The 57,671-nt window shown below is 27.6% G+C and carries 52 protein-coding genes, 1 riboswitch and 4 other annotated features (1 of these 57 running past the window's edge); of the genes, 41 read left to right on the forward strand and 11 right to left on the reverse strand.

What is annotated here, in order from left to right; genetic code table 11:
- From BUA77_RS01990 to BUA77_RS02065, 16 genes are all read left to right on the forward strand, one after another.
- A partial coding sequence (locus tag BUA77_RS01990; RefSeq protein ID WP_159428929.1) for an FAD-dependent oxidoreductase occupies window positions 1-291 on the forward strand: 291 nt, incomplete at its 5' end.
- Between the two features lie 277 nt (window positions 292-568).
- The gene (locus tag BUA77_RS01995) at window positions 569-1,609 is read left to right on the forward strand and encodes a BMP family lipoprotein (protein WP_330389962.1); all 1,041 of its coding nucleotides are present in this window, start codon (window positions 569-571) and stop codon (window positions 1,607-1,609) included.
- 295 nt (window positions 1,610-1,904) lie between these two features.
- Window positions 1,905-3,407, forward strand: coding sequence for an ABC transporter ATP-binding protein (locus tag BUA77_RS02000; RefSeq protein WP_072886923.1), 1,503 nt, complete (start codon window positions 1,905-1,907; stop codon window positions 3,405-3,407).
- The gene (locus tag BUA77_RS02005; RefSeq protein WP_072886797.1) at window positions 3,397-4,461 is read left to right on the forward strand and encodes an ABC transporter permease; all 1,065 of its coding nucleotides are present in this window, start codon (window positions 3,397-3,399) and stop codon (window positions 4,459-4,461) included. The genes BUA77_RS02000 and BUA77_RS02005 overlap by 11 nt, the downstream gene beginning before the upstream one ends.
- Window positions 4,454-5,392: an ABC transporter permease gene (locus BUA77_RS02010; protein ID WP_072886799.1), complete on the forward strand. Its 939-nt coding sequence runs from the start codon at window positions 4,454-4,456 to the stop codon at window positions 5,390-5,392. Before BUA77_RS02005 ends, BUA77_RS02010 begins: the two co-directional genes overlap by 8 nt.
- Window positions 5,393-5,479: 87 nt before the next feature.
- Window positions 5,480-6,238 carry a DUF6873 family GME fold protein gene (locus tag BUA77_RS02015; protein ID WP_072886801.1) on the forward strand — a complete coding sequence of 253 codons (759 nt, stop codon included), beginning with the start codon at window positions 5,480-5,482 and terminating at the stop codon, window positions 6,236-6,238.
- A gap of 5 nt (window positions 6,239-6,243) precedes the next feature.
- Window positions 6,244-7,041 (forward strand): putative sporulation protein YtxC, encoded by a 798-nt coding sequence (gene ytxC / locus BUA77_RS02020; RefSeq protein ID WP_072886803.1) that lies wholly within the window; start codon window positions 6,244-6,246, stop codon window positions 7,039-7,041.
- A gap of 90 nt (window positions 7,042-7,131) precedes the next feature.
- On the forward strand, window positions 7,132-8,844 hold the full coding sequence (locus tag BUA77_RS02025) for a [Fe-Fe] hydrogenase large subunit C-terminal domain-containing protein (protein ID WP_072886805.1): 1,713 nt from the start codon (window positions 7,132-7,134) through the stop codon (window positions 8,842-8,844).
- Window positions 8,831-10,015 (forward strand): SpoIIE family protein phosphatase, encoded by a 1,185-nt coding sequence (locus BUA77_RS02030; RefSeq protein ID WP_072886807.1) that lies wholly within the window; start codon window positions 8,831-8,833, stop codon window positions 10,013-10,015. Before BUA77_RS02025 ends, BUA77_RS02030 begins: the two co-directional genes overlap by 14 nt.
- 11 nt (window positions 10,016-10,026) lie before the next feature.
- A complete protein-coding gene (locus tag BUA77_RS02035) occupies window positions 10,027-10,623 on the forward strand; it encodes a DUF445 domain-containing protein (protein ID WP_072886810.1) in 597 nt (198 codons plus the stop codon).
- Window positions 10,624-10,679: 56 nt separating this feature from the next.
- Window positions 10,680-10,896, forward strand: a binding site (T-box leader).
- A 68-nt stretch (window positions 10,897-10,964) separates the two neighbouring features.
- Complete coding sequence (gene thrS, locus BUA77_RS02040) at window positions 10,965-12,884, forward strand: threonine--tRNA ligase (RefSeq protein ID WP_072886812.1); 1,920 nt, start codon at window positions 10,965-10,967, stop codon at window positions 12,882-12,884.
- Window positions 12,885-13,189: 305 nt separating this feature from the next.
- The gene (locus BUA77_RS02045) at window positions 13,190-14,512 is read left to right on the forward strand and encodes a sensor histidine kinase (RefSeq protein ID WP_072886814.1); all 1,323 of its coding nucleotides are present in this window, start codon (window positions 13,190-13,192) and stop codon (window positions 14,510-14,512) included.
- A 12-nt stretch (window positions 14,513-14,524) separates the two neighbouring features.
- Entirely contained in the window at window positions 14,525-15,154 is a 630-nt protein-coding gene (locus BUA77_RS02050) for an accessory gene regulator ArgB-like protein (RefSeq protein WP_072886816.1), read from the forward strand.
- On the forward strand, window positions 15,151-15,282 hold the full coding sequence (locus BUA77_RS02055) for a cyclic lactone autoinducer peptide (RefSeq protein WP_084605406.1): 132 nt from the start codon (window positions 15,151-15,153) through the stop codon (window positions 15,280-15,282). The genes BUA77_RS02050 and BUA77_RS02055 overlap by 4 nt, the downstream gene beginning before the upstream one ends.
- A 63-nt stretch (window positions 15,283-15,345) precedes the next feature.
- Window positions 15,346-16,092: a LytR/AlgR family response regulator transcription factor gene (locus BUA77_RS02060; protein WP_072886818.1), complete on the forward strand. Its 747-nt coding sequence runs from the start codon at window positions 15,346-15,348 to the stop codon at window positions 16,090-16,092.
- A gap of 263 nt (window positions 16,093-16,355) precedes the next feature.
- The gene (locus BUA77_RS02065; protein ID WP_084605408.1) at window positions 16,356-18,422 is read left to right on the forward strand and encodes a M4 family metallopeptidase; all 2,067 of its coding nucleotides are present in this window, start codon (window positions 16,356-16,358) and stop codon (window positions 18,420-18,422) included.
- Window positions 18,423-18,439: 17 nt separating this feature from the next.
- Here the strand turns inward: BUA77_RS02065 and BUA77_RS02070 are convergent, their stop codons facing one another.
- A complete protein-coding gene (locus tag BUA77_RS02070; RefSeq protein WP_408645624.1) occupies window positions 18,440-19,831 on the reverse strand; it encodes an ATP-dependent metallopeptidase FtsH/Yme1/Tma family protein in 1,392 nt (463 codons plus the stop codon).
- A 202-nt stretch (window positions 19,832-20,033) separates the two neighbouring features.
- Window positions 20,034-20,160: a sequence feature (ribosomal protein L20 leader region), on the forward strand.
- Between BUA77_RS02070 and infC the strand changes: the two genes are divergently transcribed.
- The 3 genes from infC (at window position 20,114) to rplT (ending at window position 21,304) form a co-directional block, all read left to right on the forward strand.
- Complete coding sequence (infC, locus tag BUA77_RS02075; protein WP_084605409.1) at window positions 20,114-20,689, forward strand: translation initiation factor IF-3; 576 nt, start codon at window positions 20,114-20,116, stop codon at window positions 20,687-20,689. (Overlaps the previous feature by 47 nt.)
- Window positions 20,690-20,715: 26 nt before the next feature.
- Window positions 20,716-20,913 carry a 50S ribosomal protein L35 gene (gene rpmI, locus BUA77_RS02080; RefSeq protein WP_072886822.1) on the forward strand — a complete coding sequence of 66 codons (198 nt, stop codon included), beginning with the start codon at window positions 20,716-20,718 and terminating at the stop codon, window positions 20,911-20,913.
- 31 nt (window positions 20,914-20,944) lie between these two features.
- Window positions 20,945-21,304 carry a 50S ribosomal protein L20 gene (gene rplT / locus BUA77_RS02085; RefSeq protein WP_072886824.1) on the forward strand — a complete coding sequence of 120 codons (360 nt, stop codon included), beginning with the start codon at window positions 20,945-20,947 and terminating at the stop codon, window positions 21,302-21,304.
- Between the two features lie 21 nt (window positions 21,305-21,325).
- Here the strand turns inward: rplT and thiE are convergent, their stop codons facing one another.
- From thiE to thiS, 6 genes are read right to left on the reverse strand one after another with little or no spacing between them, the layout of a single operon-like run.
- Window positions 21,326-21,913: a thiamine phosphate synthase gene (gene thiE, locus BUA77_RS02090; RefSeq protein ID WP_072886826.1), complete on the reverse strand. Its 588-nt coding sequence runs from the start codon at window positions 21,911-21,913 to the stop codon at window positions 21,326-21,328.
- 1 nt (window position 21,914) lies between these two features.
- On the reverse strand, window positions 21,915-23,228 hold the full coding sequence (gene thiC, locus BUA77_RS02095) for a phosphomethylpyrimidine synthase ThiC (RefSeq protein WP_072886828.1): 1,314 nt from the start codon (window positions 23,226-23,228) through the stop codon (window positions 21,915-21,917).
- 15 nt (window positions 23,229-23,243) lie between these two features.
- The gene (gene thiH / locus BUA77_RS02100) at window positions 23,244-24,347 is read right to left on the reverse strand and encodes a 2-iminoacetate synthase ThiH (protein WP_072886830.1); all 1,104 of its coding nucleotides are present in this window, start codon (window positions 24,345-24,347) and stop codon (window positions 23,244-23,246) included.
- Entirely contained in the window at window positions 24,347-25,123 is a 777-nt protein-coding gene (locus BUA77_RS02105) for a thiazole synthase (protein WP_072886832.1), read from the reverse strand. Before BUA77_RS02105 ends, thiH begins: the two co-directional genes overlap by 1 nt.
- 11 nt (window positions 25,124-25,134) lie before the next feature.
- Window positions 25,135-25,941 carry a sulfur carrier protein ThiS adenylyltransferase ThiF gene (gene thiF, locus BUA77_RS02110; protein ID WP_072886834.1) on the reverse strand — a complete coding sequence of 269 codons (807 nt, stop codon included), beginning with the start codon at window positions 25,939-25,941 and terminating at the stop codon, window positions 25,135-25,137.
- 2 nt (window positions 25,942-25,943) lie between these two features.
- Window positions 25,944-26,138, reverse strand: coding sequence for a sulfur carrier protein ThiS (gene thiS, locus BUA77_RS02115; protein WP_072886836.1), 195 nt, complete (start codon window positions 26,136-26,138; stop codon window positions 25,944-25,946).
- 89 nt (window positions 26,139-26,227) lie between these two features.
- Window positions 26,228-26,339, reverse strand: a riboswitch (TPP riboswitch).
- A gap of 141 nt (window positions 26,340-26,480) precedes the next feature.
- On the opposite strand from thiS, the gene uppS reads away from it, so the two are divergent.
- From uppS to BUA77_RS02185, 14 genes are all read left to right on the forward strand, one after another.
- A complete protein-coding gene (uppS, locus tag BUA77_RS02120) occupies window positions 26,481-27,125 on the forward strand; it encodes a polyprenyl diphosphate synthase (RefSeq protein WP_072886838.1) in 645 nt (214 codons plus the stop codon).
- A gap of 126 nt (window positions 27,126-27,251) precedes the next feature.
- The gene (locus BUA77_RS02125) at window positions 27,252-27,632 is read left to right on the forward strand and encodes a GntR family transcriptional regulator (protein WP_072886840.1); all 381 of its coding nucleotides are present in this window, start codon (window positions 27,252-27,254) and stop codon (window positions 27,630-27,632) included.
- A 4-nt stretch (window positions 27,633-27,636) separates the two neighbouring features.
- Window positions 27,637-28,533, forward strand: coding sequence for an ABC transporter ATP-binding protein (locus tag BUA77_RS02130; protein WP_072886841.1), 897 nt, complete (start codon window positions 27,637-27,639; stop codon window positions 28,531-28,533).
- Window positions 28,514-29,569 carry an ABC-2 transporter permease gene (locus BUA77_RS02135; RefSeq protein ID WP_072886843.1) on the forward strand — a complete coding sequence of 352 codons (1,056 nt, stop codon included), beginning with the start codon at window positions 28,514-28,516 and terminating at the stop codon, window positions 29,567-29,569. Before BUA77_RS02130 ends, BUA77_RS02135 begins: the two co-directional genes overlap by 20 nt.
- A 212-nt stretch (window positions 29,570-29,781) precedes the next feature.
- Window positions 29,782-30,870: a putative NPN-dependent ornithine cyclodeaminase gene (locus BUA77_RS02140; protein ID WP_072886845.1), complete on the forward strand. Its 1,089-nt coding sequence runs from the start codon at window positions 29,782-29,784 to the stop codon at window positions 30,868-30,870.
- Window positions 30,871-31,245: 375 nt separating this feature from the next.
- A complete protein-coding gene (locus tag BUA77_RS02145; protein WP_072886847.1) occupies window positions 31,246-32,595 on the forward strand; it encodes a TrkH family potassium uptake protein in 1,350 nt (449 codons plus the stop codon).
- A gap of 14 nt (window positions 32,596-32,609) precedes the next feature.
- The gene (locus BUA77_RS02150) at window positions 32,610-33,263 is read left to right on the forward strand and encodes a potassium channel family protein (RefSeq protein WP_072886848.1); all 654 of its coding nucleotides are present in this window, start codon (window positions 32,610-32,612) and stop codon (window positions 33,261-33,263) included.
- A 2-nt stretch (window positions 33,264-33,265) separates the two neighbouring features.
- Window positions 33,266-34,066: a TrmH family RNA methyltransferase gene (locus BUA77_RS02155; protein ID WP_084605411.1), complete on the forward strand. Its 801-nt coding sequence runs from the start codon at window positions 33,266-33,268 to the stop codon at window positions 34,064-34,066.
- A 39-nt stretch (window positions 34,067-34,105) separates the two neighbouring features.
- Window positions 34,106-34,321: a binding site (T-box leader), on the forward strand.
- A gap of 190 nt (window positions 34,322-34,511) precedes the next feature.
- Window positions 34,512-35,531 carry a phenylalanine--tRNA ligase subunit alpha gene (gene pheS / locus BUA77_RS02160; RefSeq protein ID WP_072886850.1) on the forward strand — a complete coding sequence of 340 codons (1,020 nt, stop codon included), beginning with the start codon at window positions 34,512-34,514 and terminating at the stop codon, window positions 35,529-35,531.
- A 17-nt stretch (window positions 35,532-35,548) separates the two neighbouring features.
- Window positions 35,549-37,930: a phenylalanine--tRNA ligase subunit beta gene (gene pheT / locus BUA77_RS02165; RefSeq protein WP_072886852.1), complete on the forward strand. Its 2,382-nt coding sequence runs from the start codon at window positions 35,549-35,551 to the stop codon at window positions 37,928-37,930.
- A gap of 56 nt (window positions 37,931-37,986) precedes the next feature.
- The gene (locus tag BUA77_RS02170) at window positions 37,987-38,490 is read left to right on the forward strand and encodes a cell division protein ZapA (RefSeq protein ID WP_072886854.1); all 504 of its coding nucleotides are present in this window, start codon (window positions 37,987-37,989) and stop codon (window positions 38,488-38,490) included.
- Between the two features lie 66 nt (window positions 38,491-38,556).
- Window positions 38,557-40,965: a DUF3656 domain-containing U32 family peptidase gene (locus BUA77_RS02175; RefSeq protein ID WP_072886856.1), complete on the forward strand. Its 2,409-nt coding sequence runs from the start codon at window positions 38,557-38,559 to the stop codon at window positions 40,963-40,965.
- A 31-nt stretch (window positions 40,966-40,996) separates the two neighbouring features.
- Entirely contained in the window at window positions 40,997-41,569 is a 573-nt protein-coding gene (locus tag BUA77_RS02180) for an HD domain-containing protein (RefSeq protein WP_072886857.1), read from the forward strand.
- 46 nt (window positions 41,570-41,615) lie between these two features.
- On the forward strand, window positions 41,616-42,077 hold the full coding sequence (locus tag BUA77_RS02185; RefSeq protein WP_072886859.1) for an NUDIX hydrolase: 462 nt from the start codon (window positions 41,616-41,618) through the stop codon (window positions 42,075-42,077).
- Window positions 42,078-42,136: 59 nt separating this feature from the next.
- Here the strand turns inward: BUA77_RS02185 and BUA77_RS02190 are convergent, their stop codons facing one another.
- Window positions 42,137-43,594 (reverse strand): aminoacyl-histidine dipeptidase, encoded by a 1,458-nt coding sequence (locus BUA77_RS02190; protein ID WP_072886861.1) that lies wholly within the window; start codon window positions 43,592-43,594, stop codon window positions 42,137-42,139.
- A 392-nt stretch (window positions 43,595-43,986) separates the two neighbouring features.
- Between BUA77_RS02190 and BUA77_RS02195 the strand changes: the two genes are divergently transcribed.
- The 5 genes from BUA77_RS02195 (at window position 43,987) to BUA77_RS02215 (ending at window position 51,042) form a co-directional block, all read left to right on the forward strand.
- The gene (locus BUA77_RS02195) at window positions 43,987-46,359 is read left to right on the forward strand and encodes an endonuclease MutS2 (protein ID WP_072886863.1); all 2,373 of its coding nucleotides are present in this window, start codon (window positions 43,987-43,989) and stop codon (window positions 46,357-46,359) included.
- Window positions 46,360-46,370: 11 nt separating this feature from the next.
- Entirely contained in the window at window positions 46,371-46,814 is a 444-nt protein-coding gene (locus BUA77_RS02200; RefSeq protein WP_072886865.1) for a DUF523 domain-containing protein, read from the forward strand.
- Window positions 46,815-46,833: 19 nt separating this feature from the next.
- On the forward strand, window positions 46,834-47,865 hold the full coding sequence (locus BUA77_RS02205; RefSeq protein WP_072886866.1) for an alpha-hydroxy-acid oxidizing protein: 1,032 nt from the start codon (window positions 46,834-46,836) through the stop codon (window positions 47,863-47,865).
- 63 nt (window positions 47,866-47,928) lie between these two features.
- Window positions 47,929-48,145, forward strand: a binding site (T-box leader).
- Between the two features lie 96 nt (window positions 48,146-48,241).
- On the forward strand, window positions 48,242-49,942 hold the full coding sequence (gene argS / locus BUA77_RS02210; RefSeq protein ID WP_072886867.1) for an arginine--tRNA ligase: 1,701 nt from the start codon (window positions 48,242-48,244) through the stop codon (window positions 49,940-49,942).
- A gap of 167 nt (window positions 49,943-50,109) precedes the next feature.
- Window positions 50,110-51,042, forward strand: a complete 933-nt coding sequence (locus tag BUA77_RS02215) for a hypothetical protein (RefSeq protein ID WP_072886869.1) — start codon at window positions 50,110-50,112, stop codon at window positions 51,040-51,042.
- A gap of 175 nt (window positions 51,043-51,217) precedes the next feature.
- On the opposite strand, the gene BUA77_RS02220 is transcribed toward BUA77_RS02215, so the two are convergent.
- Window positions 51,218-51,412 carry a hypothetical protein gene (locus tag BUA77_RS02220; protein ID WP_072886871.1) on the reverse strand — a complete coding sequence of 65 codons (195 nt, stop codon included), beginning with the start codon at window positions 51,410-51,412 and terminating at the stop codon, window positions 51,218-51,220.
- A gap of 187 nt (window positions 51,413-51,599) precedes the next feature.
- A complete protein-coding gene (locus tag BUA77_RS02225) occupies window positions 51,600-52,178 on the reverse strand; it encodes a zinc dependent phospholipase C family protein (RefSeq protein ID WP_143151279.1) in 579 nt (192 codons plus the stop codon).
- Window positions 52,179-52,347: 169 nt separating this feature from the next.
- On the opposite strand from BUA77_RS02225, the gene BUA77_RS02230 reads away from it, so the two are divergent.
- Window positions 52,348-54,105 (forward strand): B12-binding domain-containing radical SAM protein, encoded by a 1,758-nt coding sequence (locus tag BUA77_RS02230; protein ID WP_072886875.1) that lies wholly within the window; start codon window positions 52,348-52,350, stop codon window positions 54,103-54,105.
- A 10-nt stretch (window positions 54,106-54,115) separates the two neighbouring features.
- Complete coding sequence (locus BUA77_RS02235) at window positions 54,116-55,249, forward strand: tetratricopeptide repeat protein (protein ID WP_072886877.1); 1,134 nt, start codon at window positions 54,116-54,118, stop codon at window positions 55,247-55,249.
- Between the two features lie 2 nt (window positions 55,250-55,251).
- On the opposite strand, the gene BUA77_RS02240 is transcribed toward BUA77_RS02235, so the two are convergent.
- Window positions 55,252-56,496, reverse strand: a complete 1,245-nt coding sequence (locus BUA77_RS02240) for an NAD(P)-dependent oxidoreductase (protein ID WP_072886879.1) — start codon at window positions 56,494-56,496, stop codon at window positions 55,252-55,254.
- A 499-nt stretch (window positions 56,497-56,995) separates the two neighbouring features.
- Here BUA77_RS02240 and BUA77_RS02245 point away from each other — a divergent pair, with 499 nt between their 5' ends.
- Window positions 56,996-57,671: the 5' portion of a bifunctional enoyl-CoA hydratase/phosphate acetyltransferase gene (locus tag BUA77_RS02245; protein ID WP_084605415.1), read on the forward strand. It continues 221 nt past the right edge of the window; only the first 676 of its 897 coding nucleotides appear in the window; its start codon is at window positions 56,996-56,998; its stop codon lies beyond the right edge, outside the window.

A 57,671-nucleotide genomic window follows, 5' to 3' on the forward strand; every position in this document is an offset into this window, starting at 1 on the left:
GGTGAAATAACAGAATATGTAGCAGATGAAGAAGATGGAACATTTGGAGTATTTATATTCATAGGATTTGCTCCTCAAACAAAATTATTTGAAGATAAATTAGAAATGAAATATGGATATATTTTTACAGATCAAAATATGAGAACAAATATACCTGGAGTATTTGCAGCAGGAGATTGTAGAGATAAGATTTTAAGACAAGTTGTTACTGCAGCAGGAGATGGAGCTATAGCAACAGTAATGGCAGAAAAATATATAGAAAATGAATTTGAAGTAGAATATAATGCTTAATAAATAGTAAAAAATACACATATGTGTATTTTTTACTATTTATGGAATGGTTAAAGAAAAATATATATGTATAAAAAATATATCAATTGGTATACTAAATTTAGATAAAGTAATATATTTTAATTTCAAAAACTTTAAATATTACAGTTACATAGTAATATTAAAATATTTTTAAAAAAATTTTTAAAAAATAAAATTTTAAGAAGGAATTTTGAAAAAAATGTAGAATTATAAGTATTGCATACGTTTTCAAAAAATAAATTAGGAGGTTTATACAATGGCAATGAAGAAAAAATTGATTTCACTTGCATTAGCAGCAACTATGCTAGGAACTATGGTAGTTGGATGTACTAAACCAGCAGAAGAAGGTGCTGGTGGAGAAGAAGGAAAAAATGCAATAAAAGTAGGAATGGTTACGGATGTTGGAGGAATTAATGATCAATCTTTTAACCAATCTGCTTGGGAAGGACTTAAAAGAGCAAAAGATGAGCTTGGGATTGAAATCGGTTACCAAGAATCAAAACAAGATGCTGATTATCCACCAAACATAGAAAACTTAGTAGATCAGGAAAACGATTTAGTTTGGGGTATAGGATTTAAAATGGGAGATGCAGTAAAAGAAGCAGCTGAAAACTATCCAGATCAAAAATTTGCTATAATAGATTATTCTTATGGAGATAAAACACCTAAAAATATAGTGGGAGTGACATTTAAAGAGCAAGAAGCTTCTTATTTAGTAGGTTTAATAGCTGGTAAAATGACTAAGTCTAACAAAATAGGATTTATAGGTGGTATGGAGGTTCCAGTTATCAAAAGATTTGAATATGGATTTAGAGCAGGAGTTAAAGAAGCAAATCCTAATGCAGAAGTACTTATTCAATATGCAAACTCATTTACTGATTCAGCAAAAGGAAAAGCTATTGCTAAACAAATGTATTCACAAGGAGCAGATATAATATTCCATGCTGCTGGAGATACTGGAACTGGTATGATAGAAGCAGCTAAAGAAGAAGGCAAATATGCTATAGGTGTTGATAGAGATCAGAATAGCTTAGCTCCAGATAATGTAATTACTTCAGCTATGAAAAGAGTTGATAATGCTATATATGATGTAACTAAAAAATTAACAGAGGGTAAATTTGAAGGTGGTACAACTATCACTTATGGTTTAGCAGAAGGTGGAGTTGATATAGCACCAACTAGTGATAAACATGTTCCAGAAGATGTATTAAATTTAGTTAAAGAATATAAAAATAAAATAATAGGTGGAGAAATAAAAGTACCTGCAACTGAAGAAGAATTTAATGCAATGAAATAAAAATTAAAACCCAGAAGAAATTCTGGGTTTTAATTTTTATTTATACAATATTAATTTATATATTTTTTGTTTATGGGTAAAATAACAGAAAAGATAACATAAAAATATTTATTAAATGTTTTTAATATTAATATAAATTATTTTTTAAAAAAATTTTGAAAATGAATAAAATTTATTGTTATCTAAAAAATTTTTTAGTATAATTAAAAGTACGTGGCTAAAAAAATCGATTTAAGGAGGTATAAATGTGAGTGATGTAAAAGGAAATATAGATTTTAGCCAAAAAGTTGTACAAATGAAGAATATAACAAAAAAATTTGGTAACTTTGTGGCAAACGATAACATAAATCTAACTGTCCATAAAGGAGAGGTACATGCACTCCTTGGAGAAAATGGTGCAGGAAAATCTACACTTATGAATATACTATATGGGCTTTATCAACCAACTTCTGGAGAAATACATATAAATGAAAAGAAGGTGAAAATAGATAATCCTAATGTAGCGATAGAAAATGGTATAGGGATGGTTCATCAGCATTTTATGTTAGTTCCTCCTTTCACAGTAGCGGAAAACATTATCCTGGGAATGGAGCCAGTTTCAGGATTAGGGAAAATTGATATTGAAAAAGCAATAAAAGACGTTAAAAAACTTTCTGAGCAATATGGTCTTCACGTTGATCCAACAGCTAAAGTAGAAGATATAACTGTTGGAATGCAACAAAGAGTAGAAATTTTAAAAGCATTATATAGAGGGGCGGAAATACTTATATTAGATGAGCCTACAGCTGTTTTAACACCTCAAGAGATAAAAGAACTTATTAATATTATAAGAAATTTAACTAAACAAGGAAAATCAATAATAATAATCACTCATAAGTTAAAAGAAATAAAAGAAGCAGCAGATTTTTGTACTATCATAAGGAGAGGTAAATATATAGATACTGTTGATGTTGAAAAAACTACTGAAGATGATCTTGCAGCTATGATGGTAGGAAGAGAAGTAAACTTTAAAGTGGATAAAAAAGAACAAGAATTAGGAGATGTAGTTTTAAAGGTAGAAAATCTAGTTGCGAAAGATAACAGAGGATTAAATGTATTAAACAATCTTTCTTTAGAAGTAAAAAGAGGAGAAATTCTTGGAATTGCAGGAATAGATGGAAATGGACAATCAGAACTCGTAGAAGTTTTAACTGGTCTTAGAAAGTGCGAAAGTGGAAGCGTTTTCATAAATGGGAATAATATAACTAACAAAACTCCTAAAGAAATATTTGAATTTGGGCTTTCAAACATACCTGAAGATAGACAAAAAAGAGGATTAGTTCTTGACTTTACAGTAGCAGAAAATATGGTTCTTGAAAATTATTCCAAAAAGGAGTTTTCTAAGGGATTTAGGCTTTTAGAAGAGAACATAAAGAGTTTTGCAAGGGATCTAATAGCAAAATTTGACGTAAGACCAGCAGATGAAACATTGAAAGCTAGAGCATTATCTGGAGGTAATCAGCAAAAGATAATTATAGCTAGAGAGGTTACTAATGACCCAGACTTACTTATAGCTACACAACCAACAAGAGGACTTGATGTAGGAGCTATTGAATTTGTTCACAAATCACTAGTAGAACAAAGAAACAAAGGAAAAGGAGTTCTTTTAGTATCATTAGAGTTAGATGAAGTTATAAGTGTTTCTGATAGAATTGCTGTAATATATGAAGGTAAAATAGTTGGAACTGTAGACTCAAAAGATGCTGATGAGAACACACTAGGCCTAATGATGGCAGGAGGTGTTGAAAATGAAAAATAAAAAGATATTTAATGATACTTTATTATATACCTTAATATCTATATTTTTAGGACTTATAGTTGGAGCAATAGTTCTTACGGCTTCTGGATTTAATCCTATAGAAGGATATAGTGAAATGCTTAATGGTATATTTGGTAAACCTAAATATATGGCATGGACAATAATTAAAGCAACTCCACTTATTCTTACTGGTTTGTCTGTTGCATTTGCTTTTAGAACAGGGCTTTTCAATATAGGAGCAGAAGGTCAGTTTATAGTAGGTGCTTTAGCAGCAACACTTGTAGGATATTTTCTACATTTGCCAGCTATTATACACATTCCTTTAACACTTATTAGTGGATGTATAGCTGGAGCTTTATGGGGAGGTATTTCAGGTTTTTTAAAATCTAAATTTGGAGTTAACGAAGTTATTTCAACTATAATGCTTAACTGGATTGCTTTTTATCTTTCAAATTATTTTATTATGTTAGAAGGATTTAGAAAACCAAATAGTGAGGCTTCATATGATATACAAAGGACAGCAACTATAGATATAACATGGCTTAAGTCTTTAGTCGGGCCTGCTACTAAGGTAAACTGGGGAATTGTAATAGCTTTAATTCTGATAATTATAATATCATATGTACTTTATAAAACTACTTTAGGATTTGAACTTAGAGCAGTTGGATTTAATAAATATGCTGCTGAGTATGCAGGGATAAATGTAAATAAATCTATGGTAATTTCAATGGCCATAGCAGGATTACTAGCAGGAGCAGCAGGAGCAATGCATGTAATGGGAGTATCTCATAAAATAACAATACTTGCTGCTCAAGAAGGATATGGATTTGACGGAATAGCAGTATCACTAATAGGAAACAATACACCACTTGGAGCATTACTTGCAGGACTTTTATTTGGTGCTCTTAAATATGGCGGAGGTAAAATGCAAAACATTGGTGCACCAACAGAGGTAATTAATATAGTTATAGGTTCTATAATCTACTTTATAGCGACAGTTAGATTGGTAAAAATAATGATAGATAAAATGAGGGGAGGAAAAGCTGATGCTTAAAAATTTAGCTATGATACTTAGCACAACCCTTATGTACTCAACACCCCTTATATTTACTTCTCTTGGAGGAGTTTTCTCAGAAAATGCTGGAGTTGTAAATATAGGACTTGAAGGTATGATGACAATAGGAGCTTTTGCAGGAGCTGCAACAGCAGTACTTACTGGAAATCCATGGCTAGCTTTTTTAGCAGCAGGAATAGCTGGTGGAATATTTGCACTATTTCATGCAATAGCAACAGTTAAATTTAATGCAGATCACGTTGTATCTGGAATTGCAATTAACTTCTTAGCACCAGGGTTTGCATTATTTTTATGTAGAAGAATGTTTGATGGATCTACTATGACTCCAGCAATAGATTTAGGTCAAAAAATACCAAGACCATTTGATGGATTTTTTGCAAAAGGAAGTTTTCTTGATATAGTATTTAATACTTATTCAACAGTATATTTAGCCTTCGTATTAGTTTTTGTTACTTGGTATGTACTATATAAAACTAAGCTTGGACTTAGAATAAGAGCTGTTGGAGAACATCCTAGAGCAGCAGATACATTAGGTATAAATGTATATAAAATAAAATATTTATGCGTAATATTGTCTGGAATACTTGCTGGTTTTGGTGGTGCTTCTATGAGTTTGGCTATAGTTTCAACATTTAGACCAACTTTAATTTCAGGACAAGGTTACATTGCACTTGCAGCACTTATTTTTGGTAAATGGAAACCACAAGGTGCAATGCTTGCCTCATTATTATTCGGAGCATCAACAGGACTTGTAGTATTCTTAGGAAATCCAAATATAGGATTTACAGTATCTGAAAATCTATTATCAATGGTTCCGTATATAATAACAATAATAGTACTAATTTTATTTGTTGGAAAAGCAAATGGACCAGCTGCAAATGGACAGCCTTACGAAAAAGGGGAAAGATAAAAAATTATATATTAATACTTAAAAAAATCCTAATATTATTTAAAATAATATTGGGATTTTTTTTGAAAATAAAAAAGAGGTGATAATATGAAATTTTTAGATAAACCATTTATACCAAATAAAGAAGTTTCATTAATATTAGTAGATAAAAGAATACCTAAAAATATAGAAGATGTATTAAAAAATAAAAAAATAGAAATACTAAAAACATGTAAGTGTAGTGAAGTTTATGATGCAATAAAATATCATCCAGATATAGTTTTATGTTATCTTGGAGAAAAAAACATAGTTGTAGCTCCAAATGTATATGAGTATTATGAAGATATGTTAAATCCTTTTGGATTTAATGTCATAAAAGGAAATGAGTTTTTAAAAAGCAAATATCCTCAAAATATATCTTACAATGTTGCTATTTTTGGAAAATATGCAGTTCATAATTTTAAATATACAGAAGAAAATATATTGAACTATATAAATGAAAAAAAACTTAAAAAGATAGATGTAAAGCAGGGATATTCAAAATGCTCTATATGTATAGTCGATGAAAATTCAATAATAACATCTGATGAGGGAATACATAAAGAAGTTATAAAACATAATATAGATTCTTTATTAATAAAAAAAGGACATATAGATTTATTTGGAATGAATTATGGATTTATTGGAGGATGTACAGGACTTATATCAGAAAATGAATTAGCTTTTTTGGGTGATGTAAAAAAACACGTCAACTATCTAAAAATAAAAGATTTTTTAGATAAAAAAGGTAAGAAAATAGTAATTTTAGGAGAAAATAAATTAATAGATTTAGGATCTATAATTCCTATTATGACTAGAAAGGAGTGACCTAATTGGAACAAATTTCTTTAGGTATAACAGGTGATTATAAAGATTTAGCAATTAAGTTAGCAGATTCTATTAAAGTATCAAAAAAAGTAAAAAATATGGATGATATTTTAGAAATTGATATATACATGGATGATAATAAAAAAGAAGATATAAAGATATTTATTTGTTTAGAGCTTACAAATATGATTGTAAATGTAGTAAAAAATAATATTTTAAAAAAAATAGTAAATAAAAGTTATAAAGATATATATATAACAGAACTTGATGATATATATAAATATTCTTTGAATTTATTTAATGAAAAAGAAACTTTTATAAGAGAAATACTTTTTAATAGAATATATGAATACTTAGCAAGTAGTGATTATATTAATATAAATGGATTTGTAAAATTTAGATTAAGAGATTTTATGGATTATATAATACAGATAAAAGATAGAGGTCTTGAAGAATATTTACTTCAAAAAGACTATAGTGAGTTTATAGAACTTCTTAAATATTTTGTTGATGTTCAGCAAGAAAAAGTAGACATTTTAAAGTTATATATAGAAAGAGAAGGCACTTTTAGACTTTGTGATAAATATGATCAAGATTTAGAGAATAATTATACTAAAGATATATTTAACTTAGCTTTAAAAGAAAATATGAATTATGAAGATTTTTTAATAAGCATATTAATAACTTTATGTCCTAAGGAAATTTGGATATGGGATAATTTAGAAAATAATGTTTCAAAAGAGATTATACAAACAATAAAAGCTATTTTTGAAGGTAGGGTAAAAGTTAACTATAGAGCTTGATGCTCTATTTTTTTTGTAGAAATTGACATAACAATATTAGAAATATAAACTATGAATAGAGATAAATTAAAAAATTATGGAGATGATTTCATGAAAAATATTTTAAATTTTTCAAATGTAAATTGTAAACACTGTTATAAATGTATAAGACATTGTCCTGTTAAAGCAATAAAAATGGAGAAAGATAAAGCTTATATTGTTGAAGATTTATGTATAGGATGTGGAGGATGTTTTAAAGTATGTCCACAAGATTCAAAAAAAATAAAATCAGATTTAGGACAAGTTAAAGAATATATAAAATTAGGATACAAAGTAGTAGCTAGTTTAGCACCATCATTTATAGCAGACTTAGAAGGAATAGATTATAAAAAATTTATAACTGCTCTTAAGGAAATAGGATTTTATAAGGTTGAAGAAACTATAGTTGGAGCTAAGATAGTTGCAGATATGTATAAAAAATATATAAGTAATAATAAACAAAAAATATATATATCTTCTTGTTGTCCTACAATTAATTATTTTATAACAAAGTATCATGGCGGAATTAGCAAATATTTAATTCCAGTGCAGTCTCCTATGATAGCACACGGGAAGTACCTAAAAGAAAAATATGGACAAGATATAAAAGTGGTATTTATAGGACCTTGCATATCAAAAAAATATGAAGCATTAGATTTTGAAAATAGAGGAATAATTGATAAAGTACTTACTTTTGAAGAATGTTTTAATTTGATAAAGGAATTGGAAATAGATATAAATTTTTTAAGTGAAAGTGATTTTGATAATAAGCCCTTAGGAGATATATGCTTATTTCCAATTGAAGAAGGAATTGAACTAGATTTAGATAATATAAATAAAATAAAAGTTTCAGGTTTAGATAATGTAAAAGATTTAATAGAAAGTATTAATAATAATGAACTTGAAAATGTATTTATTGAAATGAATTCTTGTAGTGGATCATGTATTGGTGGAATAGGATTTAAGAATAAAAAAGGTATTTATTATAGACAAAATAAAGTAAAAGAGTATACTAAAAAAAGAGTTTTACATGAAACTTTTTTAGATGAAGTAAGAGAAATATATAGAAATATAGATTTGAATAAAAAATTTGAAGAAGAAAAATTAAAATTTAAAGACCCACAGGAATATGAGATAAGAGATATATTAATATCTATGGGTAAAAAAACCGTTAAAGATGAGCTTAATTGTGGAGCGTGTGGATATGATACTTGTAGAGAAAAAGCAATAGCTGTATATAGAGGACTTGCAGAACCTCATATGTGTATGCCTTATATGAAGGATAGAGTAGAAGCTTTAAGCAATGTTATATTTGAAGTTACGCCTAATTACATAGTTATAATAGGAGAAAATTTCAAAATAATAGATATAAATAACTCAATGGCAAGGGTTATAAATAAAGAAAGAAAAGAATTAATAGGCGAGTACATAGGGGATTATATTGATATAAGTGATTTTATAGATATTTTATGTAATAAAACCAGTATTTTATCTAAAAAAATTAAATGGAAAGAATTTAACAAAGATATTATAGGAAACATGATCTATTTAAAAGAGCATAGGGCTATAATAGGTATATACAGTGATATTACTAATGAAGAGAATCAAAAGAAAAAATTTAGAGAAGTTAAAATAAATACAATAAATACAGCTCAAAATATTATAGAAAAACAGATGAGAGTTGCTCAAGAAATAGCATCACTTCTTGGAGAAACTACAGCTGAAACTAAAGTAATACTTACTAGATTAAAGGAGCTTGCTATGAAGGGGGATGAGGAGGATTAAAAGATATTTTGTAGATATAGGATATTTAAGCCTTAATAAATATTGTGAAGAGCTTTGTGGTGATAATGTTGAAATAGAAAGATTTGATGAAGGAGTAATAGCTGTTTTATCGGATGGATTAGGGTCTGGAGTAAAAGCAAATATATTAGCAACATTAACTTCAAAAATAGCTGTAACTATGATAAAAAATGGACTTACCATAGAAGATGTTGTTAATACAATAATTAATACACTTCCTACATGCAAAGTAAGAAATCTTGCTTATTCTACTTTTACAATTATATATATTTTACACAGTGGAGAGTGTTATATAGCAAGATTTGACAATCCTCCTGTATTACTTAAAAGAGAAGGAAAAGTTATTCCTATACAGGAAGAAGAAATTTTGATATCAGGTAGGAAAGTAAAAGAAATTAAGATTAATTTGAAAAAAGAAGATACTCTAATATCTATAAGTGATGGGGTTTTAAATGCTGGAGTAGGTGTGATTTTAAATTTAGGTTGGGATATAGATAATATAGGAAAATACATAAAGAAGATTCCTTTAAATTTAGCGTCACTGAGTATAGCTAAAAAAATTATTTCAACATGCAATCACTTATATCAAGAAATACCAGGAGATGATACAACAGTAGTGATTCTAAAGCTTACTAATGCAAAACATTCAACTATATTTACAGGTCCACCTCTTAATGAAGAAGATGATAGAATGGTTGTAGGAAAATTAATTAAAGGTGAAGGTAAGAAAATAGTATGTGGAGGTACTGCTGCAAAAATAGTAGCAAGGGAGCTTAATCAGGAGATAGAAATAGATATGGAAAATATAAAAGAAGATATACCACCAATTGGACACATAAAAGATATTGATTTAGTGACAGAAGGTGTGTTAACCTTAAAAAAGGTATTAGAAATTTTAGAAAACTATAAAACAAGTAAACATCATATTGATGATATATTTAAAAATAATCAATACAAAAATGGAGTTTATATGATTCTAAAAATATTATTAGATGAATCCACCCATATTAATTTCTTAGTAGGAAGAAGCATAAATCCAGCTCATAAAGACATAGATTTTCCAAATAATCTATCATCAAAACTAGAAATTGTAAAAGAAATAAAAGAAAGACTTGAAGATTTAGGTAAAATAGTAAATATTGAATATTATTAAGGAGGCAGTAAATGATAAAGGTATTATTTTTAGGAACTATAGGAGCAATTATAGGATGGATTACTAATATTCTTGCAATTAAGCTTATATTTAGACCTATAAAGCCAATTAAAATTCCTATAATCAATTTAGAAATAGTAGGGTTGATACCAAAAAGAAGAAAAGAGATAGCTAAATCTGTAGGTGAAGTAGTAGAAAAAGAATTAATATCAATAGAAGAAATAATTGATAAACTGATAAGAGAAGAAGATAAAACTAGTATAATTAAGTTTATAAAGGATAAAATAGAGAGTATAGTAGAAGAAAAATTACCACCTTTTATTCCAACAACATTCAAAGAAATGATAAAAGATTATATAGATAAAGTAGTAGAAGAAGAAATAGCAAATGTTATTACTAAATTAAGTGAAGATTTAATTCATAAATCTACATCAAGAATAAAAATAGGAACAATGGTAGAAGATAAAATAAATGAATTTGACTTAGAAAAACTAGAAGAAATAATTATAAATATAGCAAAAAAAGAATTAAAGCATATAGAAATATTAGGACTTATATTAGGTTTGGTAATAGGAATAATACAAGGATTAATTGTAATTAATATGTAAAAAATATTGACAAATATTCAAAATAAATATATAATTCAAGAAAATAAAAGAAAATGAAAAAAGCTAAGAAAAGGAAGAGTAAGTTAAACCCAGTTTAAAGAGAGGAAATGCCATGGGCTGAAAGTATTTCTAAATATGGTTAACTGAAAACTACCTTGGAGCTGGATTTAGTAGCCTAATAGGTGAAAAGATTTCGGGTGACTACCTTATAGTCTTCAAGAGGGCTTTTTGCCAACTTGGGTGGAACCACGAGAATAACAACTCGTCCCATATTTTTAGGGACGGGTTTTTTTAATTAATAAAACACTTTTACAAAAACAAAAGGTTAGGAGGAAGAATATATGGAAAAAATAAAAGTTACTTTAAAAGATGGTTCTGTAAAAGAATTTGATAAAGGAATTTCTATAATTGATGTAGCAAAATCTATAAGTGAAGGGCTTGCTAGAAATATAGTTGCAGGTCAGGTAAATGAAAAAACTGTTGGACTTGACTATAAATTAGAAGAAGATGCAAATGTTAATTTATTAAAATTCGAAGATGAAGAAGGTAAAGAAGTATTTAGACATACAAGTGCCCATATACTAGCACAAGCTATAAAAAGACTATATCCAGAGGCAAAGCTTGCAATAGGACCAGCTATAGAAAATGGATTTTACTATGATATAGATTTAAATCACAGATTAACTCCAGAGGATTTGGATAAAATACAAGGAGAAATGAAAAAAATAGTAAAGGAAGATTTAAAAATAGAGGGATTTGAACTTTCTAGAGAAGAAGCAATTGAACTTATGAAAGAAAAAAATGAAGATTATAAAATAGAGCTGATTCAGGATCTTCCAGAAGGAGAAGTAATATCTTTTTATAAACAGGGAGATTTTATAGACCTTTGTAGAGGACCACATTTACCTACGACTAAAAAAGTAAAAGCTATTAAGCTTTTAAGTGTAGCAGGTGCATATTGGCGTGGAGATGAAAAAAATAAAATGCTTCAAAGGATATATGGGACTTCATTTGAAAAGAATAAAGAACTAGAAGAATATTTAAATATGCTAGAAGAAGCTAAAAAAAGAGATCATAGAAAATTAGGAAAAGAGCTAGGATTATTTGTATTACCAGAAGAAGGACCAGGATTCCCATTATTCCTACCTAGAGGGATGGAACTTAAAAATAAGCTTTTAGAATTTTGGAGGGATATTCATAAAAAAGATGGTTATGTAGAAATAGAAACTCCTATTATATTAAATAGAGGTTTATGGGAAACTTCAGGACACTGGTATCACTATAAAGAAAATATGTATACAGTTCAAATTGATGAAGAGGATTATGCTATAAAACCTATGAACTGTCCTGGTGGTATGCTTGCTTATAAAACTCAAATGCATTCTTATAGAGATTTTCCAATGCGTGTTGCAGAACTAGGAAGAGTTCATAGACATGAGCTTTCAGGAGCATTACATGGACTTATGAGAGTTAGAGCATTTACTCAAGATGATGCTCATATATTCATGCTTCCTGAGCAAATAAAAGATGAAATAAAAGGTGTTGCTAAATTAATAGATGAAGTTTATACTACTTTTGGATTTAAATATCATGTTGAATTATCAACAAGACCAGAAGATTCTATAGGAACTGATGAAGAGTGGGAAGTAGCTGAAAATGGATTAAGAGAAGCTTTAGAAGAACTAGGACTTGATTATAAGTTGAATGAAGGTGATGGAGCATTCTATGGACCAAAGATAGATTTTCATCTTCAAGACTGTATAGGAAGAACATGGCAATGTGGTACTATACAATTAGATATGCAGCTTCCTCAAAGATTTGATTTAACTTATGTAGGTAAAGATGGAGAAAAACATAGACCAGTTATGATTCATAGAGTTGCATTTGGTAGTATAGAAAGATTTATAGGTATTTTAATTGAGCATTTTGCAGGTAAATTCCCATTATGGCTTGCTCCTGTTCAAGTTAAAGTACTTCCTATTTCAGATAAATATATGGAATATACTAAAAAAGTAAAAGATATATTATTTGAAAAAGGAATTAGAGTTGAAATTGATGATAGAGCAGAAAAAATAGGATATAAAATAAGAGAAGCACAGCTTGAAAAAGTTCCTTATATGCTAATAGTAGGAGAAAAAGAGCAAGAGAAGAATGAAGTATCTGTTCGTTCAAGAGATAAAGGAGAAATAGGATCTATTTCAATTGACAAATTTATAGAAAGTATTTTAGAAGAAGAAAAAAATAAAACAGTAAATCTATAATAAAAGCAGAGTCAACTTTAAAAAGTTGGCTCTATTTTTATTATTCTATAGGAAACTATAAATTTTTTAAACTGTTGATAACTTTGGTAACTGAATAAAAGTATCAACTATTTTGAGCAACGGAGTCCGTTAGGACTCGTTGGCGACATGAGCCATGCGATAGCATGAAGCGAATTTTTTTACTTTATGTAATGAAAATAGAAATATAAGATATGTAAGTATAAAATTAATTAGTATATATACAAAAAATATCTACATATGTTATAATTTACATAAAATTCTTTTAATTCACAGTGGTGATAAACTTGAAAAACATAACATGGATTACTATTTTAACCGGAAGCATACCAGAAGCATTTTTTATATTTTTAATTGGATTGACATTAATAGGATATAGAGTTAGCTTAAAAAAATTAATATTGATATCTTTTATTGAAGGAATTTTTGTTTATATACTTTTTAATTATATAAAAGTTCCATTTGGAATTCATAGTATATCTACGTTTTTGTTTTTAGTTATAATAACTAATTTACTTATTAAAGTTAATATAAAAAACTCTTTTATAGCAATTGTTATTGGATGGATGGCATCATTTTTAACCCAATATATAAATCTTATATTTATATATTTGTTAGGAATGACATATGATGATTTGATGAAAAATGAAGCTTTAAGAATGATTGCTTTTTATCCTTCTATAATTTCTTTAGGAATAATAGCATTAATAATATATAAAAAAAATATAGTTATCTACAATGCTTGTATAAGCTCAAATAATGAAAAAATTAGTAAGAATAGTAACTTCGTAGTAAAAATATCCTTTTTATTAATTTTTATAGTATTAATATTATTTAATATTTATTTATATATATTTAGAAACGAGAGTTGGAATTTAGAAAAAAGATTCACAGTATTTATAATTGTTTTTTCAATAATAGCACTTTCATTAATGATAATTATTTCATTGAAATTATTTGAAAAAAATATAAAAAAAGAATATGAAGATATTTTACTAGAAAAAAATTTAGAAGATATGAAAAGGAATATTAAAGTACTAAGAAAACAAAGACATGACTATTTAAGACACATTCAAATAGTATCATCTCTTTTGCATACTAATAATTATGATGAAGCAAAAAATTATATAAATGATTTAGCTGAACATATTAATAGTGAAGGTATATCAGTTGAAACCGGAAACACATTTTTAAATGCTGTTATAAGCTTAAAGCAAGAACAAGCTATACATAGAAAAATTAAATTTTATATAAATATAAAAATCAAAATAAAAGGTTTTAAAATTCCTAATTTTGAATTATGCAATATACTATCAAATATAATAGATAATGCATTTGATGCATTAGATGAGGTTAGAAAAGATAAAAAATATGTTGAGTTATGTATTTGTGGAGATGATTTGTTTTATATATTTAAAATTAGAAATAATGGAAATAAAATAGAAGATACTCAAAAGATATTTGATGAAGGATTTAGCACAAAACAAGGAATTAATAGAGGTTATGGTCTTTATATAGTAAAACAAATATTAGATAAATATAAATCGAGTATATTTGTAGAAAGTAGTGAAAGTATAACTGAGTTTACTATTGTGATTCCAAAATACTAATGGAGTGGTAATATGATAGAAATTATATGTAATAAAATATCTCTTTACTTTAAAAAAGAATTAAATATGGAAGAAGAAGATAGAGAAGTAATAGAATATGGACTATTTGCAGTTATAGGATCTATTTTTAAAATAATTATGTTGATAATATTAGGTTTTATATTTGGAATATTAAAGTATATTTTAATATTATCATTTTCTTTTGCTTTATTTAGAATTTTTTCTGGAGGGGTACATTCTAGTACATATAAAGGATGTATGATAATATCATTAAGCATATTTACTTTATTTTCAGTATTAATAAAGATATTTGAAAAAAATATAAATTATAATATATTTAGTATTTTAAGTTTATCAATAATAATACATAGTTTATATATGATAATCAATTTTGTACCCAATGACAATCAAAATAGAATTATAAAAGATGAACTAGAGAAGAAAAAATTTAAAAAGTTAACTTTGTACCTTTTGGTTATATATGTATTTGCTATGATTATTGCAGTTTATTTTAAGGTATCATACTCGTTGATATTATCAGGATTTATTGGAATTTTTTTACAGATGATATCAGTATATCCAAAGGCTTACATTGTTATGAATAAATTTGATAATAAATTAAAAGGGGGAATTTTAAAATGAAAAATTTAAAACTAAAAATATTAACTATTGCATCAGATTTTTTAGCGATGGTAGCAGGAACTGTTGTTAGCGCAGCTAGTACAAATTTGTATTATCAACCTAAAACTCCTAAAAAACTACAAAAATAATGTAAGACCTGTACATTTAGTACAGGTTTTATATTATAAAAATTTATTAAAGGAGATGTGATTATGGGAGTTAAAGTGCTTGTATGTGATGATGATAAAGTAATAAGAAATCATATAGTAAGAGCTATAAATAATATAAAGGATATAGAATTTATAAAAACTGCAGAAAATGGAGTACAGGCTGTACAAAATATAAAAAAAGGTGACTTTGATATACTTATAATAGATGTAGATATGCCTCATAAAAATGGAATTGATGCAGCAAAAGAAATATGTAAAGTAAATCCAGATATTTATATAATATTTGTAACTGCTTTTAAAGAATATGCATTAGATGCATTTAGTATTTATTCTTTGGATTATATATTGAAACCTTTTAATGAAAAAAGACTCTTAGAAACTTTAAGTAAGGCTGTAGAAAATATAAATATAAAAAAAATAGCTAAAAAAAATTTAAGTAACAATAAAGAAAAATTTATTTTTAAAAAATCTAGAGAAAAATATATAATAAATTTAGAAGATATTATTATGTTTGAGAAGAATGGAAGAATAACTAAAATATATACAAAAGATTTAGAGGTAGATTTTTATGAATCTTTTTATGATATAGAAAAAAGGTTATCTATGGACTTTTTTAGAACTCATAAATCTTATATTGTAAATATTAATAAAGTCAAAAGAATAGTTCCTCATATAAAATCATCATATCAAATAGAGTTTAAAGATAATGATTTAAAAGCTCTTTTAAGTAAGAAGAATGAAATAAAATTATTAAATAAATTATATTTAATAAGAAAAAAAGTAATATAAATTAGAGATCCTATTGTTTATTAAAGCAATAGGATTTTTATTTAGTGAGATTATTTATGTAAGAGGAATATGATTAAAAAAATAATAATTTTAAGAAAATTACGCGAAAGTGATTTTTTATTAAGTTACTCATGCTTTTTTATTACATAAAAATAAATTTATATATATTTTTATTAGTTTGAAGGATTTTATTTACTATTATATTATGTATTTAATTAAGAAACTATAACAAAATTTCTAAAGTTTATTAGGGGGGGATTATTATGAAAAAGAAAAAAAAGTTAGCATCTATAGCTCTTTCTACAGTTATGACAGGATCTTTGTTATTATCTCCAATATCCAATGCAGAAGAAGTAGATACTAATAAAATAATTATACAAGAAGATGCACAAATTTATACACAAGATCAAAAGGAATCACCAGATAAAGTTAGTGAAGAAGGAAAGTTAATAAAAGAAGAAGCTGATAATGAAGAAATAAAGACTAATGAAACAACTAAAGAAGAAACAGAAGATAAAGTTAAAAAAGAAGAAAATTTAATAAAAGAAGAAAAAGAAGCAGTTGATAATGAAGAAATAAAGACTGATGAAACAACTACAAAAGAAGATAAAAAAGAGTCAGAAGGTAAAGTTAAGGAAGAAGAAAATTTAGTAAAAGAAGAAAAAGAAGTACCTAATAATGAAGAAATTAATAATGATAAAATAATTACAAAAGAGGATGAGAAAGAGTCAAAAGATAAAATAAAAGAAGAGAAAGAATTAATAAAAAAAGAAGAAAAATTAGAGAAAGAAAATAAAAAATTAGAAAAGAATATAATAAAGTTTAATAAAAAGAGTGACTTAGGATTTTTAAAAGGAAAGCTTTCTAATAAAAAAGAAAAAAATATGGATGGAGCTGTAGAATTTTTCGAAGAAAATAAAGATACATTTAAAATAAACAATCCTAAAGAAGAATTCGAGTTAATAAGCAAAAAAACTGATAATCTAGGATATACACATATTAAACTGCAGCAAATGTATAAAGGAACTCCTTTATATGGTAAACAATACATAGTTCATTTTGATAAAGAAGGAAGTATATATGCTGTTAATGGACAAATTGATAATGAAATATACGATAAATTTCCTAAAAGAAGAAGGAGATCTTTAGATATAGGTCAAGAGTCAGCTATTGAAATTGCAAAATCTGAGGTTAATGCTGATAAAATTATAGGAGAGCCAGAAGTAAAATATTATTTTTATGAATTAAATGAATCATATATTCCAGTTTATGAAGTAAGATTAGGTGTTTTAGAGCCAGAAGCAGCAGATTGGCATATTTTTATTCATGCTAAAACAGGAGCTGTTGTTAATAAAAGCAATAGAATGGCAACAGCTTCGGTTAAAGGAAGTGGAACAGGTGTATTAGGTGATGAAAAAGAAATAAATCTTGATTATAGAAATGGAAAATATTACATGATAGATGATACTAGAGATGGAATACAAATAAGAACTTATGATGCTAGTAGGCTTCCTCAAAATGAATATTGGCTTAAGTATTTCTTACCTGGGGATATTATGTATGATAAAGATAATAGATTAGATGAAGAAGAATATAAAGCTGCTGTAGATGCCCATAAATACGCAGGTTATGTATATGATTATTATAAGAATAATTTTGGAAGAAATAGCATAGATGATAGAGGAATGGATATTGTATCATCAGTACATTATGGTAAAAATTATGTTAATGCTTTTTGGTATGAAAATCAAATGACATATGGTGATGGTGATGGAAAAACAGCAGCATCTTTATCTGGAGCATTAGATATAGTTGGTCATGAAATGACTCATGGGGTTACAGAATATGAGGCAGGTCTTGAGTATGAAGGACAATCAGGAGCTTTAAATGAATCTTTTTCTGATGTATTTGGAACATTAATAGAATTTGAATATCAACCAGAAAAAGCCGATTATTTATGTGGAGAAGATGTATGGACACCAGATATTCAAGGAGATGCTTTGAGAGATTTACAAGACCCAGGAAGCAGTAAAGCTTATAGAAAACAACCTTCTCATATGAATGATTATGTAGATACAACTGATGATCATGGGGGAGTTCATACAAACTCTGGTATACCAAATAAAGCTGCATATCTTGTAATGGATAGCATTGGACCAGAAAAAACAGGTCAGATATATTATAGAGCTTTAACAACATATTTAACAAATAAATCAAATTTTTATGATGCAAGACTTGCGTTACTTCAATCAGCAGAAGATATTTATGGAAGTAATAGTGTGGAATATAATGCAGTAGCTGATGCATTTGATAGTGTAGGAATAAAATAGAAAAAAGGGTCTGTACTTTAAGTATAGACCCTTTTTATTATTTCTTTTAATTCATCATTAGTTAAAGTTTCTTTTTCATAAAGATGATTAGATATTAAGTGAAGTTCTTCCATATGCTCTTTTAATAAATTTATTGATTCGTTATAGCAATCCCTTATAATAGAATTTGCTTCGGATTGAATTTTATCAATTAAAAATGTTTTGTGATTTCCTTCTATAGTCATACTTCCAAGGCTACTCATTCCATATTCACATATCATTTGATTAGTAATTTCACTAACTTTTTTCAAATCATCTTTTGCACCTGTTGAAATATGGTCAAATATAATCTCTTCTGCTGCTTTACCAGCAAGAAGTATTTTTATCTTACCAAGCAATTCATCTTTAGTGTGAATAAATCTATCTTCATCTGGTAGTTGAAGTACATAACCTAAAGCTTGACCTCTAGGAATTATAGATATTTTTTGTATAGGGTTTATTCCTAAAATATTGCTAACAAGTGTATGACCTGCTTCATGGTAAGATACAATTTTCTTTTCTTTTTCTATCAGTTTGCTGTTTTTACTTTCAAGGCCTGCTAAAATTCTCTCTATTGCTTGATTAAAGTGATCTTGATTAATTACATTTTTACTTTCTCTTACAGCTATTATAGCAGCTTCATTTGCTATATTAGAAAGATGTGCTCCGCTAAGTCCATGTGTTTTTTTAGCTAGTTCTTCTAAATTTACCGAATCATCTAAAGGTTTATCATTGGTATGAACCTTTAATATTTCGCATCTAGTATAGTAGTTAGGGTTTCCAATGTATATATGTCTATCAAATCTTCCAGGTCTAAGTAGTGCTTCGTCTAGAAGGTCTAGTCTATTTGTAGCTCCGATGATTATTACATTTGTATCTTTATTAAAACCATCCATTTCAACTAAAAGTTGATTTAATGTTTGATCTTTTTCATTGTTGCTTTCTAAATGTCTTTTAGCTCCTATAGCATCTATTTCGTCTATAAAAATTATACTAGGTGCTTCTTTTCTTGCTTTTTCAAATAAAGTTCTAACTCTTTTAGCTCCAACTCCTACATATTTTTCAACAAATTCTGATCCCGTAGTATTAAAAAATGCTGAATTTGTTTCTCCAGCTACGGAAGCAGCAAGCAGTGTTTTTCCAGTTCCTGGAGGGCCGTGGAATAGCACTCCCTTTGGAATTTTAGCTCCCATTTTTTTATATTTGTCAGGATTCTTAATAAAGTCAACCAGTTCAACTAGCTCTTCTTTTACTTCTTCAAGACCTGCAACATCTTTAAATGTGGTTTTTGGCTTTGAAAAATTAGCATCTTCGTTTCCATTATCTTTTTCCATTTTACTTTGAGCAAAAGCAAAAACTGGCATATTGATTTTTTTAAATATTTTTTTCATTATACCCATATTATACACCTCAAAAATTTAGGTTGTTTTGTATTTATTTTTAGTTTCTCCTAAATGTGTAAGAATATTATTTAATAATTTTTCCAATTTTAGCAAAATAAATATTCAATAATCTATGTAATTTATTTGTTAAAAGCAAAATTTTAAAAAATATGTTGACATTAAAAGTTTAAAATGATAAACTTATTGTTGTTAAATGAAGAAGAAGTTATCCGCTTCTCACCTTACTCCACAGGTTGTAGGGTTAATAACAGGATTTTTTTAGTCTTTGTTATGGTGTGTGTACGGATAGCTTATGCTATCCGTTTTTTTATTTTTAATATTACTTGGAGGTGTCTAACTATTAAAGAACTACCAATTAATGAAGAGATACGAGATAAGGAAATAAGACTTATTTCCCACACAGGTGAACAATTAGGTATAATGTCTGCTAGAGAGGCACAAATAATAGCAAACGATAATAATTTAGATTTAGTTAAAATTTCACCTAATGCAAAACCACCTGTATGCAAGATAATGGATTATGGAAAGTATAAGTATGAACAATCTAGAAAAGAAAAAGAGTCTAAGAAAAAGCAAAAGACTATAACTGTTAAAGAAATAAGGCTAAGACCTGCTATAGAAGAGAATGATTTAAATACAAAAGCTAAGCAAGCAGTTAAATTCTTAACTAAGGGAGATAAAGTTAAAGTTGAACTTAGATTCAGAGGAAGAGAGCTTGGACATAAAGATGCAGGTATTCAAGTTATTAATAAATTTATAGATTGTGTTAAGGAAGTTGGTACGCCAGCTAAACCCCCAAAATTTGAAGGGAATAAATTAGTTGTAATACTAGATCCTAAAAAATAATTATAATTTGAGAGGAGGAAATTAACATGCCAAAAATGAAAACTCATAGAGGAGCTGCTAAAAGATTTAAAGCTACAGGAAAAGGTAAATTAAAGAGAGCTAAAGCATATAAAAGTCATATATTAACTAAGAAGAGTGCTAAAACTAAAATGAATCTTAGAAAAGCAGGTATAGTAAGTGCTGGAGATCAAAAAAGAATAGCTAGATTATTACCATACGTGTAAAATAAATGCTTAAACAAAGGAGGTCGTAAAGATGGCAAGAGTTAAAAAGGCAATGAATGCTCGTAAAAAACATAAAAAAGTATTAAAACTTGCAAAAGGATATAGAGGAGCTAGAAGTAGATTATTTAAACCAGCTAATCAGTTCGTGATGAAAGCTTTAAGACATGCTTATGTAGGTAGAAAGCTTAAGAAAAGAGATTTCAGAAAGCTTTGGATACAAAGAATAAATGCAGGTACAAGAGCTCATGGATTATCTTATTCAAGATTTATAAATGGATTAAAATTAGCTGGAATTAACATAAATAGAAAAATGTTATCAGAAATGGCAATAAATGATCCGGAAGGATTTAAGCAATTAGTTGAAACTGCTAAGCAAAAAATAAATGCTTAATAAAAATTCCTTAGATTTTATCTAAGGAATTTTTTGTAATTCTTTAACTGTCTTTAGTATATTATTTGATTTCATTATATTTGACATAATAGCAGTTCCGTTTGCACCAGCTTCATATACACTTTTTATATTATATTTGGTTATGCCTCCAATAGCAATTACAGGTATATCTATATTTTTTTTTATTTCTTCTATAAATTTTAATCCTCTTGGTTTGAGGTCTTTTTTACAATCAGTAGAGAATATATGTCCTGCAAGTATATAATCAGCTCCAAGATTTTGAGCAGCAACTGCTTCTTTTACACTATGTACAGAAATTCCTGTTATTCCATTAAATTTAGGTAAACTATCATTTATCAAATTGAAACCTATATGAAATCCATGGCATTGTAAATCTTTAGCTACACATAAATTGTTATTTATTATAAGAGGAATATTTTTTTTATCTGTTATAGATTTTATTTTTTTAGCCATGGAGTAAAGCTCATCATATCCTAAATCTTTTTCTCTAAGTATTACAGCATCAATTCCAGCATTTACAGATTCTTCAACAACTCTAAATATGTTACCATCAGGTATTAATTTTCTATTGGTGATAAGGTATATCATGTTAATTATCCTCTCTTAATATATTAATATCCTTACCTTCTAGTATCTTATTCATATTTCTCATAGAACACATTTTTCCGCACATCGTACAGCTGTCACTATGCTCAGGCATAGATTCATCTCTATATCTTCTAGCTTTTTCTTCATCTATGCAAAAATCAAACATTTTTTCCCAATCTAGCTCTTGTCTAGCCTTACTCATTTTATAGTCCCAATCCCTAGCACCTTTAACACCTTTAGCTATATCTGCTGCATGTGCTGCGATTTTTGATGCTATTATACCTTCTTTCATATCATCTAAAGTAGGTAGTCTTAAATGTTCAGCAGGAGTTACATAGCATAGAAAATCAGCTCCACTACTTGCTGCTATAGCACCACCTATTGCACTTGTTATATGGTCATATCCAGGAGCTATATCTGTTACAATAGGACCTAGAACATAAAATGGAGCGCCATGGCAAAGTTTTTTCTCAAGAAGCATATTAGCTTGTATTTCATTGATAGGCATATGCCCAGGACCTTCAATCATAACTTGAACATTTCGTTCCCAAGCTCTTTTTGTAAGTTCACCTAAAATAATAAGTTCTTCAATTTGAGATGCATCAGTAGAGTCATTTATAGAACCAGGACGACATGCATCACCAAGACTTAAAGTAACATCGTATTCTTCACAAATGTCTAAGAGTTTATCATAATATTCATAAAATGGATTTTCTTTATTATTAAGCTCCATCCATGCAAACAATAAAGAACCACCTCTAGAAACTATATTAGTAAGGCGTTTATTTTTCTTAAAGGTTTCACAGGTTTTTCTAGTAAGGCCTGCATGAATAGTTACAAAATCAACTCCATCTTTTGCGTGTTTTTCAACAACATCTAAAAATTCTTCAGCTTTTATATCTTTAAGCTCTTTATCATAAAAACCAACAGCATCATACATTGGAACAGTACCTATCATAGCAGGTGATATTTCAACAACTTTTTTCCTAAATTCTTCTGTTTTACCAAATGAACTTAAATCCATTATAGCTTCAGCCTTAAGTTCAATTGCTTTTTTAACTTTTTCTATCTCAGGTTCTATATTTGGACAATCTTTTGATATTCCTAAATTTACATTTATTTTAGTTCTAAGACCTTTTCCTATACCTTCTGGATTTAATGATTTATGATTTTTATTAGCTGGAATAACAACTTTACCACTTCCAACTAAATCTCTAAGTAAATACACATCTATTTTTTCTTTCTTTGAAACTATTTCCATTTCCTTAGTTATAATTCCTTTTCTTGCAGCATCCATTTGAGTTGTATAATTCATACTAAATTCTCCTTTCTATATATAATCCCAATCTTTAAATATAGGTTGATATCCTTTTTTAAGAAGGGATTCTTTAATTTCTAAGACACTTCGTGTATCAGATATTTCAAATTGACTAGAGCTTTTATTAGATTGTGAATGCCCTCCAACTTCAGTGCAAACTCCTGCTGACATTTTAGTTATTCCAAGCGGAATAAGATTTTCTCTAAAATATTTATTTTCTCTAGTTGAAATATTTATTCCGGCGTAAGGCATAAATAATTTAAGAGCAAGCATTACTTGCACTAGATTTTTATCACTTACTTCATATATGTCAGTAAAGCTTCCTACATGAGGTCTAATTCTAGGAAGAGAAAAGTTAATTTCTACATCTAAATATTTATTTTGAAGATAATATCCATGAAGACCTGTAAAAAATCCTTCACTTCTAAAATCATAAAGACCAAGTAAAGCACCAATATTTACTGATCTCATTTTAGCTCTACATCCTCGCTCAGGTGCATCCAATCTAAATCTATAGTTTTTCTTAGGTCCAGATATATGAACTTTATCGTAAGCATTTTCATTATAGGCTTCTTGGTAGATAGTAAGAGAATCTACACCAGCATGTATAAGTTCTTTGTATTCTTCTTCTTTAAGTGGGTAAATTTCAATGCATATAGAATCAAAATAATTTCTTAGTATATGTACACAATCCTTAATATAAGAAATTGGAGTTTTAGTTTTTGACTCTCCAGTTAAAATTAATATATGTCTAAGACCAGTTGAAGAAATTTTTTTAGCTTCAATTTCAACTTCTTCAAGAGTTAATTTTTTTCTTGTAATTTTATTTTCGACATTAAAGCTACAGTAAGAGCATTTATTAGAGCAGTAATTTGCAATGTACATAGGAGTATATAAAATTATAGATTTACCAAAATGCTGTATAGACAACTTATTTGATTTTTGAGCCATTTCTTCTAAGTATTTTTCAGCTTTAGGAGATAGTAATGTTAAAAAATCAATCTCATTTAGTCTATTCTTACTAAGAACATTTAAAATATCATTATCAGTTACCTTTTCAAAAAAGTTACCAAAATCGAAATCTCTATATTTAATATATTCATAATAAAAACTCATTAAATATCCCCTCCATACAGAAATCCTGTAAGAGGAGAAGAAGCACTAGCAAATTTTTTAACAGCTCTCATTTTAGCAAGATATGCCTTTCTTCCAGCTACTACAGCATGATGAAAAGCCTCTCCCATTATAATTGGATTACTTGATGATGCAATAGCAGTATTTACAAGTACTGCATCTGCTCCCATTTCCATTGCTTTTGCGGCTTGAGAAGGTTTTCCAATGCCTGCATCTACAATTATAGGCATATTAATCTCATCTATTAAAATTTGAATCATTTCTTCAGTTCTAAGCCCTTTATTAGTTCCTATTGGAGCACCAAGAGGCATTACAGCAGCTGCTCCAGCATCAACCATTCTTTTTGCATCCATTAAATCAGGATTCATATAAGGAAGAACAACAAAACCTTCTTTTGCTAATATATCTGTAGCTTTAATTGTTTCATAATTATCTGGAAGAAGATATTTATTATCGGAAATCACTTCTATTTTTACCCAATTACCACAGCCAGAAGCTCTTGCAAGTCTAGCTATTCTAACAGCTTCCTCAGCATTTCTAGCTCCAGATGTATTGGGAAGTAGAGTACAATTTTTATCTATGTAATTCAATATATTTTCTTCAGGAGAGTGTAAGTTTACTCTTCTTAGAGCTAATGTAATAACTTGACTTTTAGAAGAATTTATAACTTTAGGTAGTATATCATTTGAAGAGTATTTTCCTGTTCCAATAAAAAGTCTGCTATTTAGTTCAGTTTCACCAATTTTTAATTTATCCATAGTAAACCTCCTTAATTTTCATCTTCACCTAGGATAATCCTTAGAACCATATTAGCTTGATGATGTGCAGCTACTCCAACTCTTGGAGCCATAAGTCCACATCCAGGTTTTGCCTGTGATGTATTATCACCAACGATATAAAAATTATCTTTAATTTTTTTAGTAGTTATTGAGTTAGAAGAAAAATATCCTGCAACTCCAGAAGCAGCTATTAGTTTCTTTTGAGGCATTCTAGAGAGAACAGTATTTGCTAAAACTGCTTTTGATTTTGGATTATCGAATGCTTCAACTATAATGTCAACATTCTTAAATATTTCTTCTATATTATTTTCATAAATAAAAATATCTTTAGTTTCTACATCAACAAAAGGATTACAATCTCTAATAATATTCTTTAGGGCATCAGTTTTTTTCATTCCAATATGTTTTATAAAATACTGCTGTCTATTTAAATTGCTTGGCTCTACTACATCAAAATCAATAAGAAGAAGTTTGCCAATACCTATTCTAGCTAGAGATATAGCAATATTAGAACCAAGACCACCAAGACCTGCTATAGCAACACTTGCTTTTTTTACTTTGTCATGAACACCAGGAGTATGCCTTGATACCAAAAGATGCTCTAGTTCTTTTTTAGTTGGTTGTTCTCCTTTTTTTATAAGTGTTAATGTATCGTTTTCACAAAGGGTAACATCCTCATTTATAATGAATCCATTGTAAATAATGATATCAGCATTTTTTTTTATTAGATTTCTTATTTCATAAGCCGTAGTATAAGGCTTAACTGAATATTTTTTCTGATTTACAAATATATTCAAAATTAACCTCCTCCTACAAAATTAATTATCTCAATTCTATCTTCTTTACTAAGCTTTCTGTGGGCATATTCACTTTTAGAAATTATATTAAGGTTTACTTCAACTACTATTGTTTCAGGATTTAAGTTAAGCTTTTTAATAAGTTCTTTAATAGTTATTCCTTCATTGAAATCCATTTTTTCACCATTAATAGTCATATCTATACCTCCTTTCTAGATAGACTCAAAAATAAAAAAGGCACAAATTCCAGAATAAGGATTTGTGCCTGTATATTTACATACAAAAAATATGCATATCTACACTTCCCTACGCTGGTATTATCCAGATCAGGTTAAAGGGTTAAAGACTTTATTGGGTCTTACTCTCAGCTGGCCTTTCCAGCACCCCTAGCGAAATTGTATTCACTTTTAGGTTTATAATAACACATGAATAAATTTTATTCAATCATATTATTTTAAAAATTACCTAATAAAACAAAAAAGTATATTTTTATTTATAATGGAAATAATATACAAAAATTGGGTTGTAGGAGGTATTTTATGAGAATTCCAAATCATATAGGTATAATACCTGATGGAAATAGAAGATGGGCTGTTCAGCAAGGGATGACCAAAGATATGGGATATAATGAAGGATTAAATCCCGGACTTGAATTGTTCAAAGTTTGTAAAGAAATTGGTGTAAAAGAGCTTACATATTATGGATTTACAGTTGATAATACTAAAAGACCAACTGTTCAAACTAAAGCATTTACTAAAGCTTGTATAGATGCTGTTAAGATGCTTTCAAGAGAAGATGCATCATTATTAGTAGTAGGAAATACTGCTTCACCTATGTTTCCTAAAGAATTACTTCCATATACTAAAAGAAAAGATTTTGGAAAAGGTGGAATGAGAGTTAATTTTCTAGTTAATTATGGATGGAATTGGGACCTTGGTAATCTAAATCAAAATACTTCTATTAATAGAAGTAATATTATTAAACATTTAAATTCTTGGGATGTATCTAGAGTTGATTTAATAATCAGATGGGGAGGAAGAAGAAGATTGAGTGGATTTTTACCAGTTCAATCTATTTACTCTGATTTTTATGTTATAGATGATTACTGGCCAGATTTTAAAGCGAAGCATGTATATGATGCTATTAATTGGTATGATAAACAGGATATAACACTTGGAGGTTAAGGGTATAACAAAGGTTATACCCTTATTTTTTTTGAAAAATAGTAATTGTTTAATATTGACAAATGTATAAGTTATAATTAAACTAAGTGTATTAATTAAATTAATACACTTTAGGAGGTAAATATTTTGATCGATATAGATAGTAGAAGTAGTAAACCTATTTATGAACAAATAGTAGACCAAATTAAAGAAAATATTATGAAAGGTATATTAATGCATGGAGATAAGCTTCCTTCTGTAAGAGAACTTTCTTCTATGATTACAGTAAATCCAAATACTATATCTCGGGCATATCAAGAGCTTGAAAGACAAAGATTTCTTATAAGCATAAAGGGGAGAGGAACTTATGTTTCTGATGATTATAAACCTAAAATAGATAATGAAAAATTAGAATCATTAAAAAAACAAGTTAAAAATATGATAATAGAATTTCATTATATGGGTATGAAAAAAGGTGATATTCTTGATTTAATACAAGACCTTTATAATGAGCTTAAAAAGGAGTGAAAAAATGATATATATTAACAACGTATATAAAAGTATAGGGAATAAGAGTGTTTTAAAAAGTATTAATTTAAAAGTACAAAAAGGAAGTATATTTGGACTAATAGGAGAAAATGGTGCAGGAAAAACAACTTTAATTAAATGTTTGACTGGGATTTATAAAGCTGATAAAGGTGAAATAAAAATAGATAATGAGGAAGTTTTTGAAAATAATAAAATAAAAGATAGAATGGGATATGTTGCAGATCAAAATAATTATTTTTCTTTTTTTAAAGTAAAAGAAATTATAAATTTTTATAAAGATACATATTCGAATTTTTCTATTGACAGATTTAGAAAACTTAATAATATATTTAAAATATTTGAAAATAAAAGAATAAAAGATTTATCAAAAGGTATGAAGATGCAGCTTTCTCTAATGTTGAATTTAAGTATAAATGCAAAAGTTTTAATATTAGATGAACCTACATCTGGACTTGATGTGATTGTTAAAAAGAAATTTACTAATATTCTACTTGAGGAAGTAGAAAAAAATAACACAACTATATTTATATCTTCTCATAATTTAGGTGATTTAGAAAGAATTTGTGATAATATAGCAATTATAAATAGAGGAGAGATAAAGTATGTAAATTCAATTGAAAATATGAAGAAAAATATTAAGAAGCTACAAGTATTATTTAATGGTAAAGTACCAGAAGAAATTCATTCATGGAAAGAAATAATGTATATTAAGAATATAGGAAGAATTAATTATATTATTACAAAAAACTATTCTAAAAAACTAGAGGATAATTTGATAAATATGGGAGCTCAATTTGTTGAAGAAATAGATTTAGGTTTAGAAGAAATGTTTATATATTCTGTAGGGGAGGAATTAGATAGTGAAAAATGTATGTCCTAAAGCACTATTTTTTAAAGAGTGGAGAAGCGCTAAATGGATGACTATGTTTATGACTTTTATGTTATTTATGTTTCAAATTATGTATGTATTTAATGAATTAAGTAATTTAAAATGGCTGGCTAAGAGAAAGGGCATAAATTCAATAGAATATAAAAGAGAACTTATTGGTTGGTTTAATGAAGCTTTAATGGAAAATAATATTCAATTAGTTGTTGTATTTACAATTATTGTACTTGTTATTATATTATTTCAAAGTGAAAGAAAAAATGAAACATACTCACTAATTGCATCAATGCCATTTAAAAGAGAAGAAATAATAAAGACTAAGTGGGTAGTAGGAAGTTTAAGTGTTTTCATTTCATTTTTTATAACTTTTATTATGTTATCTGTATTTTATTTTTTAAATACAGAATTTATAAAAAATTCTTACAATATAGTTTTAAAGTGGACTTTAATTAATATATTAACCTATATAGCTATATTTACTATTCTTTTGTTTGGACAAACTTTTATAGGGCAAAATATTGTAGGAGGCATAGTTTCGAGTATTTCTCTTATAGTTCCTTTTGGAGCAATTAGTATGATAGAAGAAATTGTTGCAATTAATATGAATTTAAATGGGAATCATAAATTTATAATAGGTATAGATAAGTTTGCTAAATATCTTAACATATATGGTATAAATTCGGCAGAATATGTTTTAGTTGATAAAGGAGCTAGTTATTATGTATACAACAATTATTTTATTAAGTTAGGAGTATTAGTTATTTTAATAACAATATTTTATAATTTAGCAGTTTATACATATAAGAAAAATAAATTTGAAAATAATGGTAACATAATAATGTTTTCCTTTTTTGAACCAGTGTTTAAATGGGGAATTACAATATGCTCGGGTCTTTTTCTTGCATTTATAACTATGAATATAATATATGGGTTTGAACAAAATAAGATTATTATAGATATATTTTTAGTTATAGGATGTGTAATTGGATATTTTATATCAGATAAAATGGTTTTAATATTCTCTAAATAAGTATTTTTAATCAATTTTATTGTAATTTTTTCTGGGATTGGGATATTTTGATGAAAAATAGTAAATAATAAACTGTAAAAACAAAATTTTACATAGTGTATACATTTACAATGTATTTATATACAAAGTTTTGCTATAATATATTATATGTTAAAGTTTATACAATAAACTCATAATTAATCAAAAAATAAACTTATCGGGGGTGTTGATAAATGGGTTTTGAATTACCAAAGTATATAGAGCCTAATTTTGAGCAGGAGTTTTTAAAATCAGCTCCAAATGTAAAAACAGAAGAAGTTGTAAAAGAAGGAGTTGCTCCTGAGAATTATCACGGGACTACAATATTTCCTGAATATTTCAAAATAGATGGAAAATGGGTTTTAGCTAAAGAAAGCAGAATGGATAGTGTTGTTGTTGTAAAAGATAATAATGAGGTAGAAGTTAAGGAATTTAGAAACTTAAAAGTAGGAGAAAAGGTTGTAGTTGGCAGAACAGAAGATGCAAGTGAAGGGATTTATGTTTATAATGGCGGATTTGTAGGAGAAGAAGAGATAGATGAAACTTTTGCATTTAGAAGTGGAAGATCAAGAGAAACTGCATATTCTAAAGATTATGATGATTTATATGAAGTATTAAGACGTGAAAAAGAACATGGATATATAGTTTGGGTTTTAGGTCCTGCAGCTGTATTTGATAAAGATGCAAGAGAAGCCATGGCGGCACTTATAGATAATGGATATGTTCATGCATTTTTAGGTGGAAATGCAGTAGCAACACATGATTTAGAAGCAGCAACAATAGGAACTGCCCTTGGACAAGATATATATACTCAAAAATCAATGAAGGATGGACACTATAATCACTTAGATTTATTAAATAAAGCAAGAAGAGCAGGATCAATAGAAAGGCTTATAGAAGAAGAAAATATAACAGATGGAATAATTCATGCTTGCGTTAAAAATGATGTACCTATAGTATTAGGTGGATCTATAAGAGATGATGGACCACTACCAATAGTAATATCCGATGTATATAAAGCTCAAAATGAAATGAGAAAACATACAAGAAAAGCTACAACGGTCATATGTCTTGCAACACAACTTCATTCAATAGCAACAGGTAATATGACTCCTTCTTATACAGTTGTTAATGGAGAAGTAAGACCTGTATTTATTTATAGTGTTGATGTTTCTGAATTTGCAGTAAATAAATTAAGAGATAGAGGGACTTTAGAAGTTAAAACAATAGTTACAAATGTACAAGATTTTTTAGTTAATTTAAAAAATAATTTAACAAAATAATAAAAAAGTCTTTATTCTAAAGATTTTACAATGTAGACTTTTTTAAAATTTCATGGCGCCAACGAATTCTAACGAATTCCGTTGCTTAAAACTCATAACGGAATTTATATTTATCCACAATTTAAATAGGAATATAATTTCCTATTCGTTATAAAAAATTTATATTTAATAATATAAAACTCATGGTTAGTATTTTTCATAACCATGAGTTTTGTTCTGATTAATTATAATAAAAATTTATATGTTTATATTTAAAATTTTACCATTTAGTGTTTTAGTATTTTACTTTGTGTTATATAATCTTATTTATGAGTTAATGTAATAATATAACAGGAAAGTAGGGAAGATATTTGTATTAAATAAAGAGGTGATAAAATGTTAGGAAAATATATTCAAAAAAAGAATAGGTTGTCTCCTGCTCAGTTTATAGTATTAGGATTTGCAGGTATAATATTGTTAGGAGCATTACTTCTTAACCTACCTATAGCATCTCAAGATGGAAAAAGTGTAGGTTTTATAAATGCTTTATTTACATCAACTTCTGCAGTTTGTGTTACAGGACTTGTAGCAGTAGACACAGGTACTTATTGGACTACATTTGGAAAAGTTATAATAATAACATTAATACAAGTTGGAGGGCTTGGATTTATGTCCATAGCTACTTTATTTGCAATGCTTATAGGTAAAAAAATATATTTACATCAGAGACTTTTAATACAGGAAGCATTAAATCAATATGATTTATCTGGACTTGTAAGACTTACAAGACATATACTTATAGGAACATTTATAATAGAGGGAATAGGTGCTATTATTTTATCAATGGTATTTATACCAGAAATGGGATTTTTAAAAGGACTAGGATACGGTGCTTTTCATTCAATATCAGCATTTTGTAATGCTGGATTTGATTTGATGGGTAACTTTAGTTCTTTGACTTCATATACTGAAAATATTGTAGTAAATATTGTGATAATGACCCTAATAATTCTAGGAGGATTAGGATTTTCGGTTATGTTTGATATTATAAAAAAGAAAAATTTTTCAAAACTTAGTTTACATTCAAAAATAGTTATAGTTATGAGCTCTTTTTTAATATTAAGTGGATTTGTATTATTTTTTGCAATGGAATATAGTAACCCAAAAACTCTGGGGAATCTTTCTTTTAAGGGGAAAATACTTGGAGCATTATTCCAATCAGTAACTACAAGAACAGCAGGCTTTAATACTATAGATTTAGCAGCTATGAAGGATAGTTCTAAGTTTTTAACTATAATATTTATGTTTATTGGTGGTTCTCCAGCGTCAACAGCAGGAGGTATAAAAACATCTACGATAGGAGTTTTAATACTTGCAGTTATAACTTTTATAAGAGGAAAAGAAGACGTAGAAGCATTTGGAAGAAGAATTTCTTATTCTGTTGTAAACAAATCTTTAGGAGTAATAGCTATAGGATTAAGTGTTGTAATATTTATGACTATAACCTTAAGTTTGACTGAAATAAAATTTAATTTTCTTGATACATTATTTGAATCAGTATCAGCCTTTGGAACAGTAGGATTAAGTCTAGCTGGTAGTCCTAATTTATCATTAATAGGTAAAATTTTAATAGCACTATCTATGTTTGCAGGAAGAGTAGGGGCTCTTACAATATTGTTTGCTCTTTCAAATAGAAAGCAAAAGAATTTAATTAAATATCCAGAAGATAAGGTAATTGTAGGGTAGAAAGGAGATTTATTATGAAGCAATATGTAGTAATAGGATGCGGGAGATTTGGTTCTTCTGTAGCTACAACTTTATACTTATTAGGTCATGAAGTAATGGCAATAGATACAAATTATGATATAGTGCAAGATATTTCAGATAAGGTAACTCATGCAGTTCAAGCTGATGCAACTGATGAGAATGCATTAAGATCACTTGGAATTAGAAATTTTGATACAGCTGTTATAAGTATAGGTTCAGACGTTCAATCTTCAATAATGGCAACTTTAATTGCAAAAGAATTAGGAGTAAAATATGTTCTTTGTAAGGCACAAAATGAGCTTCAAGCAAAAGTATTATATAAAATAGGAGCTGATAGAGTAGTATTTCCAGAAAGAGATATGGGAGTAAGGGTTGCTCATAATTTAGTATCTCAAAATGTACTTGACCATATAGAGCTTGATCCTAATTACTCTATTGTTGAAATAGTAACTCCTAGTAATTGGGTAGGAAAGGATTTAATAGAATTAGACTTAAGAGCTAAATATGGAATAAATGTCATGGCTATAAAACGAGGAACAAACATAAATATATCTCCATCAGCAAATGAAAAACTAAAAATGGGAGATATATTGGTGGTAATAGGTGAAAATACTAAGATAAATCAAATAAGTAAAGAGGATAGATAAGTATGATTATGGAAATAACAAGTAAGGAAAATGAAAAAATAAAATACACTAAATCTTTACTAAAAAATAAAAAAAGATTACAAGAGAAAAAATACATAGTAGAAGGATACAGAATTTTAGATCAAGCTATTCAGTGTAAAGCTGATATTGATTATGTAATTTTTAAAGATGAGTTTTTAAATAAAGAAGAACATAAAAAATTCGTAGATTTCTTAAAAAATAACAATTTTAGAATATATAAAACAACGAATAAACTTTTTAAAGAAATAACAGATACAGAAAAGCCACAAGGAATATTAGCTGTTATTAGATATAAAGAATATAATTTAGATGAAATTTTAAATAATAATTCTAATTTTTTAATAATACTTGATAGAATACAAGACCCTGGAAATATGGGAACTATAGTTAGAACAGCTGACGCAGCTGGAGCTAACGGAGTAATTCTTCTAAAAGGTTGTGTAGATATATATAATCCTAAAGTTATAAGATCTACCATGGGGTCTATATTTAATATGTCTATTATACAAGAAAATGAAGAAATTATAGATTATTTAAAAGAAAAAGGATTTAATATTGTATCTAGTTATTTAAATACAGATAATTACTATAATAATGTAGATTATGGTGATAAAGTTGCTTTAGTTATAGGTAATGAAGGAAATGGTATAAAGGATGAAATTATAGAGAAGTCTGATATATTAGTTAAAATACCTATTTATGGTAAGGCTGAGTCTTTGAATGCTGCCATGGCGTCTGGAATACTAATGTATGAGATAAAGAATAATTTGTCTTGTAAATAAAGAAATAATATGTTATAATGCAAGGTAAAGTTTAATAAAGAAAAAGCTGTGAAAGAGAGAGTATTTTGAAATTTCTTAGCTCAGAGAGGAATATATAGCTGGAATTATTCCCTAAGATTTCAAAGGAAGTTCACTCTTGAGCTTTAAAACTGAAGTGATAGTAGGTTTTAACGTTAGGCGCGTTAAGTCTTTCAAGAGGTCTATAGTTTAGACTATTAGGGTGGTACCGCGGAAGATAAGCCTTTCGTCCCTTATTGGGATGAAAGGCTTTTTTTTAACTCTATAGGATATTATAAATTTTTTGACTTGTGGATAACATTACTAAAAGTACTACAATATCAACTGTTTTGAGCAACGGAATCGATAGATTCGTTGGCGACATGAGCCATGCGATAGCATGAAGCGAATTTTTTAATTATAAAAAATGAAAGAAAGGGTGAAAAAGATGAAAGAACAATTACTTAATATAAAAGAAAATGCCCTAAAAGAAATAAATAAGTATGAAAAAATGGATGAGATAGAAAAATTAAGAGTGAAATATTTAGGAAAAAAGGGCGAAATAACAAACATATTAAAAGGAATGGGAAAATTATCTGCCGAGGAAAGACCTGTTATAGGTAAAGTAGCAAATGAAGTTAGAGGCGAAATAGAAAAAGCAATATCTGATAAAAAAGAAGAAATAAAAATAATAGAAAAAAATGAAAAATTAAAAGCAGAAGTACTAGATGTTACAATGCCTGGGAAAAAGATTAAAATAGGTAAAAAACATCCTATAACTCAAATGATGGATGAAGTTAAATACATATTTACAGGAATGGGATTCAAGGTAGCAGAAGGACCTGAAATAGAAACTGTTTTCAATAACTTTGATGCACTTAATGCTCCTAAAAACCACCCATCAAGAGATATGAGCGATACTTTCTATATAGATGAAAATTTACTTCTTAGAACTCAAACGTCTCCAGTTCAAATTAGAACTATGAAATCAGCAAAACCTCCAATTAAAATTATAGCTCCAGGTAGATGTTTTAGATTTGATGAACCTGATGCAACTCATTCTCCTATGTTTCATCAAATAGAGGGATTAGTAGTAGATAAAAATGTTACAATGGCAGAGCTTAAAGGAACATTAGATGCTTTTGTTAAGCAGTTATTTGGAGAAAATACTAAAACTAAATTTAGACCCCATAACTTCCCATTTACAGAGCCAAGTGCAGAGGTTGATGTAACTTGCTTTAAATGTAAAGGTAAAGGATGTTCTGTATGTAAAGGTGAAGGTTGGATAGAAATACTAGGAGCTGGAATGGTTCATCCAAATGTTCTTAAAAATTGTGGAATAGACCCAGAAGAGTATAGTGGATTTGCCTTTGGTATGGGAGTAGATAGAATAGCAATGCTTAAATATGAAATAGATGATATAAGATTATTATTTGAAAATGATATGAGATTTTTAAATCAATTCTAAGGGAGGGATAAAATAATATGTTAGTACCTTTAAAATGGCTTAGAGATTATGTTGATATAGATATTAATGCACAGGAATTTGCTGATAAAATGACAATGACAGGTTCTAAAGTTGAAAAAGTAGAAAACTTTGGAGAAGATATAGAAAAAGTAGTAGTAGGTAAAATTTTAGAGATAAATAAGCATCCAAATGCTGATAAATTAATAGTAACAAAGGTTGATATTGGAAGTGAAGTTGTTCAAATAGTAACTGGTGCTAAAAATGTAAAAGAAGGTGATTTAATACCATTAGCATTAGTTGGAGCAAAACTTCCAGGAGGAATTAAGATTAAAAAAGGAAAGCTAAGAGGAGAGCTTTCGCAAGGAATGATGTGCTCTAGTGAAGAACTTGGAATACCTTTTAGTATGATAGAAGAAAGTAAAAGAGATGGAATCTATGTTTTAGATGAAGAGTATGAGTTAGGAAAAGATGTTAAAGAGTTACTTGGTATTAATGATTCTTTAATTGAATTTGAAATAACTTCAAATAGACCAGATTGTTTATCTATCATTGGAATTGCTAGAGAAGCAGCCGTAACTTTAAATAAAGAATTAAAATATCCTAAGATAAATGTTAAAGAATCTGATGAAGAAATTAAATTTAATATAGAAATAGAAGATGATGCTTTATGTCCTAGATATTCTGCTAGAATAATAAAGGATGTAAAAATAGGATCATCTCCTTATTGGATGCAAAGAAGACTTATAGAAGCAGGAGTTAGACCAATAAATAATATAGTAGATATTACAAATTATGTAATGTTAGAACTTGGGCAACCTCTTCATGCATTTGATTTAAAAGAACTTGAAACTGATACTATAGTTGTGAGAAAAGCAAAAGAAGGAGAAAAATTTACAACACTAGATGATGTTGAAAGAACTTTAGATGAAAATATGCTTCTTATAACAGATGGTAAAAAGCCAGTTGCAATAGCTGGAGTTATGGGAGGAGCAAATTCTGAGGTAAGTAGTAATACTAAAGAAATACTTCTTGAAAGTGCTAATTTTAATGCTGATAGTATAAGAAAAACTTCTAAAAAATTAGGGCTAAGAACTGAAGCATCATCAAGATTTGAAAAAGGAATAGATGTAAATTTAGTTGAAGTAGCACTTAATAGAGCTGCACAATTAATAGAAGAAATAGGAGCAGGAAGAGTACTAAAAGGATTTGTAGATAATTATAAAAATCCAGTTGAGAATAAAAAAATAGTTGTAAGACCTCAAAGAATAAATAAATTATTAGGTGAGAATATACCACTTAATCAATTTATAGAAATACTTGAGAGTCTTGAATTTAAATGTTCTTTAGTAGATGATAAACTAGAGATTATAGTTCCAAGCTTTAGACTTGATATAGATATGGAAGCGGATATTTTAGAAGAAATAGCTAGAATATATGGATATGATAATATACCATCTAAAATGATATATGGAACTACTACTATGGGGCTTAAGACTATAGGTCAAATATTTGAAGAAAATATTAAAAATAGTTTAGTTGCTATGGGGCTTAATGAAATACTTACTTATTCTTTTGTAAGTTCAAGGGGAGTAGATAAAATTAATATGCCAGAGCATTCTATAAAGAGAAACTTCATAAAGATAATGAATCCTCTTGGAGAAGAAACAAGTGTTATGAGAACTACACTACTTCCTAATATGCTAGATGTAGCATCTAGAAATTACTCTCGTAAAGTGGAAGAATTTGCAGGATTTGAAATAGGAAATACATTCATGCCTATGGATAATATAATGCCAGTAGAAAAAAAATCTATAGCTTTAGGGTTATATAGAGATAAAATGGACTTTTTCTTTATAAAAGGAATAATAGAAGAATTATTTGAAAGCATAGGATTTAAAAATTATGAAATAATTCCAGAAAAAAATCACCCTACATTCCATCCTGGAAGATGTGCTAATATAGTTTATAATGATAATATAGTAGGTGTATTTGGAGAATTACATCCTGATGTTTTAGAAAACTATGATATAAATACAAGAATGTATGCTGGTGAATTAGATTTTGAACTTCTTCTTACTTTTGCAAGAGATAATAAAACTTATAAGCCGCTACCTAAGTATCCAGCAATAACTAGAGATATAGCACTTTTAGTAAAAGACGAAGTATTTGTAAAGGAAATTGAGGATGTAATTAAAGAAAACTCTAAAGGATTGGTAGAAAGTTTTAAATTATTTGATGTTTATAAAGGAGCACAAATAGAAGAAGGATATAAATCTGTTGCATACTCTATAGTATATAGAAGCAAAGACAAAACACTTACTGATGAAGAAGTAAATAAAGTTCATGATAATATAGTTAAAGAACTTAGTGAAAAAATTAATGCTAATTTAAGATTGTAAAAGTTTCAAAAAAATTTTACAATATAATTAAGAATAGTCTAAGGGGCTGAGTTAGGGTGAATAAAGTTACCGTAAAGATAAATGGCCATGAATATAACATGGTTGGAAAAGAATCAAAAGATTATTTACTCAAAGTTGCAAATTATGTAGATGAAAAAATGGAAGAAATATCAAAGGCTAATCCTAAGCTTAGTACAGCCATGGCAGCAGTACTTACTTCGCTTAATATAGCAGACGAACTTTTTAAATGTTCTTACGAACTAGACGAAGTAACCTCTAAATATAAACAACCTCTTCAAGACTTAGAAGATGCAACTACAGTATTAGAAGAACTTAAAAATTCTATACAAACAAAAGATGAGAGAATACAAGAACTAGAAAAACAATTGGAAAAACATATGGAAGACATTAATAAGTTAAAAGAAGAAAATGAAAAGTTACAAAAAGAACTTAAAGAAAAAGAAGAAAAATTATCTGAAGCAGAAGAAATAGCAAATGATTTTCAAAACAGGCTTTACGATATGCAAATTAAAATTGTTGAGCTGGAAAAAAAAGAATAAATTTAAATACCTCCAGGGAAAAATAACCTGGAGGTTTTATTCTGTATAATTTAGGGAGTTGATATTTTGAAGAATATAGAAATACTTGCACCTGTTGGAAGTTTTGATGCATTAAGAGCTGCTGTTTTAAATGGAGCAGATGCGGTTTATTTAGGTGGGAGGAATTTTAGTGCAAGAGCATTAGCTAATAATTTTGACACAGAAGAGTTAAAAGAAGCTGTTAAATATGCTCATATAAGAGATGTTAAGGTATATGTGACTGTAAATACACTTATAAAAGAAAATGAAATTAATAACTTTTTAAAATATATAAACTTTTTATACAATATAGATATAGATGCATTAATACTTCAAGATGTAGGAATGGCAAGTTTTGTTAAAAAGCATTTTCCTGATTTTGAAATTCATGCAAGTACACAGATGGTAGCTCATTCCCTAGAGGATGTGAAATATTTAGAAAATTTAGGATTTAAAAGAGTAGTACTAGCTAGAGAGCTTACAGTAGAAGAAATAGAGTATATATCTAAAAATAGCAATGTTGATATAGAAGTGTTTGTTCATGGAGCCTTATGTGTATGCTATTCAGGACAGTGTCTTATGAGTAGTATGATTGGAGGAAGATCTGGAAATAGAGGTAGATGTGCTCAACCTTGTAGAAAAGTATATGAATTAATAGATATAGAGAAAAACTCTAAAATAGATTTAAATGATAAATACTTATTAAGTCCTAGGGATTTGAATACAATAGAGGAGCTTGATAAGATAATAAAATCAGGAGTACTATCTTTAAAAATAGAAGGAAGAATGAAAAGAGCTGAATATGTAGCTACAGTAGTAAGCGCATATAGAGAAGTGGTAGATTATTATCTAAAAAATAAAAAATTGAATGTAAAAAAAGAAACTTTAGATGATTTATACAGTATATTTAATAGGAAATTTACTAAAGGATACATACTGGGGGAAATTGGAACGGGTATAATGAATCCCCAAAAACCAAATAATACAGGGCTGTATATAGGAAAGATAATTGATATTGATAAAAGAAAAAATAAGATTACCTTAAAGCTTGAAAATAAACTTAAAAAAGGCGATGGCCTAAGCATTGGTGGAGGAAATGTAGGAAGAATAATAAAACGTAATAATATAATAGAAGAAGCTTATGCTGGAGACATCATTCAGCTTGATTTTAAAGGAGAAGTAAGAGTAGGACAAGAAGTTTATAAAACTCTAGATAGCGAACTTTTAGATAGAGCTAGAAAAACTTATGAAAACAATATAGAAAATAAAAAAATACCTATAAGAGGAAAAATAATATTAAAGGTAGATGAATATCCAGTTCTTCTTGTAAAAGATGATAGGGATAATAAAGTAAAAGTTATAGCTGATAAAAAGGTAGAAAAAGCAATAAAAGTTCCAATAAGCGATGAAAAAATTAAAAATCAAGTAGGTAAACTTGGAAATACCCCATATATTTTAGAAAATATAATTATAGAAAAAGATGAAAATATAAGTATACCTATAAGTATATTAAATGAGATGAGAAGAGAAGCAGTAAGAAAGCTAGATAATAAAAGAAAAAATTTAAATAAAAGAAAAGCAATTAAATTAGATATAGAAGATAAAGAAAGAATTTATAGAGAAAATAAAGATATAAAAATAAGTGTAAAAATTAGAAAGATATATCAGCTTAAGAAAATTTTAGATTTAGATATAGATATTATTTACTATGAAGATATAAATACACTAAAAGAAGCCATGGAGTTATGCGATAAATATAATAAAAAATTAGTTTATTCTCCTACTAGAATACTTAGAAATAATCAATACAATATAATAGATAAAGCATTAGATATAGGAGTAAATGATTTTCAAGTTTCAAATTTAGGAATGTTAAATAAACTTAAAGAAAATAACATTTATGGAGATTACTTTTTAAATACATTTAACTCTAGAACTATTAAAAAATTTAAAAATCAAGGACTAAATATAGTTTGTTTATCACCGGAACTTAATTTAAATGAAATAAAAGAAACTTTAAAATATACTGATGTAGAAGCTGAGGCATTAGTATATGGAAGAATTCCTTTAATGATTAGTGAATACTGCCCAATGGGAGTTTTAATTCGTGATTGCAGTAAAGATAAGAGATGTGGACTTTGTAACCAGTCAAAATATGGATTAAAAGATGAAAAAGGAGAACTATTCCCTATAGCTCAAGATATGTTCTGTAGATCTATTATATATAACTCTAAAGTTTTATGTATGATGGATTATTTAGAGGAGATTTACAGTGTTGGAGTTAGTATTTTTAGAATGGACTTTACTTTTGAGAAAGAAGAAATTATACAAGAAATTATTAAAGCATATATAAATATAATTAAAAATGATTTTAAATTTAATGAAGAAATTAAAATATATGAAAAGTTAAAAAAAGAAGGAATTACTAAAGGACATTATTTAAGAGGTGTCGAATAAAGTATAAAGTAAGGTTTAAAAGGAGGAACTTATGATGATATCAAGAGAAAAGGCAATAGAGATATTAAATAAAAATTTAAAAACAGAGCATCTAGTTAAGCATTCATATGCAGTAGAAGCTGTTATGAGAGAGCTTGCTAAAAAGTTAGAGCCTGAAAAAGAAAATGAATGGGCTATTGCAGGTCTACTTCATGATTTAGATGCTGACTTAATAGACTATAAAAATGGAGAAAATAATTTACATGGTCCTAAAACAGTAGAAATTTTAAAGGAAGAAAATTTCGGAAATGAAGAAATCTATCAAGCTATATGTGCTCATAATAAAGATACAGGTTTTAAGATAGAAAGTAAAATGGATCAAGCAATTTATGCAGCAGACCCTATTACTGGATTTATTACTGCAATTACACTAGTTTATCCAGATAAAAAAATAAATAGCGTAAAAGTAAAATCTATAACTAAGAGAATGAAAGAAACAAGATTTGCAGCTGGTGCAGATAGAGATGCTATGAGATCTATAGAAAAACTAGGAATACCATTTGCAGAATTTGCAGAGCTTTCACTAAATGCAATGAAAGAAATATCAGATGAATTAGGACTATAAAGGCTACTTTTAGTAGTCTTTATTTTTTAGTGAAGGGGAGATATATATGAAAAATTCAACTATATGCTATATAGAAAAAGATGGAAAAACATTAATGCTTCATAGAAATAAAAAACAAAATGATATACATGAAGGAAAGTGGGTAGGACTTGGAGGTAAAATGGAGCAGGGAGAAACTCCAGAAGAATGTATAATTCGTGAAGTAAAAGAAGAAAGTGGGCTTAATATAAAAAGTCCTAAATTGAAAGGAATTTTAACATTTCCTAAATTTAAAGATAATGAAGACTGGTATGTTTTTGTATTTACAGCTAGTGAATTTACTGGCAATATAATAGATTGTGATGAAGGAGAGCTTAAGTGGATAGATAATGATGAAATTTTAAATCTTAATTTATGGGAAGGGGACAAATTATTTTTAAAATGGATGAATGAAGATAAATTTTTTTCTGGAAAACTAGTATATGAAAATGGAGAATTATTAGAGAATAAAGTAGTGTTTTATGATTAAAAAATTAATAATAAAGCCTATATCTGAAAGTTTTAAGATATAGGCCTTAAGTTATGTAATTATTTAATTGCTTTTAAAATATCAAGTAAATATTCCCAAGTTCTTTGAGTAGAAGATATACTTAAGTGTTCATTAGGAGTATGAACATCAAACATATCTGGTCCTAGAGAAATTGCATCTACATTTGGTATTTTTTCAAGTAAAAGTCCACATTCAAGACCTGCATGTATAGCAATTACTTTTGCTTCTTTTTGGTATTTTTCTTTATAAACATTTTGACATATTTCTCTAAGCTTAGAATCTTTTCTATATTCCCATTCTGGATAATCTGAATCTGCTATAAGTTTACATCCTAAAACATTTGCAATAGTGTTCATTTCATTTAATATATTATATTTTAAACTTTTAACAGAGCTTCTAACAGCACTTTCAAATGTAATTTCATTATCATGAGTTGTAACAACTCCTAGATTTGTTGAACTTTCTACAAGTCCTTCAATATCCATACTCATACTTTGAATTCCGTTTGGGATCAAAACAAGAGAAGCTATAGCTTTATCCATAGTTTCTTTAGAGAATACTTTTGTATATGTATTTTCGCTTTTTTCAACTGTAACAAGAACATCTGGGTCTGAAGTTTTTAGTTCATTTTTAAATATATTATTAAATTCTTCTATTTTTTCTTTTAATTTAGAGAAATTTTGTGAATCTGTTAAAATTAAAGTTTCGCATTCACGAGGAATGGCATTCATCTTAGCTCCACCATTTATATTAGCTATAAAGTATTCAAATGAGTTAGATAATTCACTAAGAACTCTTCCCATTAACTTATTAGAATTACCTCTTTGTTTTATAATATCCATTCCAGAGTGTCCACCTTTAAGGCCTTTTATAGTAATTAAATATGAAGATAAATCTTTTTTAGCTTCTTCCCAATCAATATTAAGGATTTGTCTTGTTCTTACTCCACCAGCACAGCTTACTAATAAATATCCTTCTTCTTCAGAATCAAGATTTATAAGGTATTTTCCACTAAGATTAGAACCATCTAGAGCCATGGCACCACCCATACCAGTTTCTTCTTCTGTAGTTATTAATACTTCAATTGGAGGATGAGGAATGTCATTTGACTCAAGAATTGCAAGAGCATAAGCTACAGCTATTCCATTATCTGCTCCAAGAGTAGTATCAGTTGCATATATAAAATCATCTTCAATTCTTAATTTGATTGAATCTTTTTTAAAATCATGAATAGTTTCTTTATTTTTTTCACATACCATATCCATATGCCCCTGAAGTATTACAGTAGGAGCATTTTCATAACCTTTAGTACCAGGTTTTTTTATAATAACATTTAAAGCTTCATCTTGAATAACATCTAGATTGTGATTTTTAGCAAAGCTAACTAAATAATCGCTAATAGCTTTTTCATTACCAGAGCCTCTAGGAATTTGAGACATTTCTTCAAAATATTTAAATACTGCTTGGGGCTTTAAATTTGCTAAAATATTACTCATTAAGACCACTCCTTACCTTTTTAAAGTATTACATCCATAAAATGTATTTTATATATAAATTACTTTTATTATATACCATATAATTAAATTAATTCAATATGTCTTACATATAACTTGTTTTATTGATAAAATATAAAATAGAATTTATACTATAAGGAGGTTTTATTAAGGCTTTAGATATCGTAGACTTTTTTAAAATTTCATGGCGCCAACGAATTCTAATGAATTCCGTTGCTTAAAACTCATAACGGAATTTATATTTATCCACAATTTAAATAGGAATATAATTTCCTATTCGTTATAAAAATAGTTAATACAGTATTTTTAATATAATTATGAAGAAAAATATAATAGGATAAAGTACATATTATGAAGTTTTTAAGGAGGTAGTAATGAAAGAAAAATCGTTAAGAGTATTAGAATACTTTAAAATAATAGAAATGTTAAAAGAAAAAGTATCATCATCACTAGGAGCTAGATATGTAGAAAAGTTAACTCCTTCTACAGATTATGAAGAAGTTGTTCAAATGCAAAAAGAAACTAGTGAAGCACAATCTATAATTATAAAGAGAGGTTCAATTCCTCTAGGCGGAATACACGATATAGAATTTTTAGCTAAAAAAACTAAAATAGGATCACCACTTGATGCTGGACAACTTTTAATGGTTGCTGATACCTTAAGAGGAGGAAGGCTATTAAAAAATAGTATAAATAATTCTGAGGAAGAATCATATCCTATAATTCAGTCTTTAGCATCATCATTATTTACATTTAAAGATATAGAAGATAATATATATAATGCTATAGTTAGTGAAGTTGAAATTTCAGATAATGCAAGTCCAGAGCTTAGAAGTATAAGAAGAAGAATAGTTCAAAAAAACCAGTCTATAAGATCGAAGCTTAATTCTATTATATCTTCTACAACTTATCAAAAGTTTTTACAAGATGCAATAATAACAATGAGAGGAGATCGATTCGTAGTACCTGTAAAGCAGGAGTACAAATCAAATGTTCCTGGGATTGTTCATGATCAATCATCATCTGGAGCAACTCTTTTTATAGAGCCAATGGCAATAGTTAATATGAATAATGAATTAAGAGAATTAAAACTTAAAGAAAGAGAAGAAATAGAGAAAATATTAAAAGAGCTTTCTGAAATGATTGGAGAAGTTGCTGATGAAATAATATCTAATATTGAAATACTTGGAAAACTAGACTTTATATTTGCAAAAGGAAAATTATCTATTTCTATGAAGGCAATAGAGCCTAACCTTAATAATGAAAAATATTTAAATATAAAAAATGGAAGACATCCACTGTTAGATCCACAAAGCGTAGTTCCAACTAATATATGGATTGGAAAAGATTTTAATACTTTAGTTATAACAGGTCCTAATACTGGAGGTAAAACTGTAACACTAAAAACTGTAGGTTTATTTTGTTTAATGACTCAAAGTGGACTTCATATACCGGCTGATTTTGGAACAATTATGTGTGTATATGATAATGTATTTTCTGATATAGGAGATGAGCAAAGTATTGAGCAGAGTTTATCTACTTTTTCTTCTCATATGACTAATATTGTAGATATATTAAGTGAAGTTACAGAGAATTCTTTAGTCTTATTTGACGAGCTTGGTGCTGGAACTGATCCTGTTGAAGGAGCAGCCCTTGCCATGGCAATACTTGATGATTTATATAACTTAGGAGCATTAACTATAGCTACAACTCACTATAGTGAGCTTAAACACTATGCTCTTACTAAAAAAGGAGTAGAAAATGCATCGGTAGAGTTTAATATAGAAACCTTAAGTCCAACATATAACCTTTTAATAGGAGTTCCAGGAAAATCAAATGCTTTTGAAATATCTAAAAGACTTGGACTTAATGATTATATAATAGGTAAAGCAAAAGAATTTATAAACAGTGAAAATATTGAATTTGAAGATCTTCTTCAAAGTATAGAAAAAAATAGATTAAAAACAATTGAAGAAAAAGAAGAAGCTAAAAGACTTAAAGAAGAAGCTAGAAAATTAAAAGAAGAATATGAACAAAAGGTAGAAAAGGTTGCTCTTCGAAGAGAAAAAATAGTAGAAGAAGCAAAAAGAGAAGCATCTAAAATACTGAGAAATTCTAAGGAAGAAGCAGATAGATTAATAAAAGAAATTAGAAAGCTAGAAAAAGAAGGATTCAGCTCGGAGAAAAATAAAAAAATAGAGAATATGAGAAGAGAAATAAGTAAATCCATGGGAAGTCTTCAGGGCAGCGTAAAAAATATTATAATACCAAAAGTAGCTAAAAAACAAGTTAAAGACTTAAAACCTGGAGATGAAGTTAAAGTAGTGAGTCTTAATCAGCAGGGAAGCGTGTTATCTGTTGATAATGATAAAAAAGAAGCACAAGTTCAAATTGGAATTATGAAAATGAATTTACCTTTTGCTTCCCTTGAAAAAATTAAATCTAGCAAAAAAGATGTTTTAAAAACTGGTGCAGGGAAAATACTAAAGAAAAAGGCAAGAAATATAAAACAAGAGATTGATTTAAGAGGGATGAATTTAGAAGAAGCCATGGTGGAAGTTGATAAGTATCTAGATGATGCATATCTTTCAGGAATACCTAAAGCTACAATTATACATGGGATAGGAACAGGAGTATTAAAAGCAGGAATAAAAGAAATGCTTAAAAAACATAAACATATTAAAAGCTACAGAGATGGTATATATGGAGAAGGAGGAGCTGGAGTTACTATAGTAGAATTTAAGTAGGAGTGATTAAATTGATTTTAGTATCAGCTTGTTTGCTAGGAATTAACTGCAAATATAATGGGGAAAATAATGAAAATAAAGAATTAATTAATTATTTAAAGGATAAAGAATTTGTACCAGTATGTCCAGAACAGTTAGGAGGGCTTTCGACTCCTAGAATACCAGCAGAAATTGTTGGTGGAGACGGAGTGGATGTATTAAATAAGAAAGCTAAAGTTATAAATAAAAATGGAGAAGATGTAACAGAGGAGTTTTTAAAAGGAGCATATGAAACGTTAAAAATTGTTAAAATGTTTAATTGCAAAGAGGCCATATTAAAACTAAGAAGTCCTTCTTGTGGAACAAATCAAGTATATAATGGAACATTTACAGGTGAGTTAAAAGATGGGCTAGGGGTTACAGCGGCGCTTTTCAAAAAAGAAGGTATAAATTTAAAATCAGAAGAAGAATTTTAACATAAAAGGGGAGGAAATTATGGATATAAAGGAATTAAAAAAATTAGCTAGAGAAAGAATGAAAGGTTATTGTAGAGTTTGTAAAGAATGTAATGGAATAGCATGTGCTGGTGAAGTTCCTGGAATGGGAGGAAAAGGAACTGGAGAGTCTTTTAAAAGAAATTATGAAGCTTTAAAAAATGTAAAATTAGCATTAAAAACTATACATGATGCTAAAGACCCTGATATGAGTACTGAAATATTTGGACAAAAATTAGATTTACCTCTTATTACAGCTCCTGTTACGGGAAGTTCAATAAATATGGGAGGATTTTTAACAGAAGCAGAGTATAGTGATGATGTAGTGCTTGGAAGCATTGAAGCAGGAACTTTTGCAATGACAGGAGATAGTGGAAATCCTCAGTTTTACATAGATGGACTAAATTCTATAACAAAAGCAAATGGTATAGGAATTCCTATAATAAAGCCTAGAGAAAATTCTAAAATAATAGAAAACATAAGAAAAGCAGAAGAAGTAGGAGTAATTGGTGTAGGAGTTGACATAGATGGAGCAGGTCTTATAACCATGGCACTTCATGGTCAACCAGTAGGACCTAAAACTGTTGAAGAATTAAAAGAACTTACATCATCAACAAAACTTCCTTTTATATTAAAAGGTATAATGAGTGTTGAAGAAGCAGAGCTTGCGGTAGAAGTTGGTGCTAGTGCAATTGTTGTTTCAAATCATGGTGGTAGAGTACTTGATTATACACTAGGAGCTGCAGAAGTTCTTCCTAAAATAGCAAAAGCAGTAAAAGGAAAAATAACAATACTTGCAGATGGTAATGTAAGAAATGGCGTTGATATATTAAAATACATAGCACTTGGAGCTGATGCAGTTTTAGCGGCTAGACCTATAATTTGGGGAGCTTATGGAGGAAGAAAAGAAGGAGTAAAATTGGTTATAGAAAACTTTAAAAATGAGCTTAAGCAAGCAATGATATTAACAGGATGTAAAGATATAAAATCTATAGATAAAAGCAAAATTATTAATTTAAATGAACAAATTTAGTTGAAAATACTTGATTTTGTATTTTATTTTTTATATCATTATTATGAGTATATGTAAATATTGCAAAATCCTATGAAGGGAAGAGTAGATATAATGATTGTTTCAGCGAGCTAGAGGTTGGTGAGAGTCTAGTATCATAGTTATATTGAAGCGCATCCTAGAGGTGATTTTCTGAATAATAAGTAGGAAAATACGGTTTGTTTACGTTAAAAACATACGAGTGGATATGATTTTCGTATCAATAAGAGTGGTAACACGGGATTTAACTCTCGTCTCTTGAATAATATTGGGAGATGAGAGTTTTTTGTATTATTTGAATTTTTTTTAAAAATAAGAGAAAATATATATAACATACAAAATATAGGAGGAATTTAATATGAAGGATTTTAAATTAGAAGTAGCAAATACTATTGCTTCTCAAGTTTCAGATTTAAGTCTAGATGAGATTAAAGCATTAATAGAAATACCACCTAATAAAGATATGGGAGATTATGCTTTTCCATGCTTTAAACTAGCTAAAGTTTTTAGAAAAGCTCCAAATCTTATAGCACAGGAACTTTGTGAAAAAATAGAAAAAACAGATTATATACAGAAAATAGAAGTAGCAGGAGCATACATAAACTTTTTTGTAGATAAATCTTCTTTAGCTAAATCAGTTATAAATGAAGTTTTAGATAAAAAAGATGATTATGGAAAAACTAATGTAGGAGAAGGAAAGAAAGTTATAGTAGAATTTTCATCTCCAAATATAGCTAAGCCTTTTCACATAGGTCATATTAGAAGTACAGTAATAGGAAATGCACTTTATAAAGTATATGATGCTTTAGGATTTGATACTATAAGAATTAATCACTTAGGAGATTATGGAACTCAATTTGGTAAGCTTATAGTTGCATTTAAAAGATGGGGAGATGAAGAAGAAGTTAAAAAAGCTCCTATAAAAACTTTGTTAAAATATTATGTTAAATTCCATGAAGAAGCAGAAAAAGATTCATCTATTGATGATGAAGCAAGAATGTGGTTTAAAAAGCTTGAAGATGGAGAAGAAGAAGCAACTAAGCTATGGCAGTGGTTTAGAGATGTAAGTTTAGAAGAATTTAATAGAGTTTATAATATGTTAGGAGTAGAATTTGATTCATATGCAGGAGAGAGCTTCTATTCGGATAAAATGCCAAGAGTTATAGATATAATGAATGAAAAAGGTATTTTAAAAGAATCTAAAGGAGCTAAAATAGTAGATCTTGAAGAATATAATATGCCTCCAGCTCTTATTACAAAGAGTGATGGATCAACTCTGTATTTAACAAGAGATATAGCTGCTGCTATATATAGAAAAGAGACTTATGATTTTTATAAAAATATATATGTAGTTGGATCTCAACAAATTCTTCACTTTAATCAATGGATGAAGGTAGTAGAGCTTATGGGATTTGACTGGGCTAAAGATTGTGTTCATGTACCTTTTGGAATGGTAAGTCTTGAAGAAGGAACTATGTCTACTAGAAAAGGAAGAGTAGTATTTTTAGAAGATGTTTTAAATAAAGCTATAGAAAAAACTAAAGAAATAATACAAGAGAAAAATCCAAATCTTCCAAATATAGATGAAGTAGCAAAACAAATAGGAGTAGGAGCTGTAGTATTCCAAGAGTTATCAAATAATAGAATAAAAGACTATGCTTTCTCATGGGATAGAACATTAAACTTTGATGGAGAAACAGGACCATATGTTCAATACACTCATACAAGAGCTTGTTCTGTTCTTAGAAAAGCAAATGAAGAAGTATCTAAAGATGTAGATTTTTCTGTTTTAACTAATGATGACAGTGTTAATGTTATAAAAGAAATAGGAAATTTCCCTAAAGTAGTAAAGGATGTAATTAAAAATAATGAACCTCACATAATAGCTAGATATGTTGTTGACTTAGCACAAGCATTTAATAAATTCTATCATGATAATGCTATATTAGTTGATGATGAGAAGATAAGAAAAGCAAGACTTGCACTTGTTCAGGCAACAAAGCAAACTATAAAGAATGCATTATCATTACTAGGGGTAGAAGCACCAGAAAGAATGTAGTTTGTCGAAAAATAAACCTTTACATCTAAAAATAGAATATTATATAATAGGGGTATAGAATAAACAGAAATTTGTAGCATGTTGGCTTAAGTCTGTGCTACTACCCCCCCTATGATAGCAGCTTAGAGCTGCTATTTTTTTTCAAAATATTTATAGGAGTTGTAGTTATGGAAGATAAAATAAAAAATTCCTTTATATATTCTTTTTTATGCAAGGATAAATACTTAAAAGATTTAATAATATTAAATTTAAAATCCTTAATAGATAATAAAAATGAAAGAAAAATTACTATAGATTACAACAGATTAAGAGATGAGCTTATTTTTTATAAATACTATGGGGTTAAATATAACAATTCATCATATAATATTAACTTTATACTTCCAATAATACTTTCAAATACTAATTTAAATAAATCAGAGAATGAAATAATTAAAAATATTTTTTATTATTGTAAAGTTAATAAAGAAGATGTTAAAAAATATGAATATATTTTAGTAGGTATAGCTTATAACTACTTAGTTCATAAACTTATAAAAAATTCTAATATAGAATTTGAATATTTATTAGAAAATATAAAAAATCATATAATAGAGTTTAGTTTTGAAGAGAGAATGGAGAAAAAAGATATTATAAGATTTGAAAGATTAAGAATAAGCTTTATTCAAAAAATAGATAGAATTAGTGATGAAAATTTGGAAGAAGTGAATGAAGAATCTATAATAGATGGATTCTTAAGAGTAATATATCAAGTATATATAAAAGATTATGAAGAACAAAGTGAGGAACTTAAAAGTATTAAAAATTCAATACTCGGTATTTTAGATTTTAAGATTGATAATATTGATATAGAAAATATAGATTTTATAAAATCTCTTTCGAATTATTTATTAAAACTCAGAAAATATGAGATAAATAAAAAATTATATAATGAAAGTACTCATCCTAAGGAATTAATTAATTTAAATGTAGGAGATGTAGTTTATAATCCTATACTTAATAATATAAAGGTTATAGATAAAAAAATAGAAGGAGATATACTTTATATAAAAGTGCAATCAAAATCAGGAGATTATATATTTAGATTTAAAAGGGCATAAAGCCCTTTTTTTCATGGGTAAATTTATATGTTCAGTTCTTAATCCTTAATCTATGATATTTTTTATCGCTAAAGTTAAATCGCTGTTTTTTTATTTTAAATATTATAGGACAAAATACTCATGTTTTCATGAAAAATATTTAGAACCCAAATTCGTATTGAATTTAGGTTCTATTTTACTTTTCAAGATATTTCAGAAAATCTTCCTCATTTGTATCAGCTAAAAAACAAAGTTCTTTTATCATGTTGTTTCTTAAATTTATAAATTCGTCTATTTTAGTATTTTCAAACGTATATTCTAAAGATTTAATTATTAAAAGTAAATCTCTTTTTGAAATTTGATCTATAGATATTTTATCGAATTGGTCCATGGCAATCTCCTTTCAAATATTCCTTTGTCTATAGAAAGTATAATAAGTAATAATATTACTTTTCTATAAAATAATCTAAAAACCTTCAAAAAAAGAAAAAAAAATCAAATCCTTTTAAAGTTTCAACAAAAAAATCCTATATTATTCTTTTGATGTTGTAATAAAGAATAGTATAGGACTTAGCTTTTTAAACTGTAACTTTTTCTAGAGAAGTTACTATAGAATTTTCTACAATTAATATTCCTATTGCACAGGATATATTTATTGATCCTGTTATATCATTTTCAAATCCCATTTTATTATTTTTATAAATATCATGAAGTTCCTCTATGAAATTCTTAATATTATTTTTATCTATGTTTTCTAAATAAGGAATTTTTATTTTATCTAGACCTTTAAAATTAGTAAAGTGTTCATGTAAAGTTTTTTCATATTTTAAATGTTCAATAAGCTTATCATGATAATAATGTCTATCATGATGAGGAAGACAAAAAAAATCAGATAAGAAGTGGCTGATAACGCCTAGTTTAGTAGAAAATTTATTTATAGATATTGGATTTTCTTTAAGTCCGTCATTAATTAAATTCAAAATTTCATCTAAAACAAAATCAAAGCTTTGATTTTTATAGTGTTTTTTTATAGCAAGTCTTGGTGCAATGTCAGGTTTCATAGCTCCGTATATTAGAAAGTTTTCATTTAAATTTACATTTAAAGAGTTTTTTATATTATAGTGCATGTGATTTGCTATTATTTTATGGGTTTGCATTAACAAGATATCTACCTTCTTTCAGAAATAGATTACATAATATATTTTAGAATAAATGATAATAAATTTCAACTGTAAATATATAACATAACCTAAAATTAACAAATGGATATTTTTTTTCTTTTATGGTAATATATAATGATGTATTATTACGAAAGGGCTGATTATATTGGAAATACTTTTAACCACATTAAATTCTAAATTTATACACACTAATTTAGCTATTAGATATTTAAATAGCTTTTGCAGAGATTTAGCTAATATACAAGTTGAAGAATATACTATAAACAACAGTATAGATTACATATTAAAAGAAATATACAAAAAAGATGTAGATTTAGTCGTTTTTTCAACATATATTTGGAATGTTGATGATACATTAAAAATTTGTAAGAATTTAAAACAAATAAGCTCTCATATTAAGATATTACTTGGAGGACCAGAAGTTTCCTATGATTTTATAGAATTTATGAAAAAACATGATTTTATTGATTACATTATATATGGAGAAGGAGAAGTTACTTTTAGAGAATTTATTGAGTACTTTTTAGGTAAAAAAAATATTAATAAAATAGACGGTCTTGTTTATAGGGATAATGGGAATGTGATTGTTAATAATCCAAGAGCATTAATAAATGATTTAAATATTATACCTAGTCCTTATGAAAATATAGATAAAAGAGAGTATGAAAATAAAATAGTTTATTATGAAACGTCAAGGGGATGTCCTTTTAATTGTCAATACTGTTTATCTTCTACAATAAAAGGACTTAGATTTTTTGACATAGACAGAGTTAAAAGGGAGCTTAAAAATTTAATAGATGCAAGGGTGAAGCAAGTTAAGTTTGTAGATAGAACATTTAATGCTAATAAAAAATATGCACTAGATATAATGAAGTTCATAATGGATAATGACAATGGATATACTAATTTTCATTTTGAAGTAACAGCACATTTAATAGATGATGAGATGCTTGAGTTTTTATCTACATGTAAGGAAGGGTTATTTCAGTTTGAGATAGGAGTTCAATCTACAAATATAGATACTTTAAAAGAAGTAGGAAGAGTTCAAAATTTTGAAAGATTATCTTATGTAGTTAATAAGGTATCTAGCTTTAAAAATATACACCAGCATTTAGACTTAATAGCTGGTCTTCCCTTTGAGGATTATGAAAGTTTTAGAAAGTCATTTAATGAGGTATTTGATTTAGATATAGAACATCTTCAACTTGGTTTTTTAAAAATGCTTAAAGGGTCAGGGATAAGAAATAATGCTGATAAACATGGATACGTATTTAAAGGATATCCACCTTATGAAGTTTTAGGGAATAAGTATATATCATATGAGGAAATTTTAAAAATAAAAGACATAGAAGAAATTCTTGAAATTTATTATAACTCTAAGAATTTTAGTCTTTCTATTAAATATATAATTAAAAATTATTATAAAGAAGATTCTTTTAAATGCTTTGAGGATTTGGCACAGTTTTGGGAAGAAAAGGGATACTTTAAAGTATCACAAGGAAAAAATAGTCAGTATAAAATTTTATTAGAATATTATAAAGAAAAAATTAAAAACAATTTTGATTTATTTAAAGAAATATTAAAATATGACTATATTTCACTTGGAAGGGTATCTTCTGTTCCTAATTTCTTTGAAAAAATTGAAGTAGAAGAGTTTAAAAATAGATGTCATAAGTTTTTACAAGATGAAGAAAATACAAGAACTTATCTTCCTGAGTTTGAAAATACTCCAGCTAAGAATATAATAAAATATGTTCAATTTGAAGTGTTTAAATACGATGTTTTAAGGTTGAAGGAAAATATATATGAAAAACTAGATGAAAATCTAAATACAATACTGTTTATATATAATCTAGATAAAAAGGTATTTGAAAAGAGTAAATCATATAAAGTCACTATTTAGGAGGGAGATTATGAAGTTTAGAATAGAGAATTATATATTTAATAAAACTGAAAATATTGCTTTTCTGACTATAAAAGAAGATGCTGACCTTCATTTAAAAGGATATAAGATACCTAAAGGTGGAATAGATGTTCCAATACTCAATGAAGAACTTGTAAAAGGTATAAAAGAAAGAAGTGCTGAAAATAATTTAACATTAGTCTCAATTGCTAATGGAATGATATATATAATTGGTATAGATTCTAAGTTTAAATACAATGAAGAATATAAGAAGTTCTTATATGAGTTTGATGAAAAAATAGAAGATTATATAGGGTATATGGGAGTTAAAAAGGCAAATGAAAAAGAACTTACAGAAGCTTTAATATATTTTAAATCTCTTATAACATTAAATCCTAATAATGTAAATGGTCTTTATAATTATGCTTTAGTTTGTCAGGATATAGCTAAAATACATGAAAAAAATAAAGAAGAGAAGAAGATGAATGACTTTTTACTAGAAGCGTTGGATAAATTAGAAACTATAATTGATATTTATCCTGAATTTACTCTTGCGTATTATCAATTAGGATATCACTATTATAATCAAAAGCAATACATAAAAGCAAAGCTTACATGGGAAGAAGCTATAGAGCTTGGGCTTGATGAAGATAGAGAAATGGAACTTAAAAATGAACTCAAAAAAATGGAACATAAAGTAGATTATGAAGAAGGGTATAATTTAGTTTTAAGAGGACAAGCTGAGGAAGGACTTGAAAAATTACTTCCTTTAATGGATGAGTATTCTGATTGGTGGAATTTATTATTCTTTATAGGGCTAGCTTATAGACAACTTAATAATGTAGATGAAGCTATAAAATATTTTGAAAAAATATTAATATTAAATCCACGTCAAGTTGATACTATTGTTGAAATAGGTCTTTGTTATGCAATGGTTGGAAATTTAAAAGATTCTGTAGAACAATTCAAACGAGCATTAGATATAAAAGAAGACCCAGAGGTTATGTGCAATCTAGGAATGGCATATCTTCAAATGGGAGACATAGATGAAGCTAAAAAGCACATAGAAAAAGCATATAGTTTAAATCCAGAAGATGAAGTAACTATAGCATGCATAAATGAGTTGAAAAAATACGAGAAGTAAAGCTACTTCTCGTATTTTTTAGTAATATATTCATCAATAGCCATGGCAACCTTTTTAGAAAGATTTACGGCTTCTACAACAGTTTTAGCCCCAGTTACAACATCCCCTGAAGCAAATACACCTTCTCTGCTAGTTCTTCCATAATCATCAGTCATTACAAGACCAGTTGTACCTGTATTTATCCCGTTAGTATTTGAAACTATATTTGCTCTAGGGCCTTGACTTACGGCTATTATAACTGAATTACAAGTAAATATTCCCTCTGAATCTTTTATAGGAACTACCTTTGTATATCCAGAGTCATCTGTTATTTTTTTTGTTTTTAAATATTTAACCCCTTCATCTACTATTTCTATTGGGGTTTTAAAAAGCTCAAACTTAACTCCATCAATTTTAGCGTATTCTATTTCATATTTTGTAGCAGACATATCTTCTATGTCTTTTCTATACATGATGTATACATCTTTAGCACCTTTTCTAATTGCAGTTCTTGCTACATCCATTGCTACATTTCCAGCACCTATTACACAAACTTTTTCACCTAAATCATAAACATTAGGATTTTTTAAATAATCAATAGCAAAGTGAACATGCCCTAAGCTTTCTCCTTTTATATTTAATGTATTAGGCTTCCATACTCCTGTTCCTATGAAAATGGCATCATATCCATCTCTAAAAAGATTATCAATAGTTATAACAGGACCAATTAAAGTGTTTGGTCTTATTTTAACTCCAAGCTCTATTAGCTTATTCTTTAATCTTTCAAGAATATCTTTAGGTAGTCTAAATTCTGGTATACCATATCTTAAAACTCCGCCAATTTTATCATGAGCTTCAAATATAGTTATATCATATCCTTTTAAAGATAACATAAAAGCAACAACTATTCCTGCAGGACCAGAACCTACTATGGCAACTTTTCTATTTAGATTCTTTTCTTTTTTTAATGTTGAACTGTTTAAATAATAATCAGATATATAATTTTCGATTGAACTTATTTGAACAGGATTTCCTTTTACTCCAAGAATACAGTGACCTTCACATTGATTTTCATGAGGACACACTAATGAGCAAATTACAGAAAGAGGATTATTATTAAATAAAATTTTTCCTGCTTCTTTGATATCATTGTTTAAAAGAAGATTTATAACTTCTGGAATAGATGTATTAACAGGACATCCTTGTTTACATCTTGGTTTTTTACATTGAAGGCATCTGCGTGCTTCTTCTATTATATGTCTTCCCATAGCCATCAACTCCTATTAAAAATTATTAAAAATATATTATAACACAATAAAGGATACAATATACATAAAAAAAATAAAGGATGGTATTAACCAACCTTTACCTTAAACTATTATATGATATTTTATCTTAAAGTTAATATACTATTATTTTTCATTATTACTATATTTTAGTGATAATTTTTTTGCAGCCTCATCATTAAGACCTAATCTTTTAAGAGTTACAAAGTAATATTCAAAGTTGTAGTAGTTTTTCATAGTAATTGCTCCTTTCATAATTTTGTTTTTTAAAGTTATGGTATATATAATAGCACATAATAAACAAAATATTAATAATTTTCTGAAAATTATTTTGTAAAATTTTTTCTTGATGAGGATAAATTATCCATTAACTTAAATTTGTAAAATTATAATTTAGGAGGATAATTTTTTATTATATAGAACTATATAAATTAAAGTAAAAATAATATCTAAAATTTTTGAGCATGAAGGGGGAAAACTGATGATAAAAAAGTTAGATGAAATTGTAAAAAAAGTAAAAAGTGTATCTTCTATGAAATTAGCTGTAGCTGCAGCTGAGGATAGTGAAGTTTTACAAGCTGTATTTGATGCAAAAAAAGAAGGTATAGTTGACCCTGTATTAATAGGAGATATAGAAAAAATAACTGAAATAGCTAACTATTTAGGAGAGAGTTTAGATGAGATTAAATTAGTACAAGCAGATGATTTAATAGATAGTGCACAAAAAGCAGTAAAGCTTGTATCTGGTGGAGAAGCTGATTTTGTAATGAAAGGGCTCTTGGATACATATATACTTTTAAAAGAGGTTTTAAATAAAGAATATGGACTTAGAACGGATAGTTTATTAAGTCATGTTATGCTTTATGAAGTTCCAACTTATCATAAACTTTTATTATTAACAGACGGAGGAATGAATATAGCTCCAGATGTTAATCAAAAGGAAAAAATTATTAAGAATGCTTTAAAAGCAGCTAAAGCTTTAGAAATAGAAAAAATAAAAGTAGCTTGTATTGCTGCTAAAGAAAAAGTAAGTGAAAAGATGATAGCTACAATTGATGCGAAAGTTCTTTCTGAAAAGGACTATGGAGAAAATGTAGTTGTTGAAGGTCCTCTTGCTTTTGATTTAGCTGTATCAAGCGATGCTGCTAAAATTAAAA

It is taken from the genome of Tepidibacter formicigenes DSM 15518 (assembly GCF_900142235.1).
Taxonomy (GTDB): domain Bacteria; phylum Bacillota; class Clostridia; order Peptostreptococcales; family Peptostreptococcaceae; genus Tepidibacter; species Tepidibacter formicigenes.

Bases quoted from the DNA above. Each gene is read 5' to 3' on its own strand.
- BUA77_RS02220 (WP_072886871.1), bottom strand. From the start codon at position 51,412: ATGGACCAATTCGATAAAATATCTATAGATCAAATTTCAAAAAGAGAT.
- BUA77_RS02215 (WP_072886869.1), top strand. From the start codon at position 50,110: ATGGAAGATAAAATAAAAAATTCCTTTATATATTCTTTTTTATGCAAG.
- BUA77_RS02005 (WP_072886797.1), top strand. From the start codon at position 3,397: ATGAAAAATAAAAAGATATTTAATGATACTTTATTATATACCTTAATA.
- BUA77_RS02060 (WP_072886818.1), top strand. From the start codon at position 15,346: ATGGGAGTTAAAGTGCTTGTATGTGATGATGATAAAGTAATAAGAAAT.
- rplT (WP_072886824.1), top strand. From the start codon at position 20,945: ATGGCAAGAGTTAAAAAGGCAATGAATGCTCGTAAAAAACATAAAAAA.
- BUA77_RS02105 (WP_072886832.1), bottom strand. From the start codon at position 25,123: ATGGATAAATTAAAAATTGGTGAAACTGAACTAAATAGCAGACTTTTT.
- pheS (WP_072886850.1), top strand. From the start codon at position 34,512: ATGAAAGAACAATTACTTAATATAAAAGAAAATGCCCTAAAAGAAATA.
- BUA77_RS02010 (WP_072886799.1), top strand. From the start codon at position 4,454: ATGCTTAAAAATTTAGCTATGATACTTAGCACAACCCTTATGTACTCA.
- BUA77_RS02150 (WP_072886848.1), top strand. From the start codon at position 32,610: ATGAAGCAATATGTAGTAATAGGATGCGGGAGATTTGGTTCTTCTGTA.
- BUA77_RS02065 (WP_084605408.1), top strand. From the start codon at position 16,356: ATGAAAAAGAAAAAAAAGTTAGCATCTATAGCTCTTTCTACAGTTATG.
- argS (WP_072886867.1), top strand. From the start codon at position 48,242: ATGAAGGATTTTAAATTAGAAGTAGCAAATACTATTGCTTCTCAAGTT.
- thiS (WP_072886836.1), bottom strand. From the start codon at position 26,138: ATGACTATTAATGGTGAAAAAATGGATTTCAATGAAGGAATAACTATT.
- BUA77_RS02030 (WP_072886807.1), top strand. From the start codon at position 8,831: ATGAGGAGGATTAAAAGATATTTTGTAGATATAGGATATTTAAGCCTT.
- BUA77_RS02130 (WP_072886841.1), top strand. From the start codon at position 27,637: ATGATATATATTAACAACGTATATAAAAGTATAGGGAATAAGAGTGTT.
- BUA77_RS02190 (WP_072886861.1), bottom strand. From the start codon at position 43,594: ATGAGTAATATTTTAGCAAATTTAAAGCCCCAAGCAGTATTTAAATAT.
- BUA77_RS02185 (WP_072886859.1), top strand. From the start codon at position 41,616: ATGAAAAATTCAACTATATGCTATATAGAAAAAGATGGAAAAACATTA.
- BUA77_RS02235 (WP_072886877.1), top strand. From the start codon at position 54,116: ATGAAGTTTAGAATAGAGAATTATATATTTAATAAAACTGAAAATATT.
- BUA77_RS02145 (WP_072886847.1), top strand. From the start codon at position 31,246: ATGTTAGGAAAATATATTCAAAAAAAGAATAGGTTGTCTCCTGCTCAG.
- BUA77_RS02225 (WP_143151279.1), bottom strand. From the start codon at position 52,178: ATGCAAACCCATAAAATAATAGCAAATCACATGCACTATAATATAAAA.
- thiE (WP_072886826.1), bottom strand. From the start codon at position 21,913: ATGATATACCTTATCACCAATAGAAAATTAATACCTGATGGTAACATA.
- infC (WP_084605409.1), top strand. From the start codon at position 20,114: ATGGTGTGTGTACGGATAGCTTATGCTATCCGTTTTTTTATTTTTAAT.
- thiH (WP_072886830.1), bottom strand. From the start codon at position 24,347: ATGAGTTTTTATTATGAATATATTAAATATAGAGATTTCGATTTTGGT.
- thiC (WP_072886828.1), bottom strand. From the start codon at position 23,228: ATGAATTATACAACTCAAATGGATGCTGCAAGAAAAGGAATTATAACT.
- BUA77_RS02070 (WP_408645624.1), bottom strand. From the start codon at position 19,831: ATGAAAAAAATATTTAAAAAAATCAATATGCCAGTTTTTGCTTTTGCT.
- BUA77_RS02025 (WP_072886805.1), top strand. From the start codon at position 7,132: ATGAAAAATATTTTAAATTTTTCAAATGTAAATTGTAAACACTGTTAT.
- BUA77_RS02015 (WP_072886801.1), top strand. From the start codon at position 5,480: ATGAAATTTTTAGATAAACCATTTATACCAAATAAAGAAGTTTCATTA.
- BUA77_RS01995 (WP_330389962.1), top strand. From the start codon at position 569: ATGGCAATGAAGAAAAAATTGATTTCACTTGCATTAGCAGCAACTATG.
- BUA77_RS02000 (WP_072886923.1), top strand. From the start codon at position 1,905: ATGAAGAATATAACAAAAAAATTTGGTAACTTTGTGGCAAACGATAAC.
- BUA77_RS02035 (WP_072886810.1), top strand. From the start codon at position 10,027: ATGATAAAGGTATTATTTTTAGGAACTATAGGAGCAATTATAGGATGG.
- uppS (WP_072886838.1), top strand. From the start codon at position 26,481: ATGAGAATTCCAAATCATATAGGTATAATACCTGATGGAAATAGAAGA.
- rpmI (WP_072886822.1), top strand. From the start codon at position 20,716: ATGCCAAAAATGAAAACTCATAGAGGAGCTGCTAAAAGATTTAAAGCT.
- BUA77_RS02240 (WP_072886879.1), bottom strand. From the start codon at position 56,496: ATGGGAAGACATATAATAGAAGAAGCACGCAGATGCCTTCAATGTAAA.
- BUA77_RS02180 (WP_072886857.1), top strand. From the start codon at position 40,997: ATGATGATATCAAGAGAAAAGGCAATAGAGATATTAAATAAAAATTTA.
- BUA77_RS02055 (WP_084605406.1), top strand. From the start codon at position 15,151: ATGAAAAATTTAAAACTAAAAATATTAACTATTGCATCAGATTTTTTA.
- BUA77_RS02155 (WP_084605411.1), top strand. From the start codon at position 33,266: ATGATTATGGAAATAACAAGTAAGGAAAATGAAAAAATAAAATACACT.
- BUA77_RS02140 (WP_072886845.1), top strand. From the start codon at position 29,782: ATGGGTTTTGAATTACCAAAGTATATAGAGCCTAATTTTGAGCAGGAG.
- BUA77_RS02050 (WP_072886816.1), top strand. From the start codon at position 14,525: ATGATAGAAATTATATGTAATAAAATATCTCTTTACTTTAAAAAAGAA.
- BUA77_RS02205 (WP_072886866.1), top strand. From the start codon at position 46,834: ATGGATATAAAGGAATTAAAAAAATTAGCTAGAGAAAGAATGAAAGGT.
- thrS (WP_072886812.1), top strand. From the start codon at position 10,965: ATGGAAAAAATAAAAGTTACTTTAAAAGATGGTTCTGTAAAAGAATTT.
- BUA77_RS02195 (WP_072886863.1), top strand. From the start codon at position 43,987: ATGAAAGAAAAATCGTTAAGAGTATTAGAATACTTTAAAATAATAGAA.
- pheT (WP_072886852.1), top strand. From the start codon at position 35,549: ATGTTAGTACCTTTAAAATGGCTTAGAGATTATGTTGATATAGATATT.